Source organism: Agromyces protaetiae (genome assembly GCF_030866785.1).
Classification (GTDB): Bacteria; Actinomycetota; Actinomycetes; order Actinomycetales; family Microbacteriaceae; genus Agromyces; species Agromyces silvae.
Map to the genome: position 1 here is coordinate 1,537,424 of NZ_CP133018.1, position 56,703 is coordinate 1,594,126.

At 70.8% G+C, this 56,703-nt stretch carries 54 protein-coding genes, 1 pseudogene and 1 riboswitch (2 of these 56 only partly in view); of the genes and pseudogenes, 40 read left to right on the forward strand and 15 right to left on the reverse strand.

The features are described from left to right. Positions 1-47, reverse strand: partial view of a hypothetical protein gene (locus tag QU602_RS07065; protein WP_308799543.1) — the 5' portion only. The gene continues 145 nt to the left of window position 1, outside the view; 47 of the gene's 192 nt are visible here — the first part of the coding sequence; it begins with the start codon at positions 45-47; the stop codon falls past the left edge of the window. Between the two features lie 107 nt (positions 48-154). Between QU602_RS07065 and QU602_RS07070 the strand changes: the two genes are divergently transcribed. The 3 genes from QU602_RS07070 (at position 155) to QU602_RS07080 (ending at position 2,150) form a co-directional block, all read left to right on the forward strand. Beyond that, entirely contained in the window at positions 155-373 is a 219-nt protein-coding gene (locus tag QU602_RS07070; protein ID WP_308799544.1) for a helix-turn-helix domain-containing protein, read from the forward strand. Positions 374-679: 306 nt separating this feature from the next. Further along, positions 680-1,084: a hypothetical protein gene (locus QU602_RS07075; protein ID WP_308799545.1), complete on the forward strand. Its 405-nt coding sequence runs from the start codon at positions 680-682 to the stop codon at positions 1,082-1,084. A 151-nt stretch (positions 1,085-1,235) separates the two neighbouring features. Further along, the gene (locus tag QU602_RS07080) at positions 1,236-2,150 is read left to right on the forward strand and encodes a hypothetical protein (protein WP_308799546.1); all 915 of its coding nucleotides are present in this window, start codon (positions 1,236-1,238) and stop codon (positions 2,148-2,150) included. A gap of 62 nt (positions 2,151-2,212) precedes the next feature. On the opposite strand, the gene QU602_RS07085 is transcribed toward QU602_RS07080, so the two are convergent. Further along, positions 2,213-2,524 (reverse strand): hypothetical protein, encoded by a 312-nt coding sequence (locus tag QU602_RS07085; protein WP_308799547.1) that lies wholly within the window; start codon positions 2,522-2,524, stop codon positions 2,213-2,215. 64 nt (positions 2,525-2,588) lie between these two features. Further along, positions 2,589-4,043 (reverse strand): recombinase family protein, encoded by a 1,455-nt coding sequence (locus QU602_RS07090; protein WP_308799548.1) that lies wholly within the window; start codon positions 4,041-4,043, stop codon positions 2,589-2,591. A 13-nt stretch (positions 4,044-4,056) separates the two neighbouring features. Here QU602_RS07090 and QU602_RS07095 point away from each other — a divergent pair. The 4 genes and pseudogenes from QU602_RS07095 to QU602_RS07110 form a co-directional block, all read left to right on the forward strand. Next, a pseudogene (locus QU602_RS07095) lies at positions 4,057-5,403 on the forward strand (YifB family Mg chelatase-like AAA ATPase); the annotation flags it as partial. Continuing rightward, complete coding sequence (dprA, locus tag QU602_RS07100) at positions 5,400-6,659, forward strand: DNA-processing protein DprA (protein WP_308799549.1); 1,260 nt, start codon at positions 5,400-5,402, stop codon at positions 6,657-6,659. The pseudogene QU602_RS07095 and the gene dprA, both read left to right, overlap by 4 nt. A gap of 95 nt (positions 6,660-6,754) precedes the next feature. Further along, entirely contained in the window at positions 6,755-7,678 is a 924-nt protein-coding gene (locus QU602_RS07105) for a metallophosphoesterase (RefSeq protein ID WP_308799551.1), read from the forward strand. Next, on the forward strand, positions 7,675-8,706 hold the full coding sequence (locus QU602_RS07110; protein ID WP_308799552.1) for a tyrosine recombinase XerC: 1,032 nt from the start codon (positions 7,675-7,677) through the stop codon (positions 8,704-8,706). The genes QU602_RS07105 and QU602_RS07110 overlap by 4 nt, the downstream gene beginning before the upstream one ends. 31 nt (positions 8,707-8,737) lie before the next feature. Here the strand turns inward: QU602_RS07110 and QU602_RS19105 are convergent, their stop codons facing one another. Continuing rightward, the gene (locus QU602_RS19105) at positions 8,738-9,130 is read right to left on the reverse strand and encodes a M23 family metallopeptidase (protein ID WP_373692898.1); all 393 of its coding nucleotides are present in this window, start codon (positions 9,128-9,130) and stop codon (positions 8,738-8,740) included. Between QU602_RS19105 and QU602_RS19110 the strand changes: the two genes are divergently transcribed. From QU602_RS19110 to QU602_RS07160, 10 genes are all read left to right on the forward strand, one after another. Further along, the gene (locus QU602_RS19110; RefSeq protein ID WP_373692899.1) at positions 9,065-9,568 is read left to right on the forward strand and encodes a pentapeptide repeat-containing protein; all 504 of its coding nucleotides are present in this window, start codon (positions 9,065-9,067) and stop codon (positions 9,566-9,568) included. The two genes, QU602_RS19105 and QU602_RS19110, sit on opposite strands and share 66 nt — an antisense overlap. Positions 9,569-9,651: 83 nt before the next feature. Then, complete coding sequence (rpsB, locus tag QU602_RS07120) at positions 9,652-10,680, forward strand: 30S ribosomal protein S2 (protein ID WP_308799554.1); 1,029 nt, start codon at positions 9,652-9,654, stop codon at positions 10,678-10,680. 42 nt (positions 10,681-10,722) lie between these two features. Further along, positions 10,723-11,553: a translation elongation factor Ts gene (gene tsf / locus QU602_RS07125; RefSeq protein WP_308799555.1), complete on the forward strand. Its 831-nt coding sequence runs from the start codon at positions 10,723-10,725 to the stop codon at positions 11,551-11,553. Positions 11,554-11,643: 90 nt separating this feature from the next. Beyond that, the gene (gene pyrH / locus QU602_RS07130; RefSeq protein ID WP_308799556.1) at positions 11,644-12,375 is read left to right on the forward strand and encodes a UMP kinase; all 732 of its coding nucleotides are present in this window, start codon (positions 11,644-11,646) and stop codon (positions 12,373-12,375) included. Positions 12,376-12,408: 33 nt separating this feature from the next. Next, positions 12,409-12,963 carry a ribosome recycling factor gene (frr, locus tag QU602_RS07135; RefSeq protein ID WP_308799557.1) on the forward strand — a complete coding sequence of 185 codons (555 nt, stop codon included), beginning with the start codon at positions 12,409-12,411 and terminating at the stop codon, positions 12,961-12,963. A 24-nt stretch (positions 12,964-12,987) separates the two neighbouring features. Beyond that, positions 12,988-13,980 carry a phosphatidate cytidylyltransferase gene (locus QU602_RS07140; protein ID WP_308799558.1) on the forward strand — a complete coding sequence of 331 codons (993 nt, stop codon included), beginning with the start codon at positions 12,988-12,990 and terminating at the stop codon, positions 13,978-13,980. A gap of 14 nt (positions 13,981-13,994) precedes the next feature. Beyond that, positions 13,995-14,549, forward strand: coding sequence for a DivIVA domain-containing protein (locus QU602_RS07145; RefSeq protein WP_308799559.1), 555 nt, complete (start codon positions 13,995-13,997; stop codon positions 14,547-14,549). Positions 14,550-14,601: 52 nt separating this feature from the next. Next, complete coding sequence (locus QU602_RS07150; protein WP_308799560.1) at positions 14,602-15,306, forward strand: aggregation-promoting factor C-terminal-like domain-containing protein; 705 nt, start codon at positions 14,602-14,604, stop codon at positions 15,304-15,306. A gap of 21 nt (positions 15,307-15,327) precedes the next feature. Further along, positions 15,328-15,636 carry a hypothetical protein gene (locus QU602_RS07155; protein WP_308799561.1) on the forward strand — a complete coding sequence of 103 codons (309 nt, stop codon included), beginning with the start codon at positions 15,328-15,330 and terminating at the stop codon, positions 15,634-15,636. Continuing rightward, the gene (locus tag QU602_RS07160; RefSeq protein ID WP_308799562.1) at positions 15,633-16,364 is read left to right on the forward strand and encodes an alpha/beta hydrolase; all 732 of its coding nucleotides are present in this window, start codon (positions 15,633-15,635) and stop codon (positions 16,362-16,364) included. The genes QU602_RS07155 and QU602_RS07160 overlap by 4 nt, the downstream gene beginning before the upstream one ends. A 25-nt stretch (positions 16,365-16,389) precedes the next feature. Here the strand turns inward: QU602_RS07160 and QU602_RS07165 are convergent, their stop codons facing one another. Then, complete coding sequence (locus QU602_RS07165) at positions 16,390-17,457, reverse strand: AI-2E family transporter (RefSeq protein WP_308799563.1); 1,068 nt, start codon at positions 17,455-17,457, stop codon at positions 16,390-16,392. Between the two features lie 19 nt (positions 17,458-17,476). Beyond that, the gene (locus tag QU602_RS07170) at positions 17,477-19,093 is read right to left on the reverse strand and encodes a DivIVA domain-containing protein (RefSeq protein WP_308799564.1); all 1,617 of its coding nucleotides are present in this window, start codon (positions 19,091-19,093) and stop codon (positions 17,477-17,479) included. 203 nt (positions 19,094-19,296) lie between these two features. On the opposite strand from QU602_RS07170, the gene QU602_RS07175 reads away from it, so the two are divergent. Both QU602_RS07175 and QU602_RS07180 read left to right on the forward strand, forming a co-directional pair. Next, positions 19,297-21,249 (forward strand): hypothetical protein, encoded by a 1,953-nt coding sequence (locus QU602_RS07175; RefSeq protein ID WP_308799565.1) that lies wholly within the window; start codon positions 19,297-19,299, stop codon positions 21,247-21,249. Next, positions 21,246-22,169, forward strand: coding sequence for a tetratricopeptide repeat protein (locus tag QU602_RS07180; RefSeq protein ID WP_308799566.1), 924 nt, complete (start codon positions 21,246-21,248; stop codon positions 22,167-22,169). Before QU602_RS07175 ends, QU602_RS07180 begins: the two co-directional genes overlap by 4 nt. Here QU602_RS07180 and glgB read toward each other — a convergent pair. Together glgB and QU602_RS07190 are read right to left on the reverse strand one after the other, a co-directional pair. After that, positions 22,163-24,385, reverse strand: a complete 2,223-nt coding sequence (gene glgB / locus QU602_RS07185) for a 1,4-alpha-glucan branching protein GlgB (protein WP_308799567.1) — start codon at positions 24,383-24,385, stop codon at positions 22,163-22,165. The genes QU602_RS07180 and glgB overlap by 7 nt on opposite strands. Beyond that, the gene (locus tag QU602_RS07190) at positions 24,378-26,435 is read right to left on the reverse strand and encodes a maltotransferase domain-containing protein (RefSeq protein ID WP_308799568.1); all 2,058 of its coding nucleotides are present in this window, start codon (positions 26,433-26,435) and stop codon (positions 24,378-24,380) included. Before QU602_RS07190 ends, glgB begins: the two co-directional genes overlap by 8 nt. Before the next feature lie 146 nt (positions 26,436-26,581). On the opposite strand from QU602_RS07190, the gene glgP reads away from it, so the two are divergent. Next, positions 26,582-29,149 carry an alpha-glucan family phosphorylase gene (gene glgP / locus QU602_RS07195; RefSeq protein WP_308799569.1) on the forward strand — a complete coding sequence of 856 codons (2,568 nt, stop codon included), beginning with the start codon at positions 26,582-26,584 and terminating at the stop codon, positions 29,147-29,149. A gap of 31 nt (positions 29,150-29,180) precedes the next feature. Here the strand turns inward: glgP and ybaK are convergent, their stop codons facing one another. Both ybaK and glgX read right to left on the reverse strand, forming a co-directional pair. Next, on the reverse strand, positions 29,181-29,672 hold the full coding sequence (gene ybaK / locus QU602_RS07200; protein ID WP_308799570.1) for a Cys-tRNA(Pro) deacylase: 492 nt from the start codon (positions 29,670-29,672) through the stop codon (positions 29,181-29,183). Continuing rightward, the gene (gene glgX / locus QU602_RS07205; protein ID WP_308799571.1) at positions 29,672-31,738 is read right to left on the reverse strand and encodes a glycogen debranching protein GlgX; all 2,067 of its coding nucleotides are present in this window, start codon (positions 31,736-31,738) and stop codon (positions 29,672-29,674) included. Before glgX ends, ybaK begins: the two co-directional genes overlap by 1 nt. Positions 31,739-31,756: 18 nt before the next feature. Here glgX and QU602_RS07210 point away from each other — a divergent pair, with 18 nt between their 5' ends. Both QU602_RS07210 and mnmA read left to right on the forward strand, forming a co-directional pair. Continuing rightward, positions 31,757-32,977: a cysteine desulfurase family protein gene (locus QU602_RS07210; protein ID WP_308799572.1), complete on the forward strand. Its 1,221-nt coding sequence runs from the start codon at positions 31,757-31,759 to the stop codon at positions 32,975-32,977. A gap of 138 nt (positions 32,978-33,115) precedes the next feature. Continuing rightward, positions 33,116-34,240: a tRNA 2-thiouridine(34) synthase MnmA gene (gene mnmA / locus QU602_RS07215; RefSeq protein WP_308799573.1), complete on the forward strand. Its 1,125-nt coding sequence runs from the start codon at positions 33,116-33,118 to the stop codon at positions 34,238-34,240. A 286-nt stretch (positions 34,241-34,526) separates the two neighbouring features. On the opposite strand, the gene QU602_RS07220 is transcribed toward mnmA, so the two are convergent. Continuing rightward, positions 34,527-36,194 carry a DUF222 domain-containing protein gene (locus QU602_RS07220; protein WP_308799574.1) on the reverse strand — a complete coding sequence of 556 codons (1,668 nt, stop codon included), beginning with the start codon at positions 36,192-36,194 and terminating at the stop codon, positions 34,527-34,529. On the opposite strand from QU602_RS07220, the gene QU602_RS07225 reads away from it, so the two are divergent. The 10 genes from QU602_RS07225 (at position 36,193) to QU602_RS07270 (ending at position 46,859) form a co-directional block, all read left to right on the forward strand. Further along, positions 36,193-36,507 (forward strand): ribbon-helix-helix domain-containing protein, encoded by a 315-nt coding sequence (locus QU602_RS07225; RefSeq protein ID WP_308799575.1) that lies wholly within the window; start codon positions 36,193-36,195, stop codon positions 36,505-36,507. The genes QU602_RS07220 and QU602_RS07225 overlap by 2 nt on opposite strands. A 60-nt stretch (positions 36,508-36,567) precedes the next feature. Then, positions 36,568-36,921, forward strand: a complete 354-nt coding sequence (locus QU602_RS07230; RefSeq protein ID WP_308799576.1) for a PIN domain-containing protein — start codon at positions 36,568-36,570, stop codon at positions 36,919-36,921. A 32-nt stretch (positions 36,922-36,953) separates the two neighbouring features. Continuing rightward, a complete protein-coding gene (ligA, locus tag QU602_RS07235; protein ID WP_308799577.1) occupies positions 36,954-39,239 on the forward strand; it encodes an NAD-dependent DNA ligase LigA in 2,286 nt (761 codons plus the stop codon). 39 nt (positions 39,240-39,278) lie between these two features. Then, complete coding sequence (locus QU602_RS07240; RefSeq protein WP_308799578.1) at positions 39,279-41,096, forward strand: alkaline phosphatase family protein; 1,818 nt, start codon at positions 39,279-39,281, stop codon at positions 41,094-41,096. Positions 41,097-41,133: 37 nt separating this feature from the next. Continuing rightward, entirely contained in the window at positions 41,134-41,436 is a 303-nt protein-coding gene (gatC, locus tag QU602_RS07245; RefSeq protein WP_308799579.1) for an Asp-tRNA(Asn)/Glu-tRNA(Gln) amidotransferase subunit GatC, read from the forward strand. Then, positions 41,433-42,974 (forward strand): Asp-tRNA(Asn)/Glu-tRNA(Gln) amidotransferase subunit GatA, encoded by a 1,542-nt coding sequence (gene gatA / locus QU602_RS07250; RefSeq protein ID WP_308799580.1) that lies wholly within the window; start codon positions 41,433-41,435, stop codon positions 42,972-42,974. The genes gatC and gatA overlap by 4 nt, the downstream gene beginning before the upstream one ends. Then, positions 42,974-44,491 (forward strand): Asp-tRNA(Asn)/Glu-tRNA(Gln) amidotransferase subunit GatB, encoded by a 1,518-nt coding sequence (gene gatB / locus QU602_RS07255; protein ID WP_308799581.1) that lies wholly within the window; start codon positions 42,974-42,976, stop codon positions 44,489-44,491. The genes gatA and gatB overlap by 1 nt, the downstream gene beginning before the upstream one ends. Positions 44,492-44,558: 67 nt before the next feature. Continuing rightward, the gene (locus QU602_RS07260; RefSeq protein ID WP_308799583.1) at positions 44,559-45,227 is read left to right on the forward strand and encodes a hypothetical protein; all 669 of its coding nucleotides are present in this window, start codon (positions 44,559-44,561) and stop codon (positions 45,225-45,227) included. A gap of 17 nt (positions 45,228-45,244) precedes the next feature. Beyond that, the gene (locus QU602_RS07265) at positions 45,245-45,568 is read left to right on the forward strand and encodes a hypothetical protein (RefSeq protein WP_308799584.1); all 324 of its coding nucleotides are present in this window, start codon (positions 45,245-45,247) and stop codon (positions 45,566-45,568) included. Positions 45,569-45,605: 37 nt separating this feature from the next. Then, positions 45,606-46,859: a DNA polymerase IV gene (locus tag QU602_RS07270; protein WP_308799585.1), complete on the forward strand. Its 1,254-nt coding sequence runs from the start codon at positions 45,606-45,608 to the stop codon at positions 46,857-46,859. 4 nt (positions 46,860-46,863) lie between these two features. Here QU602_RS07270 and QU602_RS07275 read toward each other — a convergent pair whose 3' ends face one another. Continuing rightward, positions 46,864-47,355: a PIN domain-containing protein gene (locus QU602_RS07275; protein WP_308799586.1), complete on the reverse strand. Its 492-nt coding sequence runs from the start codon at positions 47,353-47,355 to the stop codon at positions 46,864-46,866. Further along, positions 47,330-47,524 (reverse strand): type II toxin-antitoxin system VapB family antitoxin, encoded by a 195-nt coding sequence (locus QU602_RS07280; protein WP_308799587.1) that lies wholly within the window; start codon positions 47,522-47,524, stop codon positions 47,330-47,332. Before QU602_RS07280 ends, QU602_RS07275 begins: the two co-directional genes overlap by 26 nt. 120 nt (positions 47,525-47,644) lie before the next feature. On the opposite strand from QU602_RS07280, the gene secA2 reads away from it, so the two are divergent. The 7 genes from secA2 (at position 47,645) to QU602_RS07315 (ending at position 54,431) form a co-directional block, all read left to right on the forward strand. After that, positions 47,645-49,960: an accessory Sec system translocase SecA2 gene (gene secA2, locus QU602_RS07285; protein WP_308799588.1), complete on the forward strand. Its 2,316-nt coding sequence runs from the start codon at positions 47,645-47,647 to the stop codon at positions 49,958-49,960. A gap of 63 nt (positions 49,961-50,023) precedes the next feature. Continuing rightward, positions 50,024-50,371 (forward strand): hypothetical protein, encoded by a 348-nt coding sequence (locus QU602_RS07290; protein ID WP_308799589.1) that lies wholly within the window; start codon positions 50,024-50,026, stop codon positions 50,369-50,371. 68 nt (positions 50,372-50,439) lie between these two features. Further along, a riboswitch (TPP riboswitch) is annotated at positions 50,440-50,549 on the forward strand. 36 nt (positions 50,550-50,585) lie between these two features. Further along, on the forward strand, positions 50,586-51,227 hold the full coding sequence (locus tag QU602_RS07295) for an ECF transporter S component (protein WP_373692900.1): 642 nt from the start codon (positions 50,586-50,588) through the stop codon (positions 51,225-51,227). 1 nt (position 51,228) lies between these two features. Further along, complete coding sequence (locus tag QU602_RS07300) at positions 51,229-52,743, forward strand: ABC transporter ATP-binding protein (RefSeq protein ID WP_308799592.1); 1,515 nt, start codon at positions 51,229-51,231, stop codon at positions 52,741-52,743. After that, positions 52,740-53,519 (forward strand): energy-coupling factor transporter transmembrane component T family protein, encoded by a 780-nt coding sequence (locus tag QU602_RS07305; protein WP_308799593.1) that lies wholly within the window; start codon positions 52,740-52,742, stop codon positions 53,517-53,519. The genes QU602_RS07300 and QU602_RS07305 overlap by 4 nt, the downstream gene beginning before the upstream one ends. After that, entirely contained in the window at positions 53,516-54,127 is a 612-nt protein-coding gene (locus tag QU602_RS07310; protein ID WP_308799594.1) for a nucleoside/nucleotide kinase family protein, read from the forward strand. Before QU602_RS07305 ends, QU602_RS07310 begins: the two co-directional genes overlap by 4 nt. A gap of 46 nt (positions 54,128-54,173) precedes the next feature. Then, entirely contained in the window at positions 54,174-54,431 is a 258-nt protein-coding gene (locus tag QU602_RS07315) for a hypothetical protein (RefSeq protein ID WP_308799596.1), read from the forward strand. Positions 54,432-54,472: 41 nt separating this feature from the next. Here QU602_RS07315 and QU602_RS07320 read toward each other — a convergent pair whose 3' ends face one another. Next, entirely contained in the window at positions 54,473-55,720 is a 1,248-nt protein-coding gene (locus QU602_RS07320) for a D-alanyl-D-alanine carboxypeptidase family protein (RefSeq protein WP_308799597.1), read from the reverse strand. A gap of 111 nt (positions 55,721-55,831) precedes the next feature. Further along, entirely contained in the window at positions 55,832-56,218 is a 387-nt protein-coding gene (locus tag QU602_RS07325) for a metallopeptidase family protein (RefSeq protein WP_308799598.1), read from the reverse strand. Between the two features lie 125 nt (positions 56,219-56,343). On the opposite strand from QU602_RS07325, the gene QU602_RS07330 reads away from it, so the two are divergent. Next, positions 56,344-56,703 carry the 5' portion of an MFS transporter gene (locus QU602_RS07330; RefSeq protein ID WP_308799599.1) on the forward strand. Its footprint extends 894 nt past the window's final position, so the window shows 360 of its 1,254 coding nt (coding positions 1-360); it begins with the start codon at positions 56,344-56,346; its stop codon lies off the right edge, out of view.

Consider the following 56,703-nt stretch of genomic DNA (forward strand, 5'->3'; position numbering starts at 1 on the left):
TTCTTGACGACAACGAGGTACGGATCTCTCTTGTTCTTGCGTGCCAATGGTGTCTCCCTCGCTCGAAGGCATTCGCGATGACGCAGATCGCGGCACCGCAGGATGTGACTTATAGTCCGTGGACTCATCGTCAGCATAACGAGACGGTGAACGGATGCCCTCCGTTCCGACTCACCGTGCCGCGTTCGGCGCGCGAGTGCGCGAGCTGCGCACGGCTCGCGGGTGGTCGCAGGAGGAGTTCGCACATCGTGCCGATCTCGATCGCACGTACGTGAGCGGTGTCGAGCGCGGTGTGAGGAATCCCACACTCGATGTGATCAACCATCTGGCGAAGGCGCTCGGCGTTGATGTCATGGAGTTCTTCTCGCGTTAGCCGGTGACTTCTGCCGCGCAGCTCTCCACCGTCATTGTGCGCGTTTAACGCACTCGGGGTTCATCAGGCCTCAATTGACGGTGCGCTCGCTGTACGGCGCGCCAAGCCGCAATTCAAGTATGTCGTTGAGAGCCGATGCTGTACTTTTGCGCGCCCTGAGTCCCGCGGTGCGGATCGATGCGTGCTCACAAGCTGGGGACGGTAGTCAGGTTTGCATCGAGCTTTGCGTTTAAGAATTTCAAAACCGCAGAAGTGTCGGTGGTCCACGCTATGATGTGTAGTACCGATCGAACGTAGGAGGATCAGATGCCATTTGAGGTGTTCGACAAGCGCATGGCGCCGCTGGCGAAGGCGCCGAGTGTGACGATCCAGAAGCGCGGGATTTTCTCGATCAATCGGACCGCCCACAAGCTCATCAATGACGCCGAGACAATCGAGCTGCTGTACGACAAGGAGGCTCAGATCATCGCCCTGCGGCCTTCCAACGAACCGCACGCCTATGCAATCCGACCTCAGTCGGCGCGCGACACGGGTCAGATGATTCTGTCCGCGACTGCCTTCACGCAGTACTACGACATCGATACGAGCGTTAGCCGGCGATACAAGCCGTACGAACAGGACGGAATGCTCTGTATCGATCTCGCCGGTCCCAGTGCCGAGGTGCGTGGAAACCGAGCGAAGCAGGAAGGCTCCGATGACGACGAGCCCTAAAGACTTCTGGCCTGACCCCGTTGGCGCAGGATCAGGCCAGAACCGGCCCGAGGGCGCGGTGATGACTTGCTCTGTCATCTCCAGCGTATCGAAGATTCCAGAGACCGCCGGTCTCGCTTCTCCTCGGGCCATCATCCCGAAGGAGGGGCGAATGCCCGCCATCACCGATTACTACGGCATCTCCGGAGCCGTACCATTCGTCGACGTGGAGATCACGGCCGACAACCGCCTGTACGTCGACCCGCATGCGATTCGGCTGAGCAAGGGGCCGCAGCCTTTCGCGGCCGAGGCAGTCGAGTGCAGCGACACGTTCCTGCAGGAGGTTACCGCCTGCGTGATCAACGGTCCGGCCTTCCACCGACGAGGCGAAGACCTGCTCCAGCACTTCGTGGAGCCATGGGAAACCCGGCTCGGCATGTCCGAAGAGGGGTTCCACGGACATGGCGGGGCCGCGATCGTCGGACAGTGGATCTGGAAAACTCTCACGGATGACGTTGAGGCGCTCGTTCGTGTCGGAGTCCTCCGGCAGCTGGAGGATCTGCCGCTGTTCGTCGACGGGATTGACCGTGACATCACGTCCGACCTCACTACCCGTATCGTGTTCCATCCTCTCGCGAGGTTCACCGCAGCGATGGTCGCGGCGTACCCGGAGTTCACGGCCGGTGAGCACGTCGTGAAGGTGTTCCGGAAACAGGTCTGGAACCCCGAGCTTCGGGAGTGGGATGAGGTGGAAATTGCCCTTCCCGTGGCGGATGGCAAGCCGCTGCTGCTCGTGCCGAAGGGTTGGGCGCGACCCACGCTGCTGATGTCGGCGGGACGCTTCTACGAGACCAGCGTCTTGTCGTTCGCCCAGCTCGAACAGGCGGTCCTCTCCTCACGGGGCAAGCTGCTGAAGACGCCGAAGGACGAGCTCAAGAAGCAGGCCGGCCTCGGTCGCGGCCGGGCGACGAACCTTCGCGTGACGAAGCGAGCGTTCGATAGCGAGCAGGACCTCCTCGCGGTGTTCAAGTCGTTCGTCGCCTCCCGCCTCAAGAGGGCCGATAGCGACGGTGAGGCCGCCGCGTAGCGTGAGCGCAGGGTGCCGTCGTGCCGAATGGTGCGACGGCACCCCTGTTCTCTGGGGACAGGTCACGACTCCACATCATGCGGCTTGCGGTTGATCACCGTGCCGTTCTGCATGATCCAGTAGAGGTAGCCGTCGAGGTCGATCGAGCGGTAGGAGCCCCCGCGCCAGCGGCGGATGTAGTGGTAGTCGCGGATCAGCAGGTAGAGCCGCTCGTGCAAGGTCCCGAGACCTGCGCGCTGGGCGCGCTGGCGCACGGTGTACCAGTGCGGGATGTCGGCCATCGTCTTCGCGAAGGTCCACGTCGTGGCGGCGATGTACTCGCGCGCACTCTCGATCATCCAGTCGGGCGCGTCGGGGTGGTAGCGGTTCGGCATCGGTCTCCTCAGGTGCTCGGGCGGTGCCCGCATCCGCCTTGCGACGGAAGTCCTGAGGGCCGCGCTACTCGGCGGCGGTGGCTGGCGTGAGGCGCAGCCGGTCGGGCCTCCACGAGGTGCCGCGCAGCGCCTCGGGCCGGGGGAGCACTTCGACCCGGAGCACGGTGGCGAGCACAGCACGCTGCACGTCGATGGGCGCCGCGAGGAATGCCGCGCCTGGGTCGGCGGCTCCCGCGATGGGCGAGGCCGACGAGTGCTGCACCGCCTGCGCGAGGCGGGCGTCGATGTCCGCAATCTCCGCGGTCACGGCTTCGGTAGCCTTCTTCAGCTGACCCCCGGTGATGTCGCCAAGTGCGTAGTCGCGCTCGAACCCGGCGAGCCGTCCCTCGAGGGTGGTCCGGCGCTCGCGCTCGGCGCTCATGTCGGGAGCCTTCGGGCTCAGCGCCGCAATCACTCGTGGGTCGCGCACGAGCTCCGCCACGACGCCGCGCACGTAGTCGTCGGTCGGCTCCTGCAGCACCATCAGGTGCGCGGATCCGGTGCAGCGGTAGTGGTACTTCCGCTTGTGGTTCGGGCGCGACGTAGTGCCGCCGAACGCTGCCGAGCGGAGCACCGCGCCGCAGCCCTCGATGCCGCAGCGGTAGATGAACGAGCCGAGCCACTTCGTGTCGCTGCCCTTGTTTGTCCGCCGCGAGGGGTCCGTGAGCTTGGTGAAGAGCGCTCGCCACGTGTCCTCGTCCACGAGGGCAGGCCACTGCGCTCGTCCTCCGATCTCGAAGCCGGCGTGGCCGGCCGCGCCGCGCGCGATGAGCCCGGCATTCCTCGGACGGAGCAGCACGTCGCGTAGGGACATCTGCGTCCACTTCGCGCCGGTCGATGTCTTCATACCGCGCTCGTTCAACTCGCGCGCCACGGCGTTGACCGTGCGGCCCGCGAGCACGGCCGTGGTCGCCTCGCGCACCACGTCGGCCTCGGCCTTGTTGATGACCAGGCCGCCCTTCTCGTAGCCGTAGGGGCGACGTCCTCCGCGATACTTCCCGTCGGTGGCCATCTGCTCCTTGGCCCGCTTCGTGCGCTCGGCGACGCGCTCAGCCTCGGCGGTATCCACGTTTCCCTTGATGCGAGCGACCATCCGGCCGTCGGCGGTGCTCAGGTCGTCGTTGCCGGAGACGACGGTGGCGATCCTCGTGCGGTGCCGATCGTGCAGGTCGATCAGGTCCTCGAGCTCCCGCGGGCGCCGGGTCAGGCGGCTGTTGCTGTAGGCGAGGATCGCATCGATCTGGTCGGCACGCGCCGCCGCCAGCATCTCGGTGTACGCCGGACGGGCCTTCTGGCTTTTCGTGGAGGCGCTGATGTCGTTGTCGATGAACTCTTCGACCACCTCGTAGCCGAGGCTCTTCGCGAGCGCCCGGCAGTCGTCGATCTGGCGGCTTACACCCAGCTTCTCGCCCTCAGCGTCGCGGCTGATCCGCGCGTAGATCGCCGCTCGGGGGCGTTCTCGGGTTCCAAGCTTCGTCATATGTCTATTCTACGGTTTTGACCTCGCGATCGCGGTGGCCTGCCTCGCCGCCGCGGGGCTCGTCGATGCGGAGTCGGCCGCCGACGTCGTGCATCTCGGCGAGCTCGGGCTCGACGGGCGGGTGCGCCCGGTCGCGGGGGTGCTGCCCGCCGTGCTCGCGGCCTCGCGGGCGGGGCACCGTCGGGTCATGGTCCCCGCCGCGAACGCCGACGAGGCCGCGCTCGTGACGGGAGTCGAGGTGATCGCGGTCGGCTCGCTGCTCGAAGCCGCGTTACGGCACGGGGGCCGGTTCGACGAGCAGGCGCTCGAGAAGTATGCCGCAGCGCCCGGCGAGGTCGTCGATGGCTCGGTGAGCGCCCCGGCGCTCGCCGAGCCACCGGGTGATCTGGCCGACGTGAGCGGCAACCGCACGATCGTCGAGGCGATGCTGGTCGCGGCGGCGGGCGGGCACCACGCCTTCCTCGAGGGGCCACCCGGCGCGGGCAAGACCATGCTCGCGTCGCGGCTGCCCGGCATCCTGCCCGACCTCGGCACCGACGCCGCACTCGAGGTCGCCTCGCTCAGGTCGCTCGCGGGTCTGGCGCCGCCGTGCGGGCTCGATCTTCGCCCACCGTTCGAGGCGCCGCACCACACCGCGACGGCGGCGTCGATGGTGGGTGGCGGCAGCCGCGTGATCCGCCCGGGGGCCGCGGCGCGCGCGACGCACGGCGTGCTGTTCCTCGACGAGGCGCCCGAGTTCCCGGCGGCGGTCCTCGACTCGCTCAGGCAGCCGCTGGAGTCGGGCACCGTGAGCATCCACCGCGCGGGAGCCGTCGCGGTCTTCCCGGCCAGGTTCCAGCTCGTGCTCGCCTCGAACCCGTGTCCCTGCGGTGCCGAGCCCGCGGAGTGCGCCTGCCCGCCGAATGCGCGACGCCGATACCAGGCGCGACTCTCGGGGCCGCTGCGCGACCGGGTGGACGTGCGGTTGTGGGTGCCCCGCATCTCGACGCCGCCCGTGCCGGGGGAGGCGGGGAGTGCGCCAGGCACGCAAGGCGGGTCGCCGGCCGCGCTCACGTCGGAGGTGGCGAGAGGCATGGTGGCCGAGGCTCGCGCCGCCGCCGCGACCCGGCTCAGCGGGACGCCGTGGCGGACGAACGCCGACATGACCGGCCCGTGGCTCCGCGGTGCGGGCGGCCTGCATCCTGGCGGTCGCGCGACCGCGTCGCTCGACCGCGCGCTCGAGCGCGGCACGATCACCATGCGCGGATACGACCGCGTGCTGAAGGTCGCCTGGACCGTGGCCGACCTCGACGGCGCGAGCGTGCCGACGGCAGACCACGTGGGCCGCGCGCTCTTCTTCCGGCAGGGGATCTCGCAATGAGCACCGGGTTCGCAGCGCTCGCCGCGCGGCTCGCCGGGCCGCTCGCCGAGGTGCGAGGCGGTCTTGGGATCGATGCCGACGGCGGGGCCGATGCCGACGGAGGGGCCGATGCCGACGGCGGGGCCGAGGCGGCAGCGGCTGTCGTGCTCGGCGCCATCGCCGAGCCCGGCGACGGTGTGCTCGGGCGGCTCGTGGCGTTGCTCGGGCCGGTCGGGGCCGCCGAACTCGTCGTGAGCCGGCCGTCGACGCCGCACCTCGTGACGGTGTTCCGAGCTGCAGGCGAGTCGATCGACGGGCGCACGGCGCGGGCTGCCGTGGAGCGGTGGGTCCCACGGATCGATCCTTCGGCGATCGTCGCCGCCGCGATCCAGGCCGGGCGGGTCGGCGCGCGATTCCTCGTGCCGTCGGATCGCCTGTGGCCGAGGGCGGTCGACGATCTCGGCGACCACGCGCCGTTCGGGCTGTGGGTGCGCGGGCGCCCTGACGCGATCGCGCAGGCGGAGCGCTCGATCGCGCTGGTCGGTGCGCGTGCGGCGAGCGGCTATGGCGAGCTCGTCGCGGGCGAGTCGGCGACCGGTCTCAGCGACCGCGGGCTCGTCGTCGTCTCGGGCGGCGCCTACGGCATCGACGGGGCGGCGCATCGCGCGGTGCTCCGCCGCAAGGGCTCGACCGTGGCCTTCCTCGCGGGCGGCGTCGACCGGTTCTACCCGACAGGCCACGACCGCATGCTGACCGAGATCGCCGAGACCGGCGCCGTGCTCTCGGAGATGCCGTGCGGTGCGGCGCCCACGCGTTGGCGGTTCCTGCAACGCAACCGGCTGATCGCCGCATCGACCACGGCGACCGTCGTGCTCGAGGCCGGCCTTCGATCGGGTTCGCTGAACACCGCCGGCCACGCCGCTGCGCTCGGTCGCGCCCTCGGCGCGGTGCCCGGCCCCGTGACCAGCCCGTCGTCGGCGGGGTGCCATCGGCTGCTCCGCGAGTACGCCGCGGTGTGCGTGACCAACGCGGCGCAGATGGCCGAGCTCGTGACCGGCGAACCCGAGACGAGCGGCGCGGCGGCGGCCGAGCTCAGCCCCGAGGAGGTCCGCGTGCTCGACGCCCTCAGCGTACGGTCGCCGCGCGCCGTCGACGACGTCGCCCGCCGAGCGGGCCTGCCGCCCCGGCGGGTCATGAGCGTGCTCGGCGGCCTCGACGTCGCTGGTCGCGCCGCCCAGCGCGCCGGGGGATGGGTGGCCCGCTCGCGGCGTGAGTGATCCCGTCAGGAAGAGCGGGCGCGTCGGGAACACATGTGCGCCGCACCGCGGCGCGTGGGCGCGCAGGCGTCGGGGGGCGGTCTTAGGCTGGCGGCGTGGAAGAGCGAAGCGGCGCCTCGGCCAGGCTCGGGCGGTATCCGGCTGCACGGCACGTGGTCGTGCACCTGTCCGACACCCACCTGCTCGCCGGGGGAGCGCTGCTCGGCGGCCGGGCAGACACCGTGGCGGCGCTCGCGCAGGCGGTTCGGCAACTCGAGCGGCTCGGCACGGGCATCGATGCGATCGTGGTCACCGGGGACATCGCCGACCTCGGCGAGCCGGATGCCTACGCGAGGGCGCGGGCAGCCCTCGAACCGCTCGCGGCGTCGAGCGGCGCCGAGCTCGTGTGGGTCATGGGCAACCACGACGAGCGCGAGGCGTTCCGTGCGGGACTCCTCGATGAGGCCGGGGCCGGCGACGAGCCGGTCCACCGCGTGGTCGACCGCGACGGGCTCCGCATCATCTCGTTCGATGTGAGCGTGCCCGGCTGGCACCACGGCGCGGTCGACGACGCGGCCGCCGCCTGGCTGTCGACGGTGCTCGCCGAGCCCGCACCCAACGGCAGCATCCTCGCCCTGCATCACGCCCCGATCTCCACCCCGCTCGCGGTGATGGACGTGCTCGAGCTGCAGGGCCAAGACCTGCTCGCCGAGGCCCTCGCCGGGTCCGACGTCCGTCTCATCCTCGGCGGGCACCTGCACTACCCGACGAACGGCGTGTTCGCGGGTATCCCCGTCGCCGTCGCCGGCGCGACGGCGTACACCATGGACCTGTCGGCGCCGCCGCGCGAGCTCGTCGGCATCGACGGCGGGCGGTCCTTCTCGCTCGTCCACCTGTTCGACGAGGGCGCGACGACCTCGGTCGTTCCGGTCTCCGATGCGCGGGTCGTCTCGAACCTCAACGCCGAGTTCCTCGCCGAGCTCGAACGCCTCGATCGTGCGGGCCGGCTCGAACGATTCTCGCGGAAGCCCGGGTCGTGAGTGCGACCACCTCGCCGACGCTCGGCGCCGCGGTCGACGAGTACCTCGCGCACGTCCGAGACGAACGCGGGTACTCACCGAACACGGTGGCGGCCTACCGCGCAGACCTGACCGAGCTCACGACGTTTCTCGAACGGGGTGAGCACGCCGACGACGGAGCAGACGTCCGTCGGCCCGCCCGCCTCGCGCAGCTGGAACTGTCGGCACTCCGCGATTGGCTGTGGGCCGCCACCGAGCAGGGCCTCGCCCGCGCGACCATCGCCCGCCGCGCAGCCTCCGTTCGCGGGTTCTGTGCCTGGGCGACGCGCCGAGGCCTCCTGCCGGCCGACCCGGCCGCTCGGCTGCGTGCGCCGCGCGCGCAGCGCCCGCTCCCGCGGGTGCTCACGCACGACGCCGTCGCTGCGCTACTCGACCGCCTCGAGTCGCGCGCCGCGCTCGGCGAGCCGATCGCCGCACGCGACGCGGCGATCATCGAGCTGCTGTACGCCTCGGGTCTGCGCGTGTCGGAACTCGTCGGGTTGGATGTCGGATCGATCGATCGGGGGCGACGCACCGTGCGCGTCATCGGCAAGGGATCGCGCGAGCGGGTCGTGCCGTACGGCGCCCCCGCGGCCCGGGCGCTCGACCGGTACCTCGACCGCGCTCGGCCGGCCATGCTGGCGGCCGCTCGCGACGCCGCCGAACAGGCCGCGGGCCGGGCGGGCGACCTCACAGCCGAGCGTGCCGCAGCCCCGACCCGGCCGATGGCGACGAGCGCCGCGTTCCTCGGCGCTCGCGGCGCCCGGCTCGGTGTCCGCTCGGTGTATCAGCTCGTCGCCGGACTGCTCGCCGAGATCCCCGGCACCGGCCCCAGTGGGCCGCACGCACTTCGCCACACTGCGGCGACGCATCTCCTCGACGGCGGTGCAGACCTGCGCGCCGTGCAAGAGTTCCTCGGGCACGCGAGTCTCGGCACGACGCAGATCTACACGCACGTCTCGGCCGAGCGCCTGAAGCAGACGTACCGCACGGCGCATCCGCGCGCCTGACGGACGTCGTGGCGCCCAGTGCAGCCGTACCTCACTCGCTGAGCGGCAGGAGCACCGCCCGCGGCACGCCGCCGAGGAACAGCAGCGGCGACACATACTCTTCGTCGACCCGCACACCGAAGTGGGCGCACACGTCGGCACAGTGACCGCCCGCCGCGACCCGGCCGATCGGGCTGCCGCGCTCGAGGACGTCGCCCACCGAGACCGACGGCTCGACCGGCTCGATCGAGCTGATCACACCGTCGCCGTGATCGATCGAGACCAGCGGCCGATCGGCGACCCGGCCGGCGAACCGCACCACGCCCGGCGCGGCCGCGGCGACCTCCGCCCCGGCCCGGACAGCGAGATCGATGCCTCGGTGCCCCGCCGAGTAGGGCGTCAGCGGTGCACGGAAGGGCTCGAGCACCCGGATCGGCGGCGCCACCGGCCACCGCCACGGGGCCGGACGGATCTCCGCGGCACTGATGTCCGCGGCACTGATGTCCGAGGCACGGATGTCCGCGGCACGGATCTCCGCGGCACGGATGTCCGCGGCACGGATCTCCGCGGCGCGGCCGATGCCGGCCGCCGTCGACGGCGCCGCCGCCGTGATCGGACACAGGATCGCGATGACGAGCAGGACGACGGCATGCGTGGTGACGCCGCGCCGCGCGCGCCGGCTTCGGGGACGAGTCATCACGGCAGTGTCCTCGCCTTACGAGCCGGTGCCGCGGTGCGGCGCGGCATCCGTGCACTCGGGGCCTGGCCGGCCGCCTGGGGAGGGCGCGCCCGCGTGATAGCATGTCCGATGCGCCTCGCCATGCGAGGTGACTCCGCGTGCCCATTCGGCCACCGACTCCACTCAGTCCTCAAGTCCTCGTGACGAGAGGCGGAGCCGTGCCGGGCACCAGGGCTTCCGGCCGCCGGCCGGAGCGACAACTGAAACCTACAGAAGGAGCCTCGGCCATGGCCGTCGTCACCATTCGCCAGCTGCTCGACAGCGGCGTGCACTTCGGGCACCAGACCCGCCGTTGGAACCCGAAGATGAAGCGGTTCATCTTCACCGAGCGTTCCGGCATCTACATCATCGACCTGCAGCAGTCGCTCGCCTACATCGACAAGGCGTACGACTTCGTCAAGGAGACGGTCGCCCACGGCGGCACCATCCTCTTCGTCGGCACCAAGAAGCAGGCGCAGGAGTCCATCGCCGAGCAGGCGACGCGCGTCGGCCAGCCCTACGTGAACCAGCGCTGGCTGGGCGGCCTCCTCACGAACTTCCAGACGGTCTCCAAGCGCCTCGCGCGCATGAAGGAGCTCGAGGAGCTCGACTACGAGGGCACCACGAGCGGCTTCACCAAGAAGGAGCTCCTCCTCAAGAAGCGCGAGCTCGACAAGCTGCACAAGTCGCTCGGCGGCATCCGCAACCTCTCGAAGACGCCCTCGGCGCTCTGGGTCGTGGACACCAAGAAGGAGCACCTCGCGATCGACGAGGCCAAGAAGCTCGGCATCCCCGTCATCGGCATCCTCGACACGAACTGCGACCCCGACGAGGTGCAGTACCCGATCCCGGGCAACGACGACGCGATCCGTTCGGTGAGCCTGCTCACGCGCATCGTCGCCGACGCCGCGGCCGAGGGCCTCATCCAGCGCCACCAGAAGCCCGAAGAGGGCGAAGAGGCCGCCGAGCCGCTCGCCGAGTGGGAGCAGGAGCTGCTGCAGGCCAAGGAGCCCGAGCAGCAGTCGCCGCAGACCGACAAGGTCGACGGCGCCACGGCTGAGGCCGAAGAGGTCGCCGAGATCGCCGACGTCGTGTCCGCCGACACCGTCGCCGAGGCCTCCACCGAGACCGCGGCCGACGAGGCCGGCGCCGCCGCTGCCGAGGCAGCGGTCGAGGCCGAGGTCGCAGCCGACGAGGCCGCAGCCGACGAGGCCGCAGCCGACGAGGCCGCAGCCGACACGGCCGACGCCGACGAGGCCGAGCCCACGTCCAAGTAAGTTCACGAATCCAGACCACGAGTCCAGGAGACTGATTCACCAATGGCCAACTTCTCTCTCGAAGACGTGAAGACCCTGCGCGAGCGCCTCGGCACCGGCATGATCGACACGAAGAACGCGCTCGTCGAAGCCGAGGGCGACATGGACAAGGCGATCGAGATCCTCCGCCTGAAGGGTGCGAAGGGCAACGCGAAGCGTGCCGACCGCTCCACGGCTGAGGGCCTCGTGGCCGCCGTCGACAACGGCGACGGCACTGCGACGCTGCTCGAGCTCGCGTGCGAGACCGACTTCGTCGCCAAGGGCGACAAGTTCGTCGCGCTCGCCGACCGCGTGCTCGCGGCCGTCGCGGCGGCCCGTGCCGACTCGGTCGAGGCCGCCCTGGCCGCCCCGGTCGACGGCAAGACGGTCGCGCAGGTCATCGACGAGGACGCGGCGATCCTCGGCGAGAAGGTCGAGCTTCGCCGCGTGCGCCTCGTCAAGGGCGAGCAGTTCTCGATCTACCTGCACAAGACGTCGAAGGACCTGCCCCCGCAGGTCGGCGTGGTGCTCGGGTACTCGGGCACCGATGCCGAGACCGCGCGTTCGGTCGCACAGCACATCTCGTTCGCGAACCCCGAGTACCTCACGCGTGAGGACGTGCCGGCGGAGCTGGTCGAGAAGGAGCGCGCGCTCGTCGAGCAGATCTCTCGCGAGGAGGGCAAGCCCGAGGCTGCGCTCCCGAAGATCGTCGAGGGTCGTCTCGGCGCCTACTTCAAGCAGGTCGCCCTGCTCGAACAGGACTACGCGAAGGACAACAAGCTGCAGATCAAGAAGGTCCTGGCGGACGCCGGGATCACGGTGAGCGACTTCGCTCGCTTCAAGGTCGGCGCGTAACACCACCGATGGGGAGTCCGGATCGCATGCGATCCGGACTCCCTTTTCGTGCGTGGCAGTAGTTTTGATCCGGATGGAAGGATGGGCACGATGACCGAACGCAGACGCAGGGTGATGCTGAAGCTCTCCGGGGAGGCGTTCGGCGCCGGCGCGCTCGGCGTGAACCCCGACGTCGTCTCGGCGATCGCTCGCGAGATCGCCGAGGCGGCACGCACGGTCGAGGTGGCGATCGTCGTCGGCGGCGGCAACTTCTTCCGGGGCGCCGAGCTGAGCCAGCGCGGCATGGACCGCGGGCGCGCCGACTACATGGGCATGCTCGGGACGGTCATGAACTCGCTCGCGCTGCAGGACTTCCTCGAGCAGGCCGGTGCTGAGACGCGGGTGCAGTCGGCGATCTCAATGACGCAGGTCGCCGAGCCCTACATCCCGCGCCGTGCCGAGCGGCACCTCGAGAAGGGCCGGGTCGTCATCTTCGGCGCCGGCGCAGGCCTGCCCTACTTCTCGACCGACACGGTCGCGGCGCAGCGGGCGCTCGAGATCGGCGCCGAAGTGGTGCTGGTCGCCAAGAACGGCGTGGATGGCGTGTACTCCGACGACCCGCGGACCAATCCCGATGCGCACAAGATCGACCGCATCAGCTATCAGGAGGCGCTCCAGCGGGGGCTCAAGGTCGTGGACTCGACCGCCTTCAGCCTCTGCATGGACAATGGCATGCCGATGCAGGTCTTCGGCATGGAGCCGGCCGGCAACGTCACCGCGGCCATCCTCGGATCCGATCTCGGCACGGTCGTCGCGAACGGCGTGCCGGTCGGTGGTCGATAGACTGTCCCGAGCAGCGAAACGAAGGAGCTCCAAGTGATCGCGGATGTACTGTCTGACGCCACCGCACGTATGCAGAAGGCCGTCGAGGTCGCCAAGGAGGACTTCTCGACCGTCCGCACCGGCCGGGCGAATCCTCAGCTCTTCCAGAAGATCATGGTGAGCTACTACGGCACGCCGACGCCGCTGTCGCAGCTGGCCTCGTTGAACAACCCCGAGGCCCGCACGCTCGTGGTGACGCCCTACGACAAGAGTGCGCTCAAGGACATCGAGCAGGCGATCCGCGACACGCCGAACCTCGGCGCGAACCCCACGAACGATGGCAACATCGTTCGCGTCACGCTGCCCGAGCTCACCGAGGAGCGCCGCAAAGAGTTCGTGAAGCTCGTCAAGTCGAAGGCCGAGGACGCCAGGGTGTCCGTGCGCAACATCCGGCGCAAGGCGAAAGACGACCTCGACGCGCTGAAGGGCGAGGTCGGCGACGACGAGGTGGCGCGCGGCGAGAAGGAGCTCGAGCAGGTCACGAAGGCGCACGTCGACCAGATCGACGATGCGCTGAAGCGCAAGGAAGCCGAGCTTCTCGAAGTCTGAGACCGGTTGAGACGAGGGCGGGCGATGTCAGGCGTCCCAGATGAAGAGCGGACGGATGCCTCGCGGCCGGACCGCTCCTCGCGCGCGGAGTTCCGCGCGCAGGTGCACGCCCGGCGCGCCGAGTTCGAGCGTCAGTTCGAGGCGGGCAAGGCGCAGTTCGACCAAGCCCAAGAGAAGATCAAGGCGCGTACCGGGCGCAATCTGATCCTCGCGATCCTGATCGGCGTCGCGGCGGGCGCCTTGCTGCTGCTGAGCCTGCTCGTGCTCAAAGAGCTCTTCATGGTCTTCGTGGTGGTGCTCGTGGCCTTCGCGAGCATCGAGCTCGTGCAGGCGCTCCGCAAGGGCGACATCGCGGTTCCGATCGTGCCGACGGTCGCGGTGGCGGTGGTGACCGTGCCGGTCTCCTACTACCTCGGCGCGGGCGGGCAGCTGCTCGCCGTGCTCGGCGGCATTCTGCTCGTGTGGGTCTGGCGTCTCGTCGCGGTGCTCGTGTCCCCGGCCGCGCGTCGCGGGAGCCGATCGCTCCTCCGCGACCTCGGGGCCGGTGCGTTCGTCCAGGGGTACGTGACATTGCTCGCCTCGTTCGCCGTGGTGCTCACCGCCGCCGACGGCGGCGAGTGGTGGACGCTCGCGTTCATCATCACGGCCGTGGCGGCCGACACGGGCGCATATGCGTTCGGGCTCATGTTCGGCAAACACCCGATGGCGCCGGTGATCAGCCCCAAGAAGACCTGGGAAGGGTTTGCGGGCGCGGCGGGGGCCAGCCTCCTGGCGGGCGTGCTGCTCGCGCTCTTCATGCTCGGCGAGCCGTGGTGGTTCGGACTGATCTTCGGTGCGGCCATCCTGCTGAGCGCGACGCTCGGCGACCTGGCGGAGTCGCTCATCAAGCGTGACCTCGGCATCAAGGACATGAGCTCGTGGCTCCCGGGGCATGGTGGCTTCCTCGACCGCCTCGACTCGATCCTGCCGTCGGCGGCGGTCGCGTTCATCGCCTTCAGCGTGTTCGGCGGCGCGTGAGCGATACTGGATCGGTGGATTCCACCTTCCCCCGCGCGCGCAAGCCCCAGCCCGGCTACAACACCGCCCAGGTCGAGGCCTTCCTCCAGGTCGCGAGACGTGCATATGACGGCAAGCCCGCGGCCGACGACCCGCCGATGACCGCAGAGCGGATCAGGCTCACGGCGTTCCCCATGCAGAAGGGTGGCTACTCGACCGCGCACGTCGACGCCGCCCTCGAACGCCTGGAGGACGCGTTCGCTGCGAAGGAGCGGCAGATCGCCGCCCGGTTGCACGGCGACGAGGCCTGGCTCAGTGAGGCACGGACGACGGCGCAGGTCGTGTCGAACCGGCTCGCGCGCCCGGAGGCGCAGCGGTTCGACCGGGTGAGCCCGCTCGTGCTCGGGTACAACGTCAAAGAGGTCGACAAGTTCGCCGAGCGGCTCACCAGGTACTTCAGCGACGGCTGGCCGATCAGCGTCGACGACGTGCGCACCGTGACGTTCCGCGCGCAGCGCGGAGGCTACCGTGAGGCCCAGGTCGACCTCGTGCTGGATGCGGTGGTCGACGTCATGCTCGCGGTCCGGTGAGGCGGCGGGTTCGTTCGACCCGGGGAGTGCCCTCCGCTAGACTCGGGTGATCGTGGGTAGGCATTCGGATTCGTCGGCGCAGCATGCGCAGCAGGTCGGCCGTCACCCCGTGGTCTCCCGCCCGCAGGCTGAGCGCTCCGTTCGGCCCGTCGGCCGCGTGAAGCAGGCCCTCACGTTCGGGTTCGCGTTCAGCGCGGCCTTCAGCTTCCTGCTCGTGAACATCGCCGACCCGTCGATGGTCGCGACCGCCTCGTCCGAATACGCCCAGCCGGCCGATCGGTTCGGCGGCGCCGCCGCACAGGGGGTCGACGTGTCGAGCGACTTCGAGATGTCGGTCGCGCGCGAGAGCTACCACGTGATCGAGAAGCCGCCGGAGCCGCCGCCACCACCCGCGCCCGCGCCGGGCTCGACCTCGTCCGACTCGGGCTGGGCGCCGCCCGCGATCACGCCCGACCCCGGCTCGGCCCAGGCGTACGCGGCCGGCGCGGTCGCCGCGCGCGGCTGGCCCGCCTCGGAGTTCGACTGCCTGTACGCCCTCTGGGCGAAGGAGTCCGGCTGGCGGGTCAACGCCCATAATGCGTCGAGCGGCGCCTATGGCATCCCGCAGTCGCTGCCGGGCTCGAAGATGGCGTCGGCGGGGGCCGACTGGGAGACGAACGCGGCCACGCAGATCGAATGGGGCCTCGGTTACATCCAGGGTCGCTATCAGACGCCGTGCGGGGCGTGGGCCAAGTCCCAGGCCTCCGGCTGGTACTGAACGGCGCCCTAGACTGGCACGATGGCGCCGTCGAACCGAGCTCGCGGCCGTGCCGCGAAGGCACGGGCGGGGCACCCCGAGCTGGATGTCGAGCGGCTGACCGCCGGCTGGCGCCGCTCAGAGGTCCGCGCGGGCCGTGAATGGAATGTGCAGCCGGTGTCCGAGCGCCAGGCGACGAAAGCGTACATCTGCCCCGGGTGCGGCCAAGACGTCGCTCCCGGCACGGCGCACCTGGTCACCTGGCGGGCCGACGGCGTGCTCGGCGATGCTGCCGACCTCGCAGCGCGCCGGCACTGGCACACGCACTGCTGGAGGATGGGAGCCCCGTGAGCGCAGCCGAACCGACCGAGATCCGCGCGGGCGTCGAACTGCCCGCGGTGCGCGAAGACGTCGAGCTGCGGACCGACGACGGGCTCACCCTCGTCGGTGAGCTCGCCGTGCCGGCCGACCGGTCTCCGGTCGCCACGCTCGTCACGCTGCACCCGCTCCCGACGGCCGGCGGGTTCATGGACTCCCACGTCCTGCGGAAGGCGGCGGCGCGCCTGCCGGCGCTCGCCGGGCTCGCCGTCTTGCGGTTCAACACCCGCGGCACCACGTCGCCCCGCGGCACGAGCGAGGGTGAGTTCGGCGACGGGGTCGGCGAGCGGGCGGATGTCTCGGCGGCGATGCGGTTCGTGCGTGAGCGAGGCCTGCCCAAGCCGTGGCTCGTCGGCTGGTCGTTCGGCACGGAGCTGGCGCTGAAGCACGGGCTCGAACACGAGATCGAAGGTGTGATCCTGCTTTCGCCGCCGCTCCGCCGGACCTCCGACGCCGAGCTCGCGCGCTGGAACGACGTGGACGTGCCGGTCATCGCCCTGATCCCCGAGCACGACGACTTCCTGCGGCCGGCCGAGGCCGCGACGCGGTTCGCGGCGGTGCCGCACGTGCGCGTCGTGCCGGTCGACGGCGCGAAGCATCTCTGGGTCGGCGAGCAGCAGACCCGCCGGGTGCTCGACGAGATCGTCGGCGCGGTCGCGCCGGAGGCGTTGCCGCTGCCGACGCACTGGCCGGTCGGCTGACGTCTCGGGGCGCGAATACGCCGCGTCAGCGCTCGTTCTGACGCGGGATCACGACCTGCTTGATGATGAGCAGGATCGAGGCGGCGACCGGGATGGCGATCAGCGCTCCGAGGATGCCGAGGAGGGAGCCGCCCGCGAGCGCGGCGACGACCACGAGCGCTCCCGGCACTTTCACGGCGCGGTTCATGATGCGCGGTGAGAGCACGTATGCCTCGATCTGCATGTAGATCAGGTAGTAGATGGCGGCGACGAGCGCGGTCAGCGGCGAGCCGAGCCCAGGCAGGAGGCAGACCAGCACGATGATCACCGAGCCGCTCAACGTGCCGACGAGCGGCACCAGCGAGAACACGAAGGCGAGGAAGGCCAGGACCGCCGGGAACGGGGCGCGGATCGCCGAGAGGAAGATGAAGCTCAGCACGCCATTGATCGCCGCGAGCGAGGCCTGTCCGATGACGTACCGGCCGACTGACTCCGTGATCTGATCGGTGAGGTCGGCGAACCGGGCGCGGCGTGACGCCGGCACGAGCTGGTACACGCCGCGCTTCATGGTGTTCAGGGAGGCCGTGAAGTACAGCGTGAGGATCACGACGACGACGACCGCGAACAGGCCGCCGCCGATCGCGAGTGCGACCTGCCAGACGCCGCCGGCGAGCTCGCTCACCTTGTCGGGGTTGGAGACGAACTCGACGATCGCGCCGGAGACGTAGTCGTAGACCGTTCGGACGTCGAGCGACGGGAACTGTTCCTGCAACTGGTCGAGCCAGTCGGCCGTGCTGCTGAAGCGCGTGAAGATCGCCGGCAGCTCCTCGACCAGCTGACTGACCTGGTCGACGATGATCGGCACCACGGCGAGCACCAGGGCGGCGACCACCGCGCCGACGCCGGCGATCACGATGAGGATGGCCGCCCAACGGGGCAGCCGTCGCCGTTCGAGCCAGACGACGGCCGGCTCGAGTCCGAGCGCGAGAAACAGCGCGGCACCGACGTACGTGATGATGGTCGACAGGCTCGCCACGGAGTAGAGGATGAGCGCGCCCACGCCGATGCCGAGCGTGCCGACCAGCCCGAGCCGGAAGGCGTTCTGAATCTTCACCCGTCGTCGCTTCCGCCGGCTACTTGCGGAGTTCGCCGGTGGCCTGCTCGGCCTGCGTCAGCACGCCGCGGAGTCCTTCGAAGTAGCCGGCCACCGCATCGCGTTCGATGCGGATCTGCGAGAGGCGTTCTTCCGCGTCGGCGACGAGGGCGCGACTGCGCTCGTCGGCGTCGGCGACGAGCTTCCGCGCCTGCGCGTGCGCCTCGGCGATTCGCTCGGTCGCCTCTTCGTCGGCCCGGTCGCGGAGCTCGGCGATCTCGGTGCGCAGGTGCGCCTCGAGCCGCTCGCTCTCCGCCCTGGCCTCGGACGTGCGGGCGACGGCTTCGGCGAGCTCGGCGTTCGCCTCGTCGAGGAAGCCCTGCGTCTCCGCGGCAGCCGCGCGGTGACGCTCGAGGAGCTCCTGCTCGGCTTCGTCGCGGCGTGTGGCGAGCTCGGCGTCGAGGTCGATGCGCGCCTGCTCGATCTCGCGGCGCATGCGGTTCACCTCGTGCGTCGTCTTCTTCCGCATCGAGGTCAGCTGGTTGTCGAGGTCGATGCGCGCCTGCTGGGCCTCGGCCTCGAAATCGGCCCGCGATTGCTCCTGCTCCAGCGCGAGGTCGGCACGGACCTGGTCGAGGTCGGCGTCGTGCTTCGCGCGGAGCCGGTCGAGTTCGTGCGCGAGCTTGAGCTTGGCGTTCTCGTGATCGCGTTCGAGGTCGACCTGTGCCTGCTCGCGCTCTTCGACGAGCTTGGCGCGGCCGGCGGCGAGTTCCCGCTCGAGGTCGGCGCGGGCCTGTTCGAGCTCGTGTTCGAGACGCGTGCGGCGTTCTTCGATCTCCGCCTCGATGGCGGCGCGCGCTTCGGCGTTCTCGCGCGCGAGGTCGAGGCGTGCCTGCTCGGTCTCTTTGGCGAGGTCGATGCGTGCCTGCTCGCTCTCCCGGGCGAGCTCCGCGCGGGCCTGGTCGAGTTCGACCGCGACCTCGGCCCTGGTCTGCTCGGTCTCCTGCTGGAGGCCGGCGGCCGTGGCGTGCGCCTCGTTCGCCTCGGATTTCGCATCCGCGAGCGTCTGGCCGGCCCGGCGCTCGGCATCGGCGAGCGTCGCCGCGGCCTCCCGGTTCGCGCTGCTCCTGAGCTCGGCGGACTCGGTCGACGCCGCCGCACGGATCGCGGCGGCGTCGCGCTCGGCATCCTGCCGCAGCTGCTCGCTCGTGTCGTGTGCGCGGGCCACCATGTCGTCGGCCTCGGCGCGCGCGTTCTCGAGCGTGCGCGCGGCCTGGGTGCGGGACTCGCGGATCGTTCGCTCCGAGAACTCCTGTGCGTCGCTTCGGAGCAGGTGGGCTTCGTCTTCGGCGGTGCGGCGCAGCTTCTCGGCGTCGATGTCCGCCTGCGCGATGAGGCGCGTGGATTGTTCTTCGGCGACGCGCAGCGTGTTCTCGAGCTTGGTGCCGAGACCCGAGAAGGTCGGGCTGCCGACCTCTTCGAGCTCGGCGGTCAGTTCGTCGATCCGGGCGAGGAGCCGCTTGTTCTCCTTGCCGAGCTCGGCCCCGCTGGTGTTCGCGGTGATCAGGTCGCGGCGCAGGCCGTTGATGGCCCGCTCCACCTCGTCCTTGTCGTACCCGCGGAACACCTGGGTGAACTCGGCATCTTCGGCGGCCATACTTCCTCCGGATCACTTCCGCGGCTCGGGGTGGCGTGGCGGATTCGTCTCATTGTACGGCGCGACGGTCCAGCCGCAGAGCGGCTGGGGCTCGCCCTGAACCGTGCGTTCGTATACGTTTCCAGGGAGTCTTCGGGACGCTCTCAGATACGCCCGATAGTCTGCAATGTCTTTGTCCCGACGCCGCGTCCGCGGTACTGGAGGTGCTTTTGCGGTTCGTCCTCGCCATCGTGGCGTTCGCCGCCGCGGCCGTGATGATCGCGTTCGGGATCGCCCAGCGCACCGTGTTCCTCGAGCCGGACCGCGTCGCACTGCAGATCACCGCCGAGACCGGCGACGCCGACTACCTCGTGATCGGACCCGAGGCGCTCGCCGCCTACCCCGGCAAGCAGACCCTCACGATCGACGGCGAGGGGACTGCGTTCCTCGCGTACGGCCGTACCTCCGACGTGCTGGCCTGGATCGGTGACGACGAGTACGCCGAGATCGGCTACGACGCCGAGGCGGGCGAGCTCACGGCGCGAGTGGTGGACCCGACCGAGAGCGACGCGTCCGACGGGCAGGACACGGACGACGCCGACGAGGCACCGGCGACCGATTCGCCCGCGACCGATGTGCCCGCCACCGAGACACCGTCGGCCGACGCCGCGGCTCCCGTCTCGCCCGCCGGCTCCGACCTCTGGCTCGATGAGCTGAGCGAGGAGGGCACGCTGACCACCACGGTCGACGTTCCCGCGGGCGTCTCGATGCTGGTGGCGTCCGGCAGCGACGACCCGGTACCCGATGAGGTCGCCATCACGTGGCCGCTGGACAACTCGACGCCGTGGTTCGGCCCGCTGCTCACGGGTGGCGCGATCGCCTTCCTCGTCGGGTTCGCTCTCATGATCTCCGGGATCATCCATCACCGGCGTTCACGCGGGCCTCGACGCAATCTGCCGAAGGGCGGCCCCAGACGGGCCCGCCGCACGCGGGCGCAGCCGACGCCGGTCGTCGAGGACACCCCGGCCGCCGGCGAACGAGGCGGCGCGACGGGCGAGTCGCGATCGGCCGGGCGACGCGCACTGATCGCCGGCGTGGTGCTCGTGCCCGCGTTGAGCCTCACGGCGTGCTCGGCCGAGTACTGGCCGACGTTCGAGCAGGCGCCGGCGACGACCGCTCCGGCCACGGTTCCGGCGACGGTCGCGCCCGAAGAGGCCGATGCCGACGCCGAGGCCGGGAGCGACGCCGAGGAGGCCGAATCCGTCGAGCCGGCCGTGACGGTTCCGCAGATGGAGCTCATCATGCGGAAGCTCTCCGACTCGGCCGCGGCGGCCGACGAGGCGCGCGACCCGGCGCTCGCCGCCGAGCGGTTCACCGGGCCCGCACTCACCGCGCGCGAGGCGAACTACGCCATCCGCGGCGTGCTGCCCGAACATCCGGCGGCGACGGCGATCCCGGCCGCGCCGCTCGAGATCACCCTGCCGCAACAGTCGAAGGCCGGCATCTGGCCGCGAACGGTGCTCACGATCGTGAAGAACGGCGACGACCCGACCGTCGCGCCCTCGTCGCTCGTGCTCGTCCAGCAGTCGCCGCGCGACAACTTCAAGATCCTCTACGCGATGTCGCTCGTCCCCGACGCCGACCCGCCGGAGGTCGCGCCCGCCTCCATCGGTGCGCCGCTCGTCTCCCCGCAGTCCAAGCTGCTCGTCCTCGCGCCCGACCAGGTGGCGGCGGCGTACGCCGACGTGCTCATCCAGGGCACCGCATCACAGTACGCCGAGCTGTTCGAGACCGAGGGGGATGTGCTGCTCCAGCAGCTCGGCCCCGAGGGTCAGACCGCGACCAACGAGACCCTCCCGGCGACGGCGGATGCGACGTACACCACCCAGGCCGGATCGAGCCCGCCCATCGCGCTCGCGACGAACGACTCCGGTGCGATGGTCTCGGTGTCGGTCACGCAGACCGAGAAGGTGACGCCGAACGATGGCGGTACGCTCGGATTCGGCGATGGCCAGCCCGGCGGTGCGCTCAGCGGATTCACCGGGAAGAGCGCCAAGGGCGTGCAACGCGAGATCGGCATCCAGGTGCTCTTCTACGTTCCCGCGGTCGGCTCGGACGAGAAGATCCGCGTCCTCGGCTGGTCGGAAAGCTTGATCGGAGCATCGGAGGTCCCGTGACGAATCCCATCCCGCCGTCGGCCGGTCTGCGCGGAGCGGTCGACCTGTCATCCCTCGTCCAGGGTCCGCCGCCCGCCGGGGGCGCCTCGGCGCCCGCGGGCGACGCGCTCGTCTTCCCGACCGACGACCAGGCGTTCACCGAGACGCTCGAGCGCTCACGCAGCGTCCCCGTCGTCATCGTGCTCTGGGCGTCGTGGAGCGAGCCGTCCACCGAGCTCGTCGCGACGCTCGAGCGGCTGGTCCGTGCGCGCAGCGGGCGGCTGGTCCTCGCGACCGCCGACGCCGACCGCAGCCCTCAGCTGGTGCAGGCGTTGCAGGCCCAGTCGGTGCCCACGGTGGTCGCGTTGGTCGCCGGCCAGCCGGTGCCGCTCTTCCAGGGTCCGCAGCCCGACGAGGTGATCGACGAGGTCTTCGACCAGCTGCTCCAGCTCGCCGCGCAGCACGGCGTCACGGGCACGGTCGAGGCGCCCGAGGGAGCCGAGACTCAGGAGCCGGCCGAAGCGCCGCTGCCGCCGCTGCACCAGGAGGCGTACGACGCGATCGCACAGGGCGACTACGACGCCGCTGCGGCGGCGTACCGCACGGCGATCGCGCAGGACCCGCGCGACGCGCTCGCCGTGGCCGGGCTCGCGCAGGCGAATCTGCTGGGCCGGCTGCAGGGGAAATCGCTCGACGAGATCCGCAATGCGGCCGCGGCGAACCCCGGCAGCCTCGACGCGCAGCTCGACGTCGCCGACCTCGACCTGTCCGGCGGGCACGTCGACGACGCGTTCGCGCGTCTGCTCGACCTGTTCCCGACGCTCGATGCCGAGGGCAAGGGCCGGGTGCGTGAGCGTCTGATCGAGCTGTTCGAGGTCGTCGGCACCGACGATCCCCGCGTGGCCGCCGCGCGGCGACGGCTCGCGAACCTGCTCTACTGACCCGCCGAGTACCTGAACCAGACCGCGCCGAGTGGCGGCAGCGTGAACTCGGCGGAGGCCGGACGACCCGCCCACGGGACATCCGTCGCCTCGACCGCGCCGAGGTTGCCGACGCCTGAACCGCCGAACTCGGCCGCATCGGAGTTGAGGATCTCGGTCCAGCGGCCCTCGGCCGGGAGGCCGAGCCGGAAGCCGTGGTGCGGCGCGCCCGAGAAGTTCACGACGCACAGCACCGGCGTACGCTCGCGGTCGTAGCGCAGGAACGCGATGACGTTCTCGGCGGCGGCACCGCCCTCGACCCATTCGAACCCGGCCGAGTCGTCGTCGAGCTGCCAGAGCGCCGGCAGGTCGCGGTACACGCGGTTCAGCGCGGCCACGAACTCGGCGAGCTGGTGGTGGGACGGCTGGTCGAGGATCCACCAGTCCAGCCCGCGTTCCTCGCTCCACTCGGAGAGCTGCCCGAACTCCTGGCCCATGAACAGCAGCTGCTTGCCGGGGTGCGCCCACATGTACGCGAGGTAGGCGCGGGTGTTGGCGAGCTGCTGCCAGTGGTCGCCCGGCATCTTGCGCACGAGCGAGCCCTTGCCGTGCACGACCTCGTCGTGGCTGATCGGCAGGATGAAGTGCTCGCTGAACGCGTAGAGGAACGAGAACGTCAGGTCGTGATGGTGGTGCGAGCGGTACATCGGGTCCTTCTGGATGTACTGCAGGGTGTCGTGCATCCAGCCCATGTTCCACTTGTACCCGAACCCGAGTCCGCCCGAGCTCGTGGGCCCGGTGACGCCCGGCCAGCTCGTCGACTCCTCGGCGATCATGACCACGCCGGGGCGGCGTTTGTACGCCGTGGCGGTGACCTCCTGGAGGAAGCCGATCGCCTCGAGGTTCTCGCGCCCGCCGTGGATGTTCGGCACCCACTCGCCCTCGTTGCGCGAGTAGTCCAGGTAGAGCATCGAGGCGACCGCGTCGACCCGCAGCCCGTCGACGTGGAACTCCTCGAGCCAGAACAGGGCGTTGGCGACCAGGAAGTTCCGCACGCGCGGGTTGCCGTAGTCGAAGACGTAGGTGCCCCAGTCCTTCTGCTCGCCGCGGCGTGGATCGGGGTGCTCGTAGAGCGGTTCGCCGTCGAATCGTGCGAGGGCCCAGTCATCCTTCGGGAAGTGCCCTGGGACCCAGTCCATGATGACGCCGATGCCGGCCTGGTGCAGGCGGTCGATCAGGTAGCGCAGGTCGTCGGGCGTGCCGAAGCGGCTGGTCGCCGCGTAGTAGCCGGTCACCTGATAGCCCCACGAGCCGCCGAACGGATGCTCCGCCAGGGGCATGAACTCGACATGGGTGTAGCCGAGCCAGTGCACGTATTCGATGAGCTCGTCGGCGACCTCGCGGTACCCGCGACCGGGCCGCCACGAGCCGAGGTGGAGCTCGTAGATGCTCATGGGGCGCTCGTGCAGGTTCGTGGCCGCCCGGCGAGACATCCATTCGCCGTCCTGCCAGTCGTGATGGCTCTCGGAGACGACCGACGCGGTCGCCGGAGCGATCTCGGCCTGCCGGGCCATCGGGTCGGCCTTCATGATCCACTCGCCCCACTGCGTGAGCAGCTCGAACTTGTAGGTCGTGCCGGGCTCGAGGTCGGGGACGAACAGCTCCCAGACGCCGCTGCCGCCCATGCTGCGCATGGCGTGGCCCTGGCCGTCCCAGCGGTTGAAGTCGCCCACGACGCGCACGGCTCGTGCGCGCGGCGCCCAGACGGTGAACGCGGTGCCGGCGACGTGACCGCCGGCGCCCCAGTGCTCGCGGTGGTGCGCGCCGAGCGCGTTCCAGAGCTCCTCGTGCCGGCCCTCGTGGATGAGGTGCAGGTCGAGCTCGCCGATCGTGGGCCCGAACCGGTAGGGGTCGTCGCTCACCCATTCGCCGCCGTCGGCGTAGCGCGCGAGCAGCCGGTAGCCGGTCGGGCCGAAGTCGCCGGCTCCGGCCCAGATGCCGTGACCGAGGTGGGCCATGGGCACCCGGCTGCCGTCGTCGAGTACCGCGTCGACCGACTCGGCGAGCGGGCGTCGCGCGCGGATCACGGTGTGCGGGCCGGCATCGCCCGGGACGTCGAACCCGTGCAGGCCGAGCACCGCGTGCGGATCGGATGAGCGCCCCTCGGCGACCGCGCCGAGCAGGTCGTCGGCGACCGGGGGGCCGGGCCGGGCCGGGCCGGGCGTGACGTCAGGCATGCGGTCTCCGATGCTTCGGCGGCTGTGCGGTCGCCGGTCGCTGCCGGACGATGTGCAGGACGTGCGCGGGACGGGTGAACGCGTCCAACCGGACGTAGTTCGAGGCGCCCCACTCCCAGCGCTCGCCATCGACGAGGTCCTCGACGGTGAAGGTCGCGCCGGGCTCGAGCCCGAGCGCGTCGAGGTCGAGGTGCACGGTGGTCTCGCGCACGGAGTGCGGATCGACGTTCGCGACCACGATGATCGTGTCGTCGAGGCCGGTGCCGGTGAACCGCGCATCGAGGTGCTTCGAGAAGGCCAGCACCTGGTCGTCGTCGGTGCGGTGCACGTGCAGGTTGCGCAACTGCTGGAGGGCCGGATGCTCCGCCCTGATGCGGTTCAGAATGCCGAGGTAGAGCGCGAGTGACCGACCTTCGCGTTCGGCGAGGGCGAAGTCGCGGGGTTTGTACTCGTACTTCTCGTTGTCGATCGCTTCCTCGGCGCCCGGGCGGGCCACCGACTCGAAGAGCTCGAACCCGGCGTACACGCCCCAGGTGGGCGCCGCGGTCGCCGCGATCGTCGCGCGCACGGTGAAGGCCGCCGGGCCGCCGAACTGCAGGTATTCGGTGAGGATGTCCGGCGTGTTCACGAACAGGTTCGGTCGCAGGTAGTCGGCGGTCTCCTCGGCCAGCGAGGTGAGGAACTCCTCGAGCTCCTGCTTCGTGTTGCGCCAGGTGAAGTACGTGTACGACTGCTGGAAGCCGGCGGCCGCGAGCGAACGCATCATCGCGGGCCGGGTGAACGCCTCCGCGAGGAACACCACGTCGGGGTCGTCGGCGTTCACGGCGGCGATGAGTCGTTCCCAGAAGGCCAGCGGCTTCGTGTGCGGGTTGTCGACGCGGAAGATGCGCACACCCTGTGCGATCCAGTGCCGCACGATCCTGAGCACTTCGGCGTAGATGCCCTCGGGGTCGTCGTCGAAGTTGACGGGGTAGATGTCCTGGTACTTCTTCGGCGGGTTCTCCGCGTAGCGGATGGTGCCGTCGGGCAGCACCGTGAACCACTCCGGATGCTCGGCCACCCACGGATGGTCGGGTGAGGCCTGCAGCGCCAGATCGAGCGCCACCTCGATGCCGAGGGCGTTCGCCCGACGCACGAACGCGCGGAAATCGGCGAGCGTGCCGAGGTCGGGGTGGATCGTGTCATGGCCGCCTGCGCTGCCGTCGGCGAGCGGGCCGCCGATCGCCCAGGGCGATCCCGGATCCCCGGGTCCCGGATCGAGCGTGTTGTTGCGTCCCTTGCGATTGGTCTGCCCGATCGGATGGATCGGCGGGAGGTAGAGCACATCGAAGCCCATCGCCGCGACGCCGTCGAGCCGCTTCGCGGCGGTCTTGAAGGTGCCGCTCTTCCAGGTGCCGTCCTTCAGGCGCTTGGCGCCCTCCGAGCGTGGGAAGAACTCGTACCAGCTGCCGACGCCGGCACGGCGCCGCTCGACGAGGAGCTCGTGCTCCTCGGTCAGGCTCACGAGGGCCGCGAGGGGTCGGGCGTCGAACTCCTGGAGCGCGGGGTCGTCGACGAGCAGGCGGCGCGCGACAGGCGGGGTACCGGGCGCCCGCAGGTCAGCGGCCAGGGTGGTGAGCCGCTTGCGGACGGCGGCGGGGCGGGTGCGTTCGGCCGCCGCGCGTTCGAGCAGTCGTGCGCCGATCTCGTACATGAGCTCGACGTCGACGCCCGCGTCGATCTTGAGCGCCGCATCGTGGCGCCACGTCGCGACCTCGTCGCCGAATCCCTCGACCTGCCAGCGCCAGACACCCTGCTCGCCGACCTGGACGAGGGCCTCCCAGCGGTCGGTCCCGGCCGCCAGCGCACGCATGCGGTGACGCTGGGTCTCGCCAGACGGCGAGACGAGCGACAGCATCGCGCCGACGACGTCGTGGCCCTCGCGGAACACCGTCGCGCGGAACGGTACGACCTCTCCCGAATACGCCTTCGGCCGCCATCTCGGATCGGGGGCGGCCGGACTCAACTGGATCACCGGGATGCGGTGCACGAGCGGGTCAGGTGAGATCACGTCTCGACCGTATCGCCTCGGCCCGCCGAGCGGCACGGGTTGACGCGGACGGGGCCGGACTCGTCGCGTCGGTGACCGCCCGGCGATCGGTCACCGCATGGGGACTGTTCACATCGCCGTCATCTCGGGGCGCATAGGGTGTCGGTGTGAAGCCGATCCGGAGATTCACCGTCCGTGCGGTCGTGCCGCCAGCGCTCGAGGCGCTCGACGAGCTCGCCGGCAACCTCAGATGGGCCTGGCACGAGCCGACCCGGCGCGTGTTCGAGCACATCGATCCCGAGGCGTGGCTCCGGTCGGGTCGGGACCCGGGCGCACTCCTCGGCGAGGTCGCGCCGTCCCGGCTCGACGAGCTGGCCGGCGACGAGGGGTACGTGGCCTGGGCCGAACGCGAACGCGCCGGTCTGCGCACGTACCTGAGCGACCCCCGGTGGTACCAGTCGATCGGGGACGACGCACCGAACGGCATCGCGTACTTCTCGCCCGAGTTCGGCATCGCCGAGGCCCTGCCGCAGTATTCGGGCGGGCTCGGCATCCTCGCGGGCGACCACCTGAAGGCGGCGAGCGATCTCGGTGTGCCGATCACCGCCGTCGGCTTGTTCTACAAGGCGGGGTACTTCTCGCAGTCGATCTCGGCCGACGGCTGGCAGCAGGAACGGTATCCGGCGCAGGACCCCGACGGCCTGCCGCTGTCGCTCGTCCGCAACCCCGACGGGTCCGCGGTGCAGATCACGCTCGGGCTGCCAGACGGTCGGGCGCTCGTGGCGCGGGTCTGGCTGGCCAAGGTCGGCCGGGTCCCGCTGCTGCTGCTCGACACGGACGTGCCCGCGAACGACGACGATCTGCGGTCGGTGACCGACCGGCTCTACGGCGGCAGCGGGGAGCACCGGCTCCTGCAGGAGCTGCTGCTCGGCGTCGGTGGCGCCCGCGCGCTCGCCGCATGGACCGACCTGCACGGCGGCGCAGGTCCCGAGGTGTTCCATCTGAACGAGGGTCACGCCGGATTCCTCGGGCTCGAGCGGATCTCGTCGCTCATCGCCGACGGGCTCGCCTTCAGCGAGGCGCTGCAGGTCGTGCGGGCGAGCACGGTCTTCACGACCCATACGCCCGTCCCGGCCGGCATCGACCGGTTCGACCGGGGGCTCGTCGAGCGGTACCTCACGAACGCGCTGCTGCCGGGCATCGATCCGGCGGACGCCCTGGCGCTCGGCGTCGAGCCCGGTGCCGATCCCGCGACGAGCGCGTTCAACATGGCGATGATGGGGCTGCGGCTCGCCCAGCACGCCAACGGCGTCTCGCGCCTGCACGGTGAGGTGAGCCGCCGCATGTTCTCGTCGCTGTGGCCGGGCTTCAGCGACGATGAGGTGCCGATCACGTCGGTCACGAACGGCGTGCACGCGCCGACCTGGACGGATCCCGCGCTGCTCGAGCTGAGCGCCGACCGGCTCGGCACCGAGGACGCCGAGCACGCCGACTGGCTGAGCGCGGCGCTCGCCGACGGCGAGCTGTGGTCGGTGAAGCGACGCATGCGCACGCAGCTCGTCGAAGATGCGCGGCGCCGGCTCGCGTCGGCCTGGTCGGCGCAGAACGACGGCGCCGCGGCCCCCGGCTGGATCGACGACGTGCTCGACCCCGAGGCTTTGACCGTAGGCTTCGCCCGCCGCGTGCCCACGTACAAGCGGCTCACGCTCATGTTGCAAGACCCCGACCGGCTGAAGGCGATCCTCACGAACCCCGAGCGCCCGGTGCAGTTCGTGATCGCGGGCAAGTCGCACCCGGCCGACGACGAGGGCAAGCGTCTCATCCAGGAGCTGGTCCGGTTCGCGCAGCAGCCGGAGCTGCGCGGCCGCATCGTGTTCCTGCCCGACTACGACATGGGCATGGCCGCGACGCTCTACCCGGGCTGCGACGTGTGGCTGAACAACCCGCTCAGGCCGCTCGAGGCGTGCGGGACGTCGGGCATGAAGGCCGCGATGAACGGAGCGCTGAACCTTTCGATCCTCGACGGCTGGTGGGCCGAGTTCGCGGGCGACGACTTCGGCTGGGTCATCCCGTCGGCCGACCGCGCCGGTGACGCCGCGGAACGCGACGCGCTCGAGGCAGCCGCGCTGTACGACCTGCTCGAGCACCGGATCGCGCCGGCATACTTCGCCCGCGACGCCGACGGCGTGCCGCGGGAGTGGGTCGGCATGCTGCGCAAGACCCTCACGAGGCTCGTCCCCGAGCTCGGCGCCGACCGCATGGTGCGCGAGTACGTCGACCGGTTGTACCGGCACGCGTGGCGGCACGCTCGGGCGGTGACCGCCGATCACGCGCGCGGAGCGCGCGAACTCGCGGCGTACGGCGCCCGGGTCCGTGCGGCGTGGTCCGGCGTCGCGGTCGTGCACGTCGAGTCGGGCGGCGTCGAGGCGCCGCACGTCGGCGACGAGCTCAAGCTTCGCGCGTATGTCGCGCTCGGCGAGCTGTCACCCGACGACGTCGAGGTCGAGGTCGTCTACGGTCGCGCCGGCGGCGACGACACGATCCGCGACGGCCGGCGCGAGCCGCTGGCTCCCGTGACCGGGACGGGCGAGGCGGATGCCTCGTCGCCGCGCATGTACGAGGGCCGCGTGGTCCTCGACCGGGCCGGCGCCTTCGGCTACACGGTGCGCGTCGTCCCGAAGCATCCGTTGCTGTTGAGCACGGCGGAGCTGGGGCTCGTCGCGGTCGCCCGCTGACGCGGTCGCCGCGCGATGGCACGACGCGCGGTCACCGGGCGATCGGCGCGTAGCGGCCACCGGTCGCCGCGACCAGGTCGTCGGGGGCGAGTTCGAGATCGAGGCCGCGCCGGCCGCCGGAGACCAGCACGGTCTCGCACAGGATCGCGGACTCGTCGAGGACCGTCGGCAACGGCGTCTTCTGGCCGATCGGGCTGATCCCGCCGACGACGTACCCGGTCTTCCGCTCGGCGACCCGTGGATCGGCCATCTCGGCGCGCTTGCCGCCGAGCGCGGACGCGAACGCCTTGAGGTCGAGCTGCCGCGCGACGGGGACGATGGCGACGGCGAGCGACCCGTCGACCATCGCGAGCAGGGTCTTGAAGACCCGGTCGGCGTCGACGCCCAGCTTCTCCGCCGCTTCGAGCCCGTAGGCGGCCGCACGCGGATCGTGATCGTAGGTGTGCGCGGTGAAGGCGATGCCGTCGCGGGTGAGGGCGACGGTGGCGGGCGTGCCCGCCGAGGCATCCGCTCGCTTCGCCATCAGCCCTCCGCCAGGTAGAGCTGCATCGACCAGCCGGCGACGTCCACCTCGTCGCCCGGCTGCAGCACGGCCGGGGCCGCGCCCGGGACCTCGTGCGCCGAGTCCCAGAGCTGGATGTACCGTGCGACGGCCGGGCCGCGCGGCTCGGGGAGCACGACCTCGGTCGGCTCGGTCTGCGCGTGCACGACGAGCAGCACGCGGTTCGGCGGCTCGAGGTCCGGCGTCGACGCGGCGAGATACTGCAGCGTGCGCTCGGTGGGGGAGTCCCAGTCGTCGATGGTCATCGGGATGCCGTCGGCGTTGTACCAATCCATGCGGCTCGCGCCGGGCGTTGACGTGCCGAGAACGCCGTAGCGCACCGGACGCAGCGCGGGGTTCTCCGCTCGCAGCCGGATGAGGTGTCTCGCCGTCTCGAACAGCGCACGCTGCTCGGCCGTGCGGTCCCAGTCGATCCAGGTGGCCTCGGAGTCGAGACAGTACGCATTGTTGTTGCCGCGCTGCGTGCGCCCCGCCTCGTCGCCGGCGGTGAGCATGGGCACGCCGGCCGAGAGCAGGAGGGTGCCGAGCAGGTTGCGGATGCTCCGGCGCCGGGCCGCGAGGATCTCGACATCGTCGGTGAACCCCTCGACGCCGTGGTTGTACGACCGGTTCGCGTCCGTGCCGTCGCGGTTGTCCTCGCCGTTGCCCTCGTTGTGCTTCACGTCGTACGACGTGAGGTCGGCCAGGGTGAAGCCGTCGTGCGCGGTGACGAAGTTCAGGCTCGCGAGCGGCCCGCGCTCGTGCGCGAACGTGTGCGCCGATCCCGTGAGCCGGCCCGCGAACCGCCCCATGCCGCCCGGGATGCGGCGGTGCTCGCGCTCGTACCGCCGGTCTTCGAGCCAGAACTCGCGCATGCGGTCGCGGTAGCGGTCGTTCCACTCGCTGAAGCCGGTCGGGAACCGGCCGGTCTGCCACCCGCCGAAGCCGACGTCCCATGGCTCCGCGATGAGCTTGGTCTGCCCGATGACGGGGTCCTCGAGCATGCCAAGCAGCAGCGGGTGCCCCGTCTCGAAGTCGCCGTGGTCACCGCGTCCGAGGGTCGCCGCGAGGTCGAGGCGGAACCCGTCGACGCCGAGCTCGCCCGCCCAGTACCGCAGCGAGTCGAGCACGAGTCGCACCGGGGCCTCGCGCCCGAAGTCGAGCGTGTTGCCGCAGCCCGTGGTGTCGACGTACCGGCCGTGCGCGTCATGGCGGTAGTAGCTCGCATTGTCGATGCCCCGGAAGCTGTAGGTCGGCCCGGTGCGCCCCTCTTCGGCCGTGTGGTTGTAGACCACGTCGAGGATCACCTCGAGCCCGGCCTCGTGCAGGCGCTTCACCATGCCGGCGAACTCGCGACGGACCGCAGCCGGACCTTCGGCCTGCGCCGCCGCGGTCGCCCAGGGTGCGTGCGGGGCGAAGAACCCGAGCGTGTTGTACCCCCAGTAGTTCACCTTGCCCTGCCGGACGAGTCGCTCCTCGGGCACGAAGGCCTGCACGGGCAGCAGCTCGACGCTCGTCACGCCGAGGTCCGTCAGATATTCGAGCGAGGCGTCGTGCGCGAGCCCGGCATACGTGCCGCGCAGCGCGGCGGGGATGCGCTCGTTCCGGCGGCTGAAGCCCTTGACGTGCGCCTCGTACACGACAGTGCGATCGAGCGGCACCCGCGGCAGCGCGCTGCCGGCCCAGTCGAATCCCTCGGCGACGAGCGTGTCGGTGGCGACGCCGCGCCAGGAGCCGTCGTCGGCGCGCGCGAGCCCGCGAGCGTATGGGTCGAGCAGGGCGTGCACCGGGTTGAACGCGTGCTCGACACCGGCAGGCCCGTCGACGTGCACGGCGTACCGCGCCCCGGGAACGAGCGCCCGCGAGTCCGCCTGCCACACGCCGTACCCGTCGCGCTCGGCCGCCACCCGGTCGACCGCCCATTCGAGATCGTTCGCGTCGAACACGACGAGCTCGACCGAGGTCGCGTGTTCTGACCAGAGCCGCAGCCGACCGCCGTCCGCGTCCGCGCGGACGCCCAGGTCGTGGAGCGGATCGGCGGCAGGCATGCGCTCTAGAGTAGTTCCATGGCGTATCTCGACCACGCCGCGACGACGCCGATGCTCCCCGAGGCGATCGACGCCCTCACGGCCGCACTCGCCGTGACCGGCAACCCGTCGTCCATCCACAGCGCCGGGCAGCGCGCGAAGCGCCTGCTCGAGGAATCGCGTGAGCAGGTGGCCGCGACGCTCGGTGCGGACCCCATCGAGGTCGTGTTCACGGGCAGCGGCACCGAGGCCGTGAACCTCGCGATCAAGGGCCTCTACTGGCGGCGTCAGGCGGATGCCTCGCGGCCTCGCGTGCTCGTGCCGCTCGGCGAGCATCACGCCACGATCGACACGGTCGAGTGGCTCGCGACGCACGAGGGCGCGTCGCCGGTCGACCTGCCGCTCGACGGCGTCGGACGGCTGCGGCTCGGCGCGCTCGCCGAGGAACTGGGCCGCGACGAGGCATCCGTCGCGCTCGCGACCATGCTGTGGGCGAGCAATGAGGTCGGCACGCTCCAGCCGGTCGCCGAGGCCGCCGCCCTCGCGGCACGCGGCGGCGTGCCGTTGCACGCCGACGCGATCGCAGCGTTCGGGCAGGTCCCGATCGACGTGCGCGCCATCAGGCGGGCGACGGATGCTCCGGGTGGCGCCGGACTCGTCGCCGTGAGCGTGTCCGCGCACAAGATCGGCGGGCCCGCCGGCATCGGTGCGCTGGTGCTCGACCGGTCGGCGCAGATCGAACCGCTGCTGCACGGTGGTGGCCAGCAGCGTCGAATCCGCTCGGGCACGCAGGATGTGGCGGCGGCCGCCGCGTTCGCGGCTGCGGCGACGGCCGTGGCGGCGCGACTCGATCGCGACGCGGCACGCATGGCGGCGCTCCGCGACCGGCTCGTGGCGGGCGTCGCGCGACTCGTCCCCGACGCACGGTTGTCGGGCGATCCCGACCCGGCCGGCCGGCTGCCGGCGAACGCGCACTTCTCGTTCCCGGGCTGCGAGGGCGACTCGCTGCTCTTCCTGCTCGATGCGGCCGGCGTCAACGTGTCGACCGGTTCGGCGTGCCAGGCCGGCGTGCCGGAGCCGAGTCATGTGCTGCTGGCCATGGGCCGCAGCGAGCCCGATGCACGTGGCGCGCTGCGGATCACGCTCGGGCACGCGTCCACCGAGGCCGACGTCGACGCCTTCCTCGCGGCGCTCCCCGACGCCTACGAGCGCGCGTCGCGCGCGGGACTCGCCGCCCGCGCGACCTCGTTCGACCGCTGACGCCGCCCCGGGGCATCCGCTCCGCGCCACTTCGCCCCCCTGCGCGCCCGCACGACTGGCGCAGACCCGAACGAACTGGCGCGGAGGCCGAGGTTCGCCCGAGGCATCCGCCCAGCCGACGCTCGTAGACTGGAACGCATGCGAGTGCTTGCAGCCATGTCAGGCGGCGTCGACAGCGCCGTCGCCGCGGCGCGCGCCGTCGAGGCCGGTCACGACGTCGTCGGCGTGCACCTCGCGCTCAGTCGCATGCCGGGCACGCTGCGCACCGGCAGCCGCGGCTGCTGCACCATCGAGGATTCGATGGACGCGCAGCGCGCGGCCAACGCGCTCGGCATCCCGTACTACGTGTGGGACTTCTCCGAGCGGTTCAAGGCCGACGTCGTCGACGACTTCATCAACGAGTACGCCGCCGGCCGCACGCCGAACCCCTGCATGCGCTGCAATGAGCGCATCAAGTTCGCGGCCCTCCTCGAGAAGGCGCTCGCGCTCGGATTCGACGCGGTCGCGACGGGCCACTACGCGAAGATCACGACGGATGCCTCGGGGCGGCGCGAGCTGCACCGCGCGAGCGCCGAGGCGAAGGACCAGTCGTACGTGCTCGGGGTGCTCACGACCGAGCAGCTCGCGCACGCGTACTTCCCGCTCGGCGACACACCCTCGAAGGCGCTCGTGCGCGCCGAGGCCGAGCGGCGCGGTCTCTCGGTCGCGCAGAAGCCCGACTCGTACGACATCTGCTTCATCTCCGACGGGGACACCAAGGGCTGGCTCGCCGAGAAGGTGGGCGAGGCGCCGGGTGACGTGATCGATCGCAGCGGCGCCGTCGTCGGCTCGCACGAGGGCGCGCACGCGTACACCGTCGGCCAGCGTCGCGGCCTGCGGCTCGGCACGCCCGCGCCCGACGGCAAGCCGCGATTCGTGCTCGAGGTGCGGCCCAAGGAGCGGACCGTCGTGGTGGGCCCGAAGGAGGCGCTCGCGACCGCCGAGATCGCGGGGTCGCGGTTCTCGTGGGCAGGGGCCGACCCGGTCGAGTCCGGTCTCGTCGCCGAGGCGGGGGAGTCCTTCGACTGCGAGGTGCAGATCCGTGCGCACGCGGATCCGGTGCCCGCGGTCGCGTGGGTTCATGACGGCGAGCTCGTGGTGCGACCCGAATCACCGCTCGACGGTGTCGCCCCCGGCCAGACCGCGGTCATCTATGTCGGTACGCGGGTGCTCGGCCAGTGCACGATCGACCGCACCGTGAGCGCGGTGCCGGTCGGCGCGTAGATCAACGCCGGCTGCTGGAGGCTCCTGACGGCATCGGGTATTGATAGAGATACTCGCCCGGACCCGAAGCGACCCAGTCCGCTCAGATGCGAGTGCACGTCATTCTCGCCAGGTCGCCTCGCCGGGTCGACGGGACGCGGGGTCGCCGGGTCGCGGGGTCGCCGGGGAGCGGGGTCGCCGGGACGAGCGAGCGTCTCCGCCCACGTGTGGGTCGCCGTGCACGGTCCTCGCTGCGGGGCGTGGTGAGCGCGAGTGTCGCGGGCGCCACATACTCACACGTCAGGGTTCACGCCGCGGCCGTCTCTGGTGTGGCGGGCGGACGTGCTGCGCGCGCTGACCAGGCTGGTGAGGTGGGGTCGAATCGGGCTCGGCCGCCGAGTCGGGGGTGTTGGGATGGGTCGATGTGGGGTGGTGGGATGAACCAGATTCGGGGTCCGTCGGTGTGGATGCGCCAGCCTTGGTCGTGGATGCGGTGGTGGCAGCTGGTGCAGAGCATGACGCCGTTTGCGAGGTCGGTGCGGCCGTGGTCTCTGGCCCACCATTGGATGTGGTGGGCTTCGGCGTAGGTGATGTTCGCTCCGCAGCAGGCGCATCCGCCGTCGCGTTCCATGAGCGCGATGCGTTGTGGTTTCGTGAATAGGCGGGTCGCGCGACCGAGGTCGAGCGGGGCGCTGTCGGCGCCGAGCACGATGGGAATCAGCTCGGCGTCGGCGGCGAGTTTGCGGGCGGTGGCCGCGGCGATGGGGCGGTCGATGCCGTCGATCTCGGCGAGCCCGGTGCCGGTGCGGAGTGCGTCGAGGCTCATCCGCACGACGATCGTGGTCTTGGGTGCGGTGCCGGGCGCGGCCGTGCAGCCGAGCGCGTGCTTGGCGAGTTCGGCGAGGGCGTCGGCCTGGAGTTGCGGGATCGATCGTTGATCCGGCACGACCGGCCCGCCGGTCGCACCACCCGGCCCGTCGAGCCCGGTCGCATCGCTCGTGCCGTCGAGCCCGGTCGTACCGGTCGTGCTGTCGAGCCCGGTCGTACCGGTCGTGCCGTCGAGCCCGGTCGCATCGCTCGTGTCGTCGAGCCCGGTCGTACCGGTCGTGCCGTCGAGCCCGGTCGTACCGCTCGTCCCGTCGAGCCCGGTCGCACCGGTCGTGCCGTCGAGCCCGGTCGTGCCGGGCTCGTGAGAGCGGCGTCGGGCGAGCGCGTCGCTGACGAGCGCGTCGAGTGCGGCCTTGATCGGTGCCGCGGTGACGGGGTCGAGCCGTCCGCGGAGCTGGAACATGCCGTGGCCGTCTTCGTGGAGCGTCAGCGCACGCGCGGCGAACATGCGTTCATCGGCCGGCTGGGCACCGTCTTCGTCGAGCCGCGCCTCGGCGGCCTTGACTGCGCGCTGGATGAGCGAGAACGGTTGCCCGTCTGCGAACTCGACCAGTTTCTGCTCGTACGGTTCGAGCAGGCTCGCCTCGGCGCGGACCTCGACCCGGCGCAGCATGCCCGTGATCGCGGCCGCCGCATCCACGCTCAGCGCGCCGTCATCGAGCGCGCGGCGCACCGCGGCGAACTTCGCCGGGAGCAGCTCGCCCGTGAACGATGCGCGCGCCCGGGTCGCCTCACCCACGGCCAGCAACCGGGACGCCTCAGCCGGCGCACCACCGGTCGCCGCGGCGACCAGCCGTGCGGGCGACGCGTACCCGTGCTGTTTCGCGAGCCCGTCGGCGCCGAACCCGGGCGCGGACCGCTTCGCGACCTCGTCTGCGGCGCGCGCGAGCACCGCGTCCAGCGAACGCCGCAGCCCCGCCACCTCTTCGACCACCCGGACCAGACCCGGTCCGCTCAACGCCTCGAACTCGTCACCCACGGCATCAGCACCGACCGCGCCAGCACCGAACGCGGGCAGGCCCCCGGCCCAGGTCTCCGCGAGCGCGCCGAGCCCGGCCCGGAGCCGATCAAGGGACGAATTCTTCATGTCGAGTAGTATCCACGCACCCACCGACATCGCGGCGCCGACGGGCCTCTGTCGGGTCGCGTTCCCGGTCGAGTTGTATAGCAGTGGCACCATATGTGGCATGGCCAAGACGACGCTCAATCTCCCGGACGAGCTGAAGCGCGCCATCGAACACGAGGCCATCCGGAAGGGAACGTCTGAAGCGGAGGTCATCAGGCACGCCCTCCGTCTCACGCTGTGCAAGAACGTGCCGCGACCCCAAGGCGGCGTGTTCGCCGGTCGTGAGCCGATCGCCGATCGCGTCGACGAGCTTCTCGACGGCTTCGGCGCGTGATCGTCGACACCAGCGCCCTGCTGGCGTACTTCGACGCGAACGAGCCCGCTCACGACCGGGGTGAGTGAGGCGATCGATCGCTCGAACGAGATGCTGGTCGTCTCTCCGTACATTCTCGCCGAGCTGGACTACCTTGTGTTCTCCCGGCATGGGAGTGCCGCAGAACACGCCGTGCTCGCTCAGCTCACGTCGGTCGCCTGGGAGCTCGCCGAGATGTCACTCGCACGACTCGAGTCCGCGCGGGCCATCGTCGAGCGGTACTCCGATCAGCCGATCGGTCTCGCCGACGCCTCCAACGTCGTGTTGGCGGATGCGTATCAAACCCGCTCGAAGGCGACGCTCGACCGACGGCGCTTCTCGCTCTTGCGGGTCGCGGATGGACGACCGCCCGTGATCACCCCCGACGAAGGCTGAGGGGCGTCGGAGGGCGCTCGTAGGATGGGGACGTGAGCGACACCCCCATCGATTTCGAGTCCGCGCGCGCCGAGGCCGCCGAGCTGACGGAGCGCATCGAGCGGTACCGCGCGACGTACTACAACGAGGGCGTGAGCCTCGTGAGCGACGCCGAGTACGACGTGGACTTCCACCGGCTCGAGGCGCTCGAGCGTGAGTTCCCCGAGCTGGCCGGGCAGGACAGCCCGACGCAGCAGGTCGGCGCGGCGACGGTCGCCGGCGGGTTCCCGCCGCATGAGCACGCCGAACGCATGCTCAGCCTCGACAACGTGTTCGATCTCGAGGAGTTCCGCGACTGGGCCAACAAGGCGCAAGGCCAGGCGGGGCGGCAGGTGCGCTGGCTCAGCGAGTTGAAGATCGATGGGCTCGCGATCAGCCTCGCCTACCGCGACGGGGTGCTCGAGACGGCCACCACGCGCGGCGACGGTCGGGTCGGCGAAGACATCACCGAAAACGTCGAGTTCATCCCCGCGATCCCGCGCCGCCTCGGGGGCGAGGGCTTCCCGCCGTTCTTCGAGGTGCGCGGCGAGGTGTTCCTCTCGACCGCAGACTTCGAGGCGCTGAACGAGCGGCAGCACGAGCTGCAGGCCGCGTACGTCGCGCAGCAGCTCGCACGTGGCAAAACCGAGGCCGAGATCACGGTGAAGTTCCCCGAGTTCGCGAACGCGCGCAATACGGCCGCCGGCAGCCTGCGGCAGCGGCGCGAGAACAAGACCGCGGAGCAGCTCGAGCTCATGCGCGATCGCCTCGGCCGGCTCGCGCTGTACCTGCACGGCATCGGTGCGTGGGAGAACCCGCCGGTCGATTCCCAGTCGGGCATCTACGACCTGCTGGCCCGGTGGGGTCTGCCCGTGTCGCCGCACACGCGCGTCTTCGATTCGATCGACGAGGTGACCGAGTTCATCGCGCACTGGGGCGAGCACCGGCACGACGTCGAGCACGAGATCGACGGCATCGTCGTCAAGATCGACGAGCTGGCACTGCACGACGAGCTCGGCGCGACCAGCCGCGCCCCACGCTGGGCGATCGCCTACAAGTACCCGCCCGAAGAGGTCTACACGAAGCTGCTCGACATCGCGGTCGCCGTCGGCCGCACCGGTCGTGCGACGCCCTTCGCGATCATGGCGCCCGTCAAGGTCGCCGGCAGCACGGTGCGCCAGGCCACCCTGCACAACCAGGACGTCGTGAAGGCGAAGGGCGTGCTGATCGGCGACACCGTCGTGCTGCGGAAGGCGGGCGACGTCATCCCCGAGGTGCTCGGCCCCGTGCTCGAGCTCCGCGACGGCAGCGAGCGCGAGTTCGTGATGCCCGAGCGCTGCCCCGAATGCGGCACGCCGCTGCGCCCCATGAAAGAGGGCGACATCGACCTGCGCTGCCCGAACGCGCAGTCCTGCCCCGCACAGGTGCGCGGCAGGGTCGAGCACATCGGCTCGCGCGGCGCGCTCGACATCGAAGCGCTCGGCGAGGTGTCGGCCGCGGCGCTGACCCAGCCGCTCCGGCCCGAGACGCCGCCGCTCGTCACCGAGGCGCGCATGTTCGACCTCACGATCGACGATCTGCTGCCGATCGAGGTCGTCGTGAAAGACGCCGAGACCGGCCTGCCCAAGCTCGACGACGACGGCGCCGAGCGTGTGCGAGCGCCGTTCCGGCGGAACCCGAATGCGGCCGAGAAGAAGGCGGGCGCCACCGGGCCGCAGCCGGCCGCCGGAGCGACCAAGCTGATCGACGAGATCGAGAAGGCGAAGACCAAGCCGTTGTGGCGGCTCATCGTCTCGCTCAACATCCGGCACGTCGGCCCGGTCGCGGCGCGGGCGCTCGCCGACTGGTTCGGCTCGCTCGACGCCATCCGCGCCGCGAGCCGCGACGAGCTCGCCGCGGTCGACGGGGTCGGCGGCATCATCGCCGACGCGGTCATCGACTGGTTCGACGTCGACTGGCATCGCGACATCGTCGACCGGTGGACCGCGGCAGGCGTGCAGTGGTCGACCCCGGGGCATCCGGGGCCCGGCGCCGCCGGCGACGCGGGCGGCGTGCTCGCCGGGCTGACCGTGGTCGCGACCGGCTCGCTCGAGGGCTTCTCGCGCGAAGGCGCGCAGGAGGCGATCATCGCGGCGGGGGGCAAATCGGCGTCGAGCGTATCGAAGAAGACGGACTTCGTCGCCGCCGGGCCCGGCGCCGGCTCGAAGCTCGCGAAGGCCGAGGAGCTCGGAGTCCGTATCATCGACGCAGCGCAGTTCGCCCTGCTCGTCACCGAGGGCCCGGACGCGCTCGACCGCTGAGCGACGGGCCCGGCGGAACCAGAGCTCAGGAGGCGCCCCATGGTGAGGGGTCGATCGAGGAAGCCGGCGGGGGAGCCGGGCGAGACATCCGCAGCAGGCGCGGGCGAGGCCGAGACCGCGTCGGCCCAGCCAGCGCCCCAGCCAGGCGCATCGCGCCGTGACTTCCTGAAGTTCGGCGGCGTCGCGGCCGCCGGCGCCGTGGTCGGCGGGGGCGCGGGGGCGGCCATCGGCGCCGCGGTCGGCCACGCGAGCGGATTCGCCGAGGGGGCTGATGACTTCACGGCGCTCGCGGCGCGCAGCGAGCCCGGGTTCGACCACCTCGTGGTCGTCATGGGCGAGAACCGTTCGTTCGACAACCTGCTCGGTTGGCTCTACACGGCCGACACGCTCCCCGCCGGGCAGACCTTCGACGGGCTCGCGTTCGGCGACTACTCGAACACCGCACCCGACGGCACCGTGGTGCCCGTGCACGTCTACGACGGAGCGACCGACTCGATCATGCGCGCGCCCGACCCCGACCCGGGCGAGGAGTATCCGCACGTCAACACCCAGCTGTTCGGCATCGTCGACCCGCCCGACAACGCCTCCGTCGAGGTCGGCGACATGGCCGCGCCGTACAACGCGCCCGCGCCCGGTCAGAAGCCCAAGATGGACGGCTTCCTGCGCGACTACATCATCAACTTCGAGCGTCTGAAGAAGGGCAAACAGCCGACGGCCGACGAGGCGAAGCGGATCATGGGCGCGTTCTCACCCGACATGATGCCCGTGCTCTCCACGCTCGCGAAGAACTTCACCGTGTTCGACGCCTGGCACTGCGGCGTGCCGTCGCAGACGTTCTGCAATCGCTCGTTCTTCCACGCCTCGACGTCGCACGGCTTCGTCACCAACCGCGAGAACGGCGGCCACAAGAAGTGGCTCGACGCGCCCGCGTCGCCCACGATCTTCAACCGGCTCGAAGAGGCCGGCATCAGCTGGCGCATCTACTTCGACCAGCTGCAGCTCGTCTCCCTCACGGGCGTGCTGCACGCGCCCGCGCTCGAGCAGTACTGGCGCACCGAACGGTTCGCGACCATGGAGCAGTTCTACGCCGACGTGCAGGGCGGCACGCTGCCCGCCTACGCGTTCGTCGAACCGCGTCTCGTCTACAACCACAACGACTTCCACCCGCCGGTCGGAAAGCTCAAGGAGTCCGACGTCGACGGCGAAGAGGTCATCGACAGCGCGATCTCCGACGTGCGTGCCGGCGAGCTGCTCATCCACCAGGTCTACGACGCCATCCGCACGAGTGCGAGCGACTCGGGCTCGAACGCCATGAACACCATGCTGCTCATCACCTTCGACGAGCACGGGGGCACCTACGACCACGTGCCGCCGCCCGCGGCGACGCCGCCCGAGGTGGACGCACCCGCCGGCGAGATGGGCTTCACGTTCGACCGGCTGGGGCTGCGCGTGCCCGCGATCGCGGTCTCGGCGTACACCCGGGCCGGCACCGTCATCCACGACGAGATGCACCACGCCGCGGTCATCGCGACCCTCAGCCGGCTGCACGGCCTGAAGCCGCTCACGCGTCGCGACGAGGGCGCCAACACGCTCTTCACCGTGATCAACAGCGACGAGGCGAGGCATCCGTCGACCTGGCCCCAGACCAGCCCGCAGTACCTGCCGCCGAATCCGCAGGCCGAGGCGCCGCACCCGGCGCACGCCCACAAGGACAAGCCGCTCAGCCCGCCCGCGAAGGGCCTGCTGGGCCTGCTCATCGCGAAGTACGGGCACGGCGAACCCGAGCCCGAGACGTACGCCGATGCCTACAATCTGCTGCACACGTACGGCGAAGGACTCTTCGGGGCGCCCAAGTAGACTCGACACATCCCCACCACGACCCATTCGGAGCAGCATGTCTGAAATCAGTGCGGAGCAGGTCGCGCACCTCGCGAACCTCGCCCGCATCGCGCTCACCGAGGAAGAGATCGCGCACCTCACGACCGAACTCGGCCAGATCATGCAGGCCGTCGAGCAGGTGAGCCGGGTCGCGACGCCCGACGTCGAGCCCACGAGCCACCCGATCCCCATGCAGAACGTGTTCCGCGAGGACGTCGTGGGCGACAACGTGCTCACGCCCGCGCAGGCGCTTGCCGGCGCACCCGAGCGTGACGGCGACCGGTTCGTCGTCTCCGCGATCCTGGGGGAGGAGCAGTGAGCCACGGCGACGACCTCATCCGCCTGACCGCCGCCGACCTCGCGGGCAAGCTCGCCTCCGGCGACGTCACGAGTGTCGAGGCCACGCGCGCCCACCTCGACCGCATCGAAGCGGTCGACGGCGCCGTGCACGCATTCCTGCACGTGGCATCCGATCGTGCGCTCCAGGCCGCGGCCGACATCGACGCGCGCCGCGCGGCCGGCGAGCCGCTCGGCGAGCTCGCGGGCGTGCCGATCGCGATCAAAGACGTGCTCGTCACCGAGGGCATGCCCTCGACGGCCGGCTCGCGCATCCTCGAGGGCTGGATCCCGCCTTACGACGCGACGCCGGTGCGCAAGGTGCTGGAGGCCGGCCTCGTGCCGCTCGGCAAGACCAACATGGACGAGTTCGCGATGGGCTCGTCGACCGAGCACTCCGCCTACGGCCCGACGCACAACCCGTGGGACCTCGAGCGCATCCCCGGCGGCTCCGGCGGCGGCTCCGCCGCCGCGGTCGCGGCCTTCGAGGCGCCGTTCGCGCTCGGCAGCGACACGGGCGGCTCGATCCGCCAGCCCGCGCACGTCACGGGTACGGTCGGCGTGAAGCCGACCTACGGCGCGGTGAGCCGCTACGGCTCGATCGCGCTCGCGTCGTCGCTCGACCAGATCGGCCCGGTGACGCGCACGGTGCTCGACGCGGCGCTGCTGCAAGACCTGATCGCGGGCCACGACCCGCACGACTCGACGTCGATCCCCGACGCCTGGCCGTCGATGGCCGACGCGGTGCGCCGCGCCGACGTGCAAGGGCTGCGCATCGGCGTCGTGAAGGAGCTCGACACCGAGGGCTTCCAGCCAGGCGTGCGGCAGCGCTTCCACGAGGCGCTCGAGCTGCTCGCGAAGCAGGGGGCCGAGATCGTCGAGGTCTCGACCCCGAACTTCGAGCACGCGATCGCCGCGTACTACCTGATCCTGCCGGCCGAGGCATCGTCGAACCTCGCGAAGTTCGACTCGGTGCGCTTCGGGCTGCGGGTCACGCCCGATGGTGGCGGCACGGTCGAGCAGGTCATGTCGGCGACGCGTGAGGCCGGCTTCGGGCCGGAGGTCAAGCGCCGCATCATCCTCGGCACCTACGCGCTCTCCGCCGGGTACTACGACGCCTACTACGGCAGCGCCCAGAAGGTGCGCACCCTGGTGCAGCAGGACTTCGCGGCCGCCTTCGGCCAGGTCGACGTGCTCGCGACGCCGACTGCGCCGACGACCGCGTTCCGGCTCGGCGAGAAGCTCGACGACCCGCTCGCGATGTACCTCAACGATGTCGCGACGATCCCGGCGAACCTCGCGGGTGTGCCCGGCATCTCGCTGCCCGCGGGTCTCGCGCCCGAAGACGGCCTGCCGGTCGGCATCCAGTTCCTCGCGCCCGCGCGCGAGGATGCGCGCCTCTACAACGTGGGCGGCGCGCTCGAACAGCTGCTCGTCGCCGAGTGGGGCGGCCCGCTGCTCGACCGCGCACCCGACCTTTCGACCCATGAGCTGCTCGCGACCGAGGAGGGCGCCGTCTGATGGCCCGTGTCGACCTGATGGACTTCGACGAAGCCCTGGCCCAGTTCGAGCCCGTGATCGGGCTCGAGGTGCACGTCGAGCTGAACACCACCACGAAGATGTTCTCGGGCGCGCCGAACCCGGCGAACTCCGCGTTCCACGACGCCGCGCCGAACACCCTCATCTCGCCGGTCGACCTCGGCCTGCCGGGCTCGCTGCCGGTCGTGAACGCCACGGCGATCCGCTCGTCGATCTCGCTCGGCCTCGCGCTCGGCTGCCAGATCGCGCCGTCGAGCCGGTTCGCGCGGAAGAACTACTTCTACCCCGACCTCGCGAAGAACTATCAGATCTCGCAGTACGACGAGCCGATCGCGTTCGACGGCGTCGTCGAGGTCGAGCTCGAGAACGGCCGGGTCTTCCAGGTCGACATCGAGCGCGCGCACATGGAGGAGGACGCGGGCAAGCTCACGCACGTGGGCGGCTCGACGGGCCGCATCCAGGGCGCCGAGTACTCGCTCGTCGACTACAACCGGGCGGGTGTGCCGCTGGTCGAGATCGTCACGCGCCCGATCGTGGGCGCGGAGGCGGATGCTCCCGCGCTGGCGCGCGCCTACGTCGCGGCGATCCGCGACATCGCGCTCGCGCTCGGCATCTCCGAGGCCCGCATGGAGCGCGGCAACCTGCGCTGCGACGCGAACGTGTCGCTGCGCCCGCGCGGCGCCGAGAGATTCGGCACGCGCACCGAGACGAAGAACGTGAACTCGTTCCGCTCGATCGAGCGCGCGGTGCGCTACGAGATCCAGCGGCAGGCGGCCATCCTCGCGAAGGGCGGCACGATCACGCAGGAGACGCGGCACTGGCACGAGGACACGGGCACCACGAGCCCGGGCCGGCCGAAGTCCGACGCCGACGACTACCGGTACTTCCCCGAGCCCGACCTGCTCCCGGTCGCGCCGTCCGACGAGCTGATCGAGGAGCTGCGGGCCGCGCTGCCCGAGCCGCCCGCCGCGAGACGGCGACGGCTCAAGGCGGAGTGGGGCTTCACGGACCTCGAGTTCCAGGACGTCGCGAACGGCGGTCTGCTGAACGAGATCGCGGCCACGGTCGCCGCGGGGGCGTCGCCGCAGGCGGCGCGCAAATGGTGGACGGGTGAGCTCACCCGGCTGGCGAACCAGGGCGATACGGATGCCTCGGCGCTCGCGTCGCCCGAACACGTCGCCGAGCTCGCCGCCCTGGTCGACGCCGGTACGCTGACCGACCGGCTGGCCCGCCAGGTGCTCGAGGGCGTCGTCGCGGGGGAGGGCTCACCGCAGCAGATCGTCGATGCTCGCGGACTCGCGGTCGTCTCCGACGACGGCGCGCTCATCGCCGCGATCGATCAGGCGCTCGCTGCGCAGCCCGATGTCCTCGCGAAGATCCGCGACGGCAAGGTGCAGGCTGCCGGCGCGGTGATCGGCGCGGTCATGAAGGCCATGCAGGGCAAGGCCGACGCCGCGCGCGTGCGCGAGCTCGTGCTGGAGCGCGCCTCGGCGGAGTAGGGGCGGCTCACAGCCGGTTCATGGCCGGGCTCGATAGCGTCGAGACCCCGCGATTGAGGAGCACACCATGGGATTCTTCGACCGACTCTTCGGTGCCCCCGAGCCCGAGCCCCAGCGCCGGCCGGTTTCCCAGCGGCAGCCGGCGCCGCAGGCACGGCCGCAGCGACAGCTGAGCGACGACGAGCTCGCGGTCGAGCGCTACCGCTATCTGCTGCGTACCGCGCCGCCCCAGACGATCGAGCAGGTGCACGCCGAGGCGTTCGCGAAGCTGACGCCCGAGCAGCGCGAACTGGTCTACACCTCGCTCGCCGAACAAGCGCCCGCTGGCGAACGACCCGCCGATGACGAGCCGCAGACGCTCGCGCGCGCGGCGACCCGTCAAGAGATGCGGCAGCCCGGAAGCATGGAGCGGGCGTTCGCGGGTGGGCCCGGTGGACCCGACGGTCGTCGGGGCGGGCCGTCGATGGGCACCATGTTCGCTGGATCGCTGCTCGGCACAGTGGCCGGTGTCGTCGTCGGGTCGGCGATCGCGCAGGCATTTCTTCCCGACCCGAGCTCGTTCGACGCGGGCGGCGACGCCGGAGCAGGCGACGCGGGGGCCGGTGACGCGGGCGCCGACGCAGGAAGCGTCGAAGCGTCCGGCGCCGACGCCGGCTACGGCGGTGACTTCGGTGGTGGCGACGGCGGGTTTAGCGACTTCGGAGGCGGCGACTTCGGTGGCGACTTCGGCTTCTGACCCACTTCTCCCACCCGATGAACACTGACGACCGGGCCACCCGCCGACTCGAATTCACACTGCAGAAGCCGCGGTTCGCGTTCTACGCGGGTGTTCGACCGACGGTCGTGATCGCCGGGCGCGGTCAGCCCGTGCAGTGGGGGATCGGCACCTGGCAGGTGCCGGTCGGTCAGACCGTGGTCGTGGGCGTCTACCTGTTCAACCGGGTGTGGCGGTTCGGCCGCGCCGAGTTCGCACTCGAACCGCATCATGCTCCGGCATTGGTGTACCGGGCTCCCGCGTTGCCGTTCGCGCGTGGCCGTCTCGAGCCGGGCCCGAACGCGTCTGACCGGCGCACGTGAACACGAGCGTGTCGGCGGTCGCGGGTAGGGTTCATGCGTGAGCAAGCAAGACGGCTCGTCACGGCAGGTCACGACCGGTCCGGTCGATGATTCGGCGACCCCGATCCTGCACGTGGACATGGATGCGTTCTTCGTCTCCGTCGAGTTGCTCTCGCGTCCTGATCTTCGCGGCAAGCCCGTACTCGTCGGCGGTACGGCGGGCCGAGGCGTCGTGTCGGCCGCGAGCTACGAGGCACGTCGGTTCGGTGTGAACTCGGCGATGCCGATGTCGGTGGCGCTGCAGCGATGCCCGAACGCGGTCGTGCTGCGCGGCGACTACCGCAAGTATCGGGAGTACTCCGACCGGGTGATGACGATCTTCGAGGAGATGACCCCGCTCGTCGAACCGCTCTCGATCGACGAAGCGTTCCTCGATGTGGGCGGTGCGAGGCGGTTGCACGGCAGCCCGGCGCAGATCGCCTGGACCATCCGCAAGCGGGTGGAGGGCGAGACGGGGCTCACCTGCTCAATCGGCGTCGCCGCGACGAAGTACGTGGCGAAGGTGGCATCCGGCCGTGCGAAGCCCGATGGCATGCTCGTCGTCCCGGCCACCGACACGGTGGCCTTCCTGCATCCGCTGCCGGTGTCGGCGCTGTGGGGCGTCGGGCGGGTGACCGAAGAATCGCTGCAGCGGCTCGGACTGCGCACCGTCGGCGATGTCGCGGCCATGCCGGCCGACGCGCTCGAGCGTGCGGTCGGCCCGTCGCTCGCGCATCGCCTGAGTGCACTGGCGAACGGCGACGACCCGCGCGACGTCACGGTGCACCGGGCCGAGAAGAGCATCGGCCACGAGACGACCTTCGGCCACGACCTCACCGACCCCGAGCAGATCCGGCGGGCGTTGCTCGACCTCGCCGACAGCGTCGCCGTGCGCCTGCGCCGCGCCGACATGGTCGGCCGCACCGTGGTGCTGAAGCTCCGCTACGGAGACTTCCGCACCGTGACGCGCTCGCGCACCCTGTCCGAGCCCACCGACGTCGCCCGCCGTATCTACGAAGAGGCAGCGGCCTCACTCGACGCCCTGCTCACCGAAGGCGCTCGAATCCGCCTGATCGGCGTCCGCGCCGAACAGCTCGGCTCCGCCGGCGGCCCGACCCTCTGGGACCCCGACGAGGAGTGGCGCGAGGCGGAACGCACCATCGACGAGGTCTCCGCCCGGTTCGGCCGCGGCACCGTGCGCCCCGCCTCCCTCGTCGGCCGGGCCCGCCGCGCCCCCGACCTCACCAAGCGGCGCACCGAAGACGACGCCTAGGCCGTCAATCCACGCTGCCTCGCGGAACGATCCAACGCTGCTTGAGCTCGGGGACCGCTCGAGCGATGAGCTCGAAGTCACGGTCGTAGTGCACCACCGACGCGTCGTTGGCCAGCGCGTACGCGGCGATGACGGTATCGAGCGCCCCTGCGCCCCGCACGAGGCCCGCGCGCCATACTCGCAGCTGGATGTCGAGCGTGATCGGCGAGTCCGGAGCGATCCGACACTCGACGAATGCGCTCAGAGCCTCGCTGATCGCGCGGTGTTCGGCGGCTGTCCGCGCGCCGAATCCGTACTCGGCCACGACCGGCGGACAGACGAGAACCGATGACGGCCGGTGCGCGCCGATGAGGGCCTCGAGCGCGATTCGCACTTCGGGTTTGCTCGGAAGTCGCGCCCAGACCGACGTGTCGATGATGAACGGCGCCGCCGCTGACTCAGTCTCTGACGTTGGATCGACGGTGAGGATATCACTCATAGTCGATGCGACTCGCATGCGGCTCGACAGGGATGCCCGAAAGCACTCGCACCGCCTCGAGCTGCCTGGCCCGTTGCACCGCGTCCTCGAGCGCGAGCGTGATCGCCTCACGGTTGGTTCGAACGTGATACGTCGCTTTCGCGTCTTCGAGCAGGTCCGAGTCGATGTTGACAGATGTAATCGGCATCTCACCACCTTGCTTATATAGATCGGACAGAATCATTATATAACTCTTTCCAGCGATCGCGGGTCCGAGCGCAGCGCCGTGTCGGGCTGACGATCTCGTGATGAATGGTAGAATACTGCGATGGTCGCAATCCGCGGCGAGACGCGCGGCTGGCGTGAGCGGTGGGTGCGAGCGCTCGCCCAGTTCCGCCAGGAGCCGGGCACAGAGTCTTTGCGGCGGTTCGAGCCGCTCGTGAAGGCCGCCTGCGACCGTCGGGGGGATTTGCAAGATACGCCGACTTTCGGTCTCCTCGATGACATCGATGCGTTGCGAACGGCGGACTGGCAAGCCGACAGCACCCTCATTGCCTTCTGCGCGGCGATCTCCGAGCTGCTTCGACGGTTGACCTCGATCGAACCGCACCCAGTTCAGCTTCTGGGCGCTATGAGCATGTTGCGCGGTATCGCGATCGACATGGCCACCGGAGAAGGCAAGACCCTGGTAGGCAGTATGGTCGCGGCCGCGTTCGCGCTGCAAGACCGTTGCGTTCATGTCCTCTCCGCCAACGAGTACCTCGCGGTCCGGGACGCTCGATCCGGTGCTGTGCTGTTCGACGCCTTGGGGGTGACATCGGCAGTCGTGACCGCGCCGATGACCGGCGACGAGCGTCGGGTGGCCTACCGCGCCGATGTCGTGTTCTCGACGATTCAGCAACTGGGGTTCGACCAGCTGCGTGACCGCCAAGTCACTCGCCACGATGAGCGGCGCCTACGTGAGCTGGACGTCGCGATCGTCGATGAACTCGACGCGGTGCTCATCGACGAAGCCCTCGTCCCTCTGGTGCTCGCGGGCGATGCTGAGGATGATGTCGTGGTGCCGGGCCTGGCGAAGCTCGTGGCTTCGCTCCGGGCGACCGTCGACTTCACCGTCGATGAGGAGCGCCGGAACGTGATCCTGTCCGACAGCGGTATCGCCAAGCTCGAACGCTTCTTCCATGTCGAGAATCTGTTTGCGCACACCGACCTTCTGGGCGCGGCTCACCTCGCGTTGCACGCAGAGGTGCTGCTCGAGCGCGACGTTCATTACCTCGTGAGCGAACGCGGTATCTCGTTGGTGAACGAGACGCGAGGGCGCATCGCACACCTGCAGCGATGGCCCGATGGGCTGCACGCCGCAGTCGAGATGAAGGAGGGGCTCGCGCCGTCGTCGCAGTCACGCATCCTCGATCAGACCCTCGTGCAGACGGTCGCTCACACGTACCGAACGCTGGTGGGCATGAGCGGGACGGCCGTCGAAGGCGCAGAACGCCTCGCTGAAGACCATGGCCTCCGTATCGCTGCGGTGTCGACGAACGTCCCCTGCGCACGGATCGATGAAGCCGACCGGCTGTTCGCAACTGCATCGGCGCGCGACCGATCGGTCGTCGAGCGGATCACCGAGGCTCATGCCGTGGGTCAGCCCGTGCTCGTCGGAACGTCGAGTGTTGCCGATTCGGAGCGATTCGCCACTCTCCTGGAGCACGCGGGGGTGACGTGCGAAGTTCTCAACGCAAAGCACGACGCTGACGAGGCGGCGATCATCGCGCGTGCGGGGATGTCCGGCGCGGTCACGATCTCGACTCAGATGGCCGGACGCGGTGTGGACATCCGGCTCGACGATGCCGCGCGTGAACGGGGCGGCCTCCTCGTTATCGGGCTCGGCCGTCATGAGAGCGTGCGGCTGGATCATCAGCTGCGAGGGCGGTCGGGTCGCCAGGGCGACCCGGGCACCTCCACCTTCTTCACGAGCCTGGAGGACGATGTCGTCGTGCATCACATCGATCCAGTCGAGATCGCTGAGGTGGTCGCTCTCGAGGCCGTGCCGTCTCCACGTGCCCTGCGCCTGTACCGGCGTGCACAGCGAGTCGCCGAGGGAAAGGTACTGCAGGCCCATCGGAAGACCAGCGCGTACAACCAGGTTCTCGAGCATCAGCGAGCGGCGACGCTTGCCGTGAGGGACGGTTACCTTGCCGATGACGGGCGAATCGTTGAGCTGCTGACCGAACTGCAGCGGGCTGGCCTGGAGCGCGATCGTGCTAGGCGGCTCAGGCATCCGGAGTGGATCGAGTTCGTCCGTCAGATCGTGCTGTATCGGATCGACGAGGGGTGGGCCGATCACCTCGCGCATATGAGTGACGTGAAAGAGGGCATCCACCTCCGCGCACTCGCCAACGCGGTGCCGCTCGTGGAGTTCACGGTCGAGGCCCGCACGGCCTTCGCAGGCTTCACGGATCACGCCGCCGAGGCAGTCCTGTCGACGCTCCTCGACCTCGACCTCGACCGGCGCCCGGGGACCATCGCCGAGCTCGGCATGCGACGACCGACCTCCACGTGGACATACATGATCGAGGACAACCCGTTCGGCACCGCCGCTGACCGGGTCATCCGCTCGCTCGCCAAACTCATCAGGCCCCGCTGACCGCGCCGAGCGGAGCGAGCGCAAGGGCTGGCCGCATCCAGTCGGCGTAGGTAGCCTGGCCCCATGACGGAACTCGTGGTGGAACTGGCGGACAAGGTCGGCGGCGTCGGCGTGAAGACCTCGTACGGCGATGCGGTCGACATCGGGGGGTCCACGATCGTGCCGGTCGCCCTCGGATATTACGGCTTCGGCGGCGGCAGCGGGTCCGGGTCGATGGATGAGAAGGGCGGCACCGGCGAAGGCAGCGGCGGCGGGGGCGGCGGCGTGTCGATTCCGCTCGGGGCATACATCGGCCGAGGTGGCGATGTGCGGTTCGAGCCGAACCTCATCGGGCTGCTGCTGGCCGCGACCCCGCTCGTCTGGGTCATCGGCAAGTCGCTGCGCTGGATCATCCGCGCCCTGAAGCACTGAGCGCCTGACCGCGGTCGACGCCCGACGCATGGGCGAAGCCCGCACCGGATCGGTGCGGGCGTATACTCATGCGTGAACACGGGAGTCCGGTGAACCGGGCTGAGAGGAAGGTTCCAAACCTTCGACCGTCGAACCTGATCTGGGTCATGCCAGCGCAGGGAGGGCATCGCATCTCATTCCCGTGCCGCTTTCCTTCGAACGAAAGGGCACGACAGTGCACGCAACCACATCCGCAACCACGCCGGCATCGACGCGCACGCCTGGCGGCCGTCGCCTCAGATGGCGGGTGGTCGACATCGTCGTCGCGAGCGTCATCGGCGTCGCGGTCGGCGTCGTCTTCTGGGCGTACGGCGTTATCTGGGGTCCGATCTCGGCCCCCATCTCGACCTTCCTGCCCGGCCTGCAGGCCGCGCCTGCGGCGCTCTGGCTCGTCGCGGGCGTCATCGGCGGACTCGTCATCCGCAAGCCGGGTGCCGCGATGTACACGGAGCTCGTCGCCGCGATCGTATCTGCGCTGATCGGCAGCCAGTGGGGCGGCCTGCTCACGATCGAGGCCGGGCTCGTCCAGGGCCTCGGCGCCGAGCTCGTCTTCGCGATCTTCCTGTACCGCCGTTGGGGCTTCCCCGTCGCGGTGCTCGCGGGCGCGGTGGCCGGGCTCGCGATGGCCGTCAACGACCTCGTGCTCTGGTACGCGGGCTCGGCGCCCGCGTTCGCGACGATCTACATCGTGTCGGCAATCGTCGGCGGTGCGGTCATCGCCGGTGGTCTCGGCTGGCTGGCGGTGCGCGGTCTCGCCCGGACCGGGGCGCTCAGCCGGTTCGCATCCGGGCGGGACGCGGTCAGGGTCACGAGCTGAGGTGACCGCCAACGAGCTGCAACGGCCGGCGCGCGTCGAGGCGCGCGGGTGGGGCTGGCGGCACGGCTCGCGCGCGAGGCCCGCGGTCGAGGGCGTCGAGTTCACCATCGAGCCCGGGGAGCGCGTGCTGCTGCTCGGTCCGTCGGGCTCGGGCAAGTCGACCATCCTGCACGGGCTCGCCGGTGTGCTCGGCGGCGACGACGAGGGCGAGGCGACGGGCCGGCTGCTGGTCGACGGGGTGGATGCCTCGGCGGCGCGCGGCCGCACCGGGCTCGTGCTCCAGGATCCCGACGCCCAGCTCGTGATGGCGAGACTCGGTGACGACGTCGCATTCGGGCTCGAGAACCTCGGCGTGCCGCGGGAGGAGATCGCCCCGCGCGTGCGCGAGGCGCTCGCCGCCGTTGGGCTCGACCTCGCGGTCGACCGGTCGACTGCGGCGCTCTCGGGCGGGCAGCGTCAGCGGCTCGCGCTCGCGGGGGTGATCGCGATGCGCCCAGGCGTCCTGCTGCTCGACGAGCCCACCGCGAATCTCGACCCCGACGGGGTGACCGAGGTCCGTGACGCCGTCGCCCGAGTCGCGGAGCGCACCGGCGCGACGCTCATCGTGGTCGAACACCGGGTGCCCGTCTGGCTGCCCGTCGTCGATCGCGTGATCGTCGTCGGCCGCGAAGGCCGCCTCATCGCCGACGGGCCGGCCGAACGCGTGCTCACCGAACAGGCCGACGAGCTGCGCGCCGCGGGCGTGTGGCTTCCCGGCGAGGCCGCGGCGATGGCCGCACGCCCGGTCCACCCCGCGCTCGGAACCCCTGCGTCGACGGCCGGCACCCCAGAGCTGCTCACCGCGACGGATCTCAGCGTCGCACGCATCTCTGGTCGGCCCGTGCAGACCGGCGTGCACACCGCCGTCCACGAGGCATCCGTGCTCGCCGTCACCGGGCCGAACGGCGCAGGCAAGTCGACCCTCGCGCTCACCCTCGCAGGCCTCCTCCGGCCGGACGACGGCTCGCTCGTGGCATCCGCCCGGCTCGCCGACGGCGCGGCCACCGAGCCGTGGCGCTGGAAGTCGCGGCAGCTGCTCACACGCATCGGGACGGTGTTCCAGAACCCCGAGCACCAGTTCCTCGCGGGCACCGTGCGTGCCGAGCTCGAGGTCGGCCCGCGGGCGCTGCGGCTGCGTGCGGCCGAGGTACACGAGCGCGTCGACCCGCTGCTCGACGCGTTGCGGCTCGCGCATCTCGCGGACGCCAACCCGTTCACCCTGTCGGGCGGCGAGAAGCGCCGGCTCTCGGTGGCCACGGCGCTCGCGACCCGGCCGCGCATGCTCGTGCTCGACGAACCGACGTTCGGCCAGGATGCGGTGACGTGGCGCGAGCTCGTGCGGCTGGTGCGCGAGCTGCGCGAGGCGGGCGCCGGCATCGTGGCCGTCACGCACGATGCCGCGTTCGTCGACGCGCTCGCCGATGTGCGGCTCATGCTGGGTGTCCCCATCGATGCGAGGGCCGAGGTCGCGGTGTGAGCATCGCCGAAGTACGCCCCGGCCTGCCCCTCGCCCGGGTGAACCCGGTCGCGAAGATCGCGGCGACCGTGCCGCTCAGCATCGCGCTGCTGCTCACGCTCGACCCCGTCTCGGCGGGTATCGCGATCCTCTGCGAGATCGTGCTCTTCACGGCGATCGGGCTCGGCCCGCTGCTGTGGTCGGCGCGCACGCTCCCGGTCTGGATCGCCGCACCGCTCACCGGCATCAGCATGGTGCTCTACGGGGCACCGTCCGGACAGGTCTACTTCGACGCCGGGCTGATCCACATCACCGAGGGGTCGGTCGCGATCGGGCTCGCCACGACGGCGCGCGTCGTGGCGATCGCGCTGCCCGCCGTGGTGCTCTTCCTCACGATCGATCCGACGGATCTCGCCGACGGTCTCGCGCAGACGCTGCGGCTGCCCGCACGGTTCGTGCTCGGCGGACTCGCCGCACTGCGGCTCGCCGGGACGTCGATCGACGACTGGCGCACGATCAGCCTCGCGCGACGCGCGCGCGGTGTCGCCGATCGCGCCGTGCTGCGCCGGGGGGTCGGGCAGGCGTTCGCCCTCCTCGTGCTCTCGATCCGCCGCGCGAGCACGCTTGCGACCGCCATGGAGGCGCGCGGGTTCGGTGCGCCGGGTCGGCGCACCTGGGCTCGCGAGGCGCGGTTCGGCGGCGTGGAATGGGCGGTCATCGCGATCGGATGCCTCGTCGCGGCGATCTCCGTCACCGCCGCGGTGGCGGCGGGCTCATGGAACCTGGTCTGGTCGTGAGCCGGGCGACGGACGCGCCGGGCTCCCGCGACCGCGCCGGGTTCGCGCTGCGGACGGTGCGGTGCCTGCGGGACTCGCCGGCATCGGCGGCGCGGGGAGCGTCGACGGTCCGCGGGCGTCGGCTCGTGGCGATCGACGGACCGAGCGGGGCCGGGAAGTCGACGCTCGCGGACGCGATGGTGGCCGCCTGGCCCGGGCCGGTCGCGCTGGTGCGTCTGGACGAGGTCTATCCGGGCTGGCACGGCCTCGACCGCGGAGCCGCGCTGATCGCCGACTCGGTCGTCGCGCCCTGGGCGAGAGGCGCGGTCGCCCGTGTGCGCTGCTGGGACTGGCGTGCCGACGCTCCGGGCCCGATCCGAGCGATCGCACCGGGTCTCGATCTCGTCATCGAGGGCTGTGGCGCGTTCGACGCCGTGTCCGGGGCATCCGCTCTGCGCATCTGGGTGCACGCCGGTGAGGCCGAACGGAGACGCGCCGCGCTCACGCGCGACCGCGGCGCGTTCGACCCGTACTGGGACATGTGGGATGCGCAGTGGCGGCGGCACGCCGCGCGCACCGGGGCATCCGCGGCCGGCGCCGACCTGATCGTGCGCGGTCTGTCAACCTGACCCGCTCGGTTCCTCCCGCGCCGAGGCGCGGGACTACGGTGGAGTCATGAGTGCAGAGACCACCGGAGAGTACCTCGCCGAATTCCTCGACGGACCGCTCGAGGGCAACTTCGAACAGCGCGCCCTCGTCGACGGCAAGCCGGAATCACGCATCGGGCAGGTCGCCGCGGTCGACGGCCTCGAGTCGCTCTTCTGGTACAACGCGGTCGAGGAGCGCGAGCTGAACGGCGAGATGCGTGTGCAGTTCCGCTTCGACCCGAGCGACTCCGACCCCGTCGAGTTCGACGAGGACGACAACGACTGACCCCTCGCTCACGCGGTACGCCGGGCCGAGGAGCCTCGGTCTCAGGAGTCCGCGAAGTAGGCGCCGATGATCGGCAGCGGGTTCGTCAGTCGCCAGATCGGGCCGGGGTCGCCGATGTCCGTCGAGAGCGTGAGTGGTGATGCAAGCTCACCCGTGGGCGTCGGCACGACCACTCGGCCGACGTCACGGCCGGCGTTCGCGGTCGTGAACGGTTCGACCTCGACGCTCGGCTCACCGGCGGCCGCGCTCCAGCCGAGGCTCGTCCGCGTCGCGGCAGCGACGAGGTCGGCGCGGTCGCCCCAGACCGCGACCGCTGAGCCGTATGCGTCGCCGGCGGTGATCACGTCGACCGGCACGGCGGCTTCGCCAGCCGCGCCGACGGCCGCGGTGACCGCGGCGTCGAGGGTCTCATAGTCGGGGATGAGGGTCATGGCGCCGACGAGCCGGACCGGCTCGGAGCCGCCCGCCGCGGTCGTGGTCGTCGTGAAGACGAACGAGATCAGCGCCTGGTCGGTGAAGCCCCGCGTAATCGCGCGCACGCCCTGATCGCCGAGGCGCGATGCGACGTCGGGCACCTGACGCACCCCCACGCCGCCCGTGACCTCGCCGTCGAGCATGGCCGCGAGCGCCGGATCGCCGACGACGCGGGCCGCGAGCCCGGCGAGATCGGTCGCCGTGCCGACATTGTCACCCGAGAGCCCGGTCGCGTCGGCGACGCGCGTGTCCGGGAATCCGTTCGCGGCGAGCCATTCGTTGGCCGCATCGGTGTACTGGCCGACGCTACCGAACGCCCAGCGGGCCAGCGTGTCGGCGTGATTGTTGCTCGACGCCAGCAACACCGCACGCAGCACGTCTCGCTGCGACCACGTCTCACCGGGGGAGACCTGCAAGACGCGTGTCCCCTCGGCCTGGTAGCGCGCGTAGTCGGTGTAGTCCTCCGGCCCGATCGGAATGTCGGGGCCGGAGCTGCCCGCCGCGAGCGGCAACGAATTGAGCGTGACGAGCAGTGTCACGAGCTTGGCCGCCGCGCCGATCGGGACGACGCCTTGCTCGCCGCCGGTCGCGACGGGGTTCGCGGCGCCGGCGTCGTCGATGACGGCGAGGACACTCGCACCTTCGGCGGGCATCGGGATCTGCGAGGCGGGCGGGGCGGGCACGGCGCCGCTGTCGGTTGCGACGGCGACGGCGGGCAGCGGGCCGAGCAGCATGGCCGGACCGTAGACCCCGATGCCGAGAATCGCGAGGGCACCGACGGCGATGCCGACGATGCGGCCGGGGGTGACGGTCATGTGATCAAGGCTAACTCGGGGGAGTGCCTCATCCGTGCCGGCCGCGCCCGCGCGGAGGCCGGTGCATACCCGCGCACGTGCCGGGTGGTTGTGGACACTGCGCCGGGGGCCTCAGGCCCAGCCCAGTTCGTGCAGACGCTCGTCGTCGATGCCGTAGAAATGGGCGATCTCATGCACGAGCGTGACGTGGATCTCGTCGCGCAGCGCGTCCTCGTCGTCGCAGATCGCGAGCAGCGACTCGCGGTACAGGATGATGCGGTCGGGCATCTCGCCGAAGCCGTAGCGGTCGCGTTCGGTGAGCGAGGTGCCGTCGTAGAGCCCGAGCAGGTCGAGTGAGCCGTCCTCGGGCCGGTCCTCGACCACGAACACCACATTCTCGAGCCCGTCGACCATCTCGTCGGGCAGCTGGTCGAGCTCGTCGACCACGATGGCCTCGAAGGCGTCGGCGTCGAGGTGCACGAGGGGGCTCCGTTCGCATCGGGGTCGGGTGGGGCTCATGGTGCCGGACACGGTGCGGTCCCTGACCAGGGTGCACGGTCGGACCAGGTGCCGTACCAGACCTCCGAGCGTAGCAATGGCGGCCGACTTGACTGTGCCGCGGCGGCATAGTTTGTCATGGAGCCATGGGCCGAAGCACATGGGTGTATCTGGGGTCGTACAGTCTGTCGCTGCTCGGGAACGGGGTCGCCGCAGTGCTGTTCCCGTTGCTGGTGCTCGCGACGACGGGCGACATCCTCGCAGCGGGCATTCTCGCGTCGGTGACGGCGGGCGTGGCCGCGGTGGTGGGCGTGCTCGCCGGTGTGGTCGTCGACCGGGTGAATCGCCGGACAGTATCGATCGTCAGCGACGTGTTGTCGGCGGCCTCGATCGCCGCGGTGCCGCTCGTCGACGCGCTCTGGGGGTTGAACCTCACGTGGTTCATCGTGCTGGGCGTGATCGGCTCGTTCGGCGACATGCCGGGGATGACGGCGCGGGAGACCATG

Excerpts from the sequence above, each read along its gene's own strand:
- QU602_RS07070 (WP_308799544.1), top strand. The coding sequence starts at position 155 with ATGCCCTCCGTTCCGACTCACCGTGCCGCGTTCGGCGCGCGAGTGCGC.
- QU602_RS07075 (WP_308799545.1), top strand. The coding sequence starts at position 680 with ATGCCATTTGAGGTGTTCGACAAGCGCATGGCGCCGCTGGCGAAGGCG.
- QU602_RS07080 (WP_308799546.1), top strand. The coding sequence starts at position 1,236 with ATGCCCGCCATCACCGATTACTACGGCATCTCCGGAGCCGTACCATTC.
- QU602_RS07085 (WP_308799547.1), bottom strand. The coding sequence starts at position 2,524 with ATGCCGAACCGCTACCACCCCGACGCGCCCGACTGGATGATCGAGAGT.
- QU602_RS07090 (WP_308799548.1), bottom strand. The coding sequence starts at position 4,043 with ATGACGAAGCTTGGAACCCGAGAACGCCCCCGAGCGGCGATCTACGCG.
- dprA (WP_308799549.1), top strand. The coding sequence starts at position 5,400 with ATGAGCACCGGGTTCGCAGCGCTCGCCGCGCGGCTCGCCGGGCCGCTC.
- rpsB (WP_308799554.1), top strand. The coding sequence starts at position 9,652 with ATGGCCGTCGTCACCATTCGCCAGCTGCTCGACAGCGGCGTGCACTTC.
- tsf (WP_308799555.1), top strand. The coding sequence starts at position 10,723 with ATGGCCAACTTCTCTCTCGAAGACGTGAAGACCCTGCGCGAGCGCCTC.
- pyrH (WP_308799556.1), top strand. The coding sequence starts at position 11,644 with ATGACCGAACGCAGACGCAGGGTGATGCTGAAGCTCTCCGGGGAGGCG.
- QU602_RS07140 (WP_308799558.1), top strand. The coding sequence starts at position 12,988 with ATGTCAGGCGTCCCAGATGAAGAGCGGACGGATGCCTCGCGGCCGGAC.
- QU602_RS07155 (WP_308799561.1), top strand. The coding sequence starts at position 15,328 with ATGGCGCCGTCGAACCGAGCTCGCGGCCGTGCCGCGAAGGCACGGGCG.
- QU602_RS07170 (WP_308799564.1), bottom strand. The coding sequence starts at position 19,093 with ATGGCCGCCGAAGATGCCGAGTTCACCCAGGTGTTCCGCGGGTACGAC.
- glgB (WP_308799567.1), bottom strand. The coding sequence starts at position 24,385 with ATGCCTGACGTCACGCCCGGCCCGGCCCGGCCCGGCCCCCCGGTCGCC.
- ybaK (WP_308799570.1), bottom strand. The coding sequence starts at position 29,672 with ATGGCGAAGCGAGCGGATGCCTCGGCGGGCACGCCCGCCACCGTCGCC.
- glgX (WP_308799571.1), bottom strand. The coding sequence starts at position 31,738 with ATGCCTGCCGCCGATCCGCTCCACGACCTGGGCGTCCGCGCGGACGCG.
- QU602_RS07210 (WP_308799572.1), top strand. The coding sequence starts at position 31,757 with ATGGCGTATCTCGACCACGCCGCGACGACGCCGATGCTCCCCGAGGCG.
- mnmA (WP_308799573.1), top strand. The coding sequence starts at position 33,116 with ATGCGAGTGCTTGCAGCCATGTCAGGCGGCGTCGACAGCGCCGTCGCC.
- QU602_RS07225 (WP_308799575.1), top strand. The coding sequence starts at position 36,193 with ATGTCGAGTAGTATCCACGCACCCACCGACATCGCGGCGCCGACGGGC.
- QU602_RS07220 (WP_308799574.1), bottom strand. The coding sequence starts at position 36,194 with ATGAAGAATTCGTCCCTTGATCGGCTCCGGGCCGGGCTCGGCGCGCTC.
- QU602_RS07240 (WP_308799578.1), top strand. The coding sequence starts at position 39,279 with ATGGTGAGGGGTCGATCGAGGAAGCCGGCGGGGGAGCCGGGCGAGACA.
- gatC (WP_308799579.1), top strand. The coding sequence starts at position 41,134 with ATGTCTGAAATCAGTGCGGAGCAGGTCGCGCACCTCGCGAACCTCGCC.
- gatB (WP_308799581.1), top strand. The coding sequence starts at position 42,974 with ATGGCCCGTGTCGACCTGATGGACTTCGACGAAGCCCTGGCCCAGTTC.
- QU602_RS07260 (WP_308799583.1), top strand. The coding sequence starts at position 44,559 with ATGGGATTCTTCGACCGACTCTTCGGTGCCCCCGAGCCCGAGCCCCAG.
- QU602_RS07265 (WP_308799584.1), top strand. The coding sequence starts at position 45,245 with ATGAACACTGACGACCGGGCCACCCGCCGACTCGAATTCACACTGCAG.
- QU602_RS07275 (WP_308799586.1), bottom strand. The coding sequence starts at position 47,355 with ATGCGAGTCGCATCGACTATGAGTGATATCCTCACCGTCGATCCAACG.
- QU602_RS07280 (WP_308799587.1), bottom strand. The coding sequence starts at position 47,524 with ATGCCGATTACATCTGTCAACATCGACTCGGACCTGCTCGAAGACGCG.
- secA2 (WP_308799588.1), top strand. The coding sequence starts at position 47,645 with ATGGTCGCAATCCGCGGCGAGACGCGCGGCTGGCGTGAGCGGTGGGTG.
- QU602_RS07290 (WP_308799589.1), top strand. The coding sequence starts at position 50,024 with ATGACGGAACTCGTGGTGGAACTGGCGGACAAGGTCGGCGGCGTCGGC.
- QU602_RS07315 (WP_308799596.1), top strand. The coding sequence starts at position 54,174 with ATGAGTGCAGAGACCACCGGAGAGTACCTCGCCGAATTCCTCGACGGA.
- QU602_RS07320 (WP_308799597.1), bottom strand. The coding sequence starts at position 55,720 with ATGACCGTCACCCCCGGCCGCATCGTCGGCATCGCCGTCGGTGCCCTC.
- QU602_RS07325 (WP_308799598.1), bottom strand. The coding sequence starts at position 56,218 with ATGAGCCCCACCCGACCCCGATGCGAACGGAGCCCCCTCGTGCACCTC.